At 57.5% G+C, this 57,671-nt stretch carries 50 protein-coding genes (2 of these 50 running past the window's edge); 37 read left to right on the top strand and 13 right to left on the bottom strand.

Annotated elements, in window-relative coordinates; translation table 11 throughout:
• On the bottom strand, positions 1-63 hold the 5' end (the start) of the coding sequence (locus ACZ46I_RS02835; RefSeq protein WP_464281364.1) for a M48 family metallopeptidase. The gene continues 612 nt to the left of window position 1, outside the view; only the first 63 of its 675 coding nucleotides appear in the window; its start codon is at positions 61-63; the stop codon falls past the left edge of the window.
• Complete coding sequence (gene nadA, locus ACZ46I_RS02840) at positions 63-983, bottom strand: quinolinate synthase NadA (RefSeq protein ID WP_464281863.1); 921 nt, start codon at positions 981-983, stop codon at positions 63-65. Before nadA ends, ACZ46I_RS02835 begins: the two co-directional genes overlap by 1 nt.
• Positions 984-1,228: 245 nt before the next feature.
• Between nadA and ACZ46I_RS02845 the strand changes: the two genes are divergently transcribed.
• The 26 genes from ACZ46I_RS02845 (at position 1,229) to rsmH (ending at position 33,849) form a co-directional block, all read left to right on the top strand.
• Positions 1,229-3,664, top strand: coding sequence for an ATP-dependent Clp protease ATP-binding subunit (locus tag ACZ46I_RS02845; protein ID WP_013504888.1), 2,436 nt, complete (start codon positions 1,229-1,231; stop codon positions 3,662-3,664).
• Between the two features lie 66 nt (positions 3,665-3,730).
• Positions 3,731-4,597 (top strand): UTP--glucose-1-phosphate uridylyltransferase GalU, encoded by an 867-nt coding sequence (gene galU / locus ACZ46I_RS02850; RefSeq protein ID WP_226508415.1) that lies wholly within the window; start codon positions 3,731-3,733, stop codon positions 4,595-4,597.
• A gap of 683 nt (positions 4,598-5,280) precedes the next feature.
• Positions 5,281-6,849 (top strand): citramalate synthase, encoded by a 1,569-nt coding sequence (gene cimA / locus ACZ46I_RS02855; RefSeq protein ID WP_013504853.1) that lies wholly within the window; start codon positions 5,281-5,283, stop codon positions 6,847-6,849.
• A 91-nt stretch (positions 6,850-6,940) separates the two neighbouring features.
• The gene (locus ACZ46I_RS02860) at positions 6,941-7,234 is read left to right on the top strand and encodes a hypothetical protein (protein ID WP_464281365.1); all 294 of its coding nucleotides are present in this window, start codon (positions 6,941-6,943) and stop codon (positions 7,232-7,234) included.
• A 2-nt stretch (positions 7,235-7,236) separates the two neighbouring features.
• The gene (locus ACZ46I_RS02865) at positions 7,237-7,905 is read left to right on the top strand and encodes an HAD-IB family phosphatase (RefSeq protein WP_464281366.1); all 669 of its coding nucleotides are present in this window, start codon (positions 7,237-7,239) and stop codon (positions 7,903-7,905) included.
• Positions 7,902-8,951 carry an iron-containing alcohol dehydrogenase family protein gene (locus ACZ46I_RS02870; protein ID WP_464281367.1) on the top strand — a complete coding sequence of 350 codons (1,050 nt, stop codon included), beginning with the start codon at positions 7,902-7,904 and terminating at the stop codon, positions 8,949-8,951. Before ACZ46I_RS02865 ends, ACZ46I_RS02870 begins: the two co-directional genes overlap by 4 nt.
• A 159-nt stretch (positions 8,952-9,110) precedes the next feature.
• A complete protein-coding gene (locus ACZ46I_RS02875) occupies positions 9,111-11,627 on the top strand; it encodes a glycogen/starch/alpha-glucan phosphorylase (protein WP_464281368.1) in 2,517 nt (838 codons plus the stop codon).
• The gene (locus ACZ46I_RS02880) at positions 11,624-12,466 is read left to right on the top strand and encodes a universal stress protein (RefSeq protein WP_464281369.1); all 843 of its coding nucleotides are present in this window, start codon (positions 11,624-11,626) and stop codon (positions 12,464-12,466) included. The genes ACZ46I_RS02875 and ACZ46I_RS02880 overlap by 4 nt, the downstream gene beginning before the upstream one ends.
• 46 nt (positions 12,467-12,512) lie before the next feature.
• On the top strand, positions 12,513-14,558 hold the full coding sequence (locus tag ACZ46I_RS02885; RefSeq protein WP_464281370.1) for a glycoside hydrolase family 57 protein: 2,046 nt from the start codon (positions 12,513-12,515) through the stop codon (positions 14,556-14,558).
• A gap of 192 nt (positions 14,559-14,750) precedes the next feature.
• Positions 14,751-15,650 (top strand): hypothetical protein, encoded by a 900-nt coding sequence (locus tag ACZ46I_RS02890; RefSeq protein WP_464281371.1) that lies wholly within the window; start codon positions 14,751-14,753, stop codon positions 15,648-15,650.
• On the top strand, positions 15,647-16,315 hold the full coding sequence (locus ACZ46I_RS02895) for a hypothetical protein (protein ID WP_464281372.1): 669 nt from the start codon (positions 15,647-15,649) through the stop codon (positions 16,313-16,315). The genes ACZ46I_RS02890 and ACZ46I_RS02895 overlap by 4 nt, the downstream gene beginning before the upstream one ends.
• Positions 16,312-16,974, top strand: a complete 663-nt coding sequence (gene gspM / locus ACZ46I_RS02900; RefSeq protein ID WP_013504844.1) for a type II secretion system protein GspM — start codon at positions 16,312-16,314, stop codon at positions 16,972-16,974. Before ACZ46I_RS02895 ends, gspM begins: the two co-directional genes overlap by 4 nt.
• Positions 16,971-17,291: a hypothetical protein gene (locus tag ACZ46I_RS02905; RefSeq protein WP_464281373.1), complete on the top strand. Its 321-nt coding sequence runs from the start codon at positions 16,971-16,973 to the stop codon at positions 17,289-17,291. The genes gspM and ACZ46I_RS02905 overlap by 4 nt, the downstream gene beginning before the upstream one ends.
• Entirely contained in the window at positions 17,267-18,787 is a 1,521-nt protein-coding gene (locus ACZ46I_RS02910) for a type II secretion system protein GspD (RefSeq protein ID WP_226508407.1), read from the top strand. The genes ACZ46I_RS02905 and ACZ46I_RS02910 overlap by 25 nt, the downstream gene beginning before the upstream one ends.
• 2 nt (positions 18,788-18,789) lie before the next feature.
• Positions 18,790-19,974 (top strand): SH3 domain-containing protein, encoded by a 1,185-nt coding sequence (locus ACZ46I_RS02915; protein ID WP_464281374.1) that lies wholly within the window; start codon positions 18,790-18,792, stop codon positions 19,972-19,974.
• A complete protein-coding gene (locus ACZ46I_RS02920; protein WP_013504840.1) occupies positions 19,974-21,791 on the top strand; it encodes a GspE/PulE family protein in 1,818 nt (605 codons plus the stop codon). The genes ACZ46I_RS02915 and ACZ46I_RS02920 overlap by 1 nt, the downstream gene beginning before the upstream one ends.
• A gap of 4 nt (positions 21,792-21,795) precedes the next feature.
• Positions 21,796-23,055 carry a type II secretion system F family protein gene (locus ACZ46I_RS02925; RefSeq protein ID WP_464281375.1) on the top strand — a complete coding sequence of 420 codons (1,260 nt, stop codon included), beginning with the start codon at positions 21,796-21,798 and terminating at the stop codon, positions 23,053-23,055.
• Positions 23,056-23,057: 2 nt separating this feature from the next.
• A complete protein-coding gene (locus ACZ46I_RS02930) occupies positions 23,058-23,486 on the top strand; it encodes a prepilin-type N-terminal cleavage/methylation domain-containing protein (RefSeq protein WP_464281376.1) in 429 nt (142 codons plus the stop codon).
• Positions 23,487-23,535: 49 nt separating this feature from the next.
• Entirely contained in the window at positions 23,536-24,642 is a 1,107-nt protein-coding gene (locus tag ACZ46I_RS02935) for an Ig-like domain-containing protein (RefSeq protein WP_464281377.1), read from the top strand.
• 12 nt (positions 24,643-24,654) lie between these two features.
• Positions 24,655-25,059 (top strand): type II secretion system protein, encoded by a 405-nt coding sequence (locus ACZ46I_RS02940; protein ID WP_013504836.1) that lies wholly within the window; start codon positions 24,655-24,657, stop codon positions 25,057-25,059.
• Positions 25,056-25,598, top strand: a complete 543-nt coding sequence (locus ACZ46I_RS02945; protein WP_464281378.1) for a PulJ/GspJ family protein — start codon at positions 25,056-25,058, stop codon at positions 25,596-25,598. Before ACZ46I_RS02940 ends, ACZ46I_RS02945 begins: the two co-directional genes overlap by 4 nt.
• Positions 25,599-25,608: 10 nt before the next feature.
• Complete coding sequence (locus ACZ46I_RS02950; protein ID WP_464281379.1) at positions 25,609-28,491, top strand: LamG domain-containing protein; 2,883 nt, start codon at positions 25,609-25,611, stop codon at positions 28,489-28,491.
• Positions 28,492-28,613: 122 nt separating this feature from the next.
• On the top strand, positions 28,614-31,118 hold the full coding sequence (locus ACZ46I_RS02955; protein WP_464281380.1) for a sugar phosphate nucleotidyltransferase: 2,505 nt from the start codon (positions 28,614-28,616) through the stop codon (positions 31,116-31,118).
• A 169-nt stretch (positions 31,119-31,287) separates the two neighbouring features.
• The gene (locus tag ACZ46I_RS02960) at positions 31,288-32,172 is read left to right on the top strand and encodes a hypothetical protein (RefSeq protein WP_464281381.1); all 885 of its coding nucleotides are present in this window, start codon (positions 31,288-31,290) and stop codon (positions 32,170-32,172) included.
• Position 32,173: 1 nt separating this feature from the next.
• Positions 32,174-32,902, top strand: coding sequence for a J domain-containing protein (locus ACZ46I_RS02965; protein WP_464281382.1), 729 nt, complete (start codon positions 32,174-32,176; stop codon positions 32,900-32,902).
• Positions 32,899-33,849, top strand: coding sequence for a 16S rRNA (cytosine(1402)-N(4))-methyltransferase RsmH (gene rsmH / locus ACZ46I_RS02970; RefSeq protein WP_464281383.1), 951 nt, complete (start codon positions 32,899-32,901; stop codon positions 33,847-33,849). The genes ACZ46I_RS02965 and rsmH overlap by 4 nt, the downstream gene beginning before the upstream one ends.
• Positions 33,850-33,855: 6 nt before the next feature.
• Here the strand turns inward: rsmH and ACZ46I_RS02975 are convergent, their stop codons facing one another.
• Entirely contained in the window at positions 33,856-34,686 is an 831-nt protein-coding gene (locus tag ACZ46I_RS02975) for an alpha/beta hydrolase (protein WP_013504829.1), read from the bottom strand.
• A gap of 115 nt (positions 34,687-34,801) precedes the next feature.
• Here ACZ46I_RS02975 and kdsA point away from each other — a divergent pair, with 115 nt between their 5' ends.
• Genes kdsA through ACZ46I_RS02990 form a run of 3 tightly spaced genes read left to right on the top strand, consistent with a single transcriptional unit; the run spans position 34,802 to position 37,396 of the window.
• Positions 34,802-35,647, top strand: coding sequence for a 3-deoxy-8-phosphooctulonate synthase (gene kdsA / locus ACZ46I_RS02980; protein WP_464281384.1), 846 nt, complete (start codon positions 34,802-34,804; stop codon positions 35,645-35,647).
• A gap of 22 nt (positions 35,648-35,669) precedes the next feature.
• Positions 35,670-36,449 (top strand): 3-deoxy-manno-octulosonate cytidylyltransferase, encoded by a 780-nt coding sequence (kdsB, locus tag ACZ46I_RS02985; RefSeq protein ID WP_464281385.1) that lies wholly within the window; start codon positions 35,670-35,672, stop codon positions 36,447-36,449.
• A complete protein-coding gene (locus ACZ46I_RS02990) occupies positions 36,446-37,396 on the top strand; it encodes a KpsF/GutQ family sugar-phosphate isomerase (RefSeq protein WP_013504826.1) in 951 nt (316 codons plus the stop codon). The genes kdsB and ACZ46I_RS02990 overlap by 4 nt, the downstream gene beginning before the upstream one ends.
• A gap of 71 nt (positions 37,397-37,467) precedes the next feature.
• On the opposite strand, the gene ACZ46I_RS02995 is transcribed toward ACZ46I_RS02990, so the two are convergent.
• The gene (locus ACZ46I_RS02995) at positions 37,468-37,995 is read right to left on the bottom strand and encodes a Fe-S-containing protein (RefSeq protein ID WP_464281386.1); all 528 of its coding nucleotides are present in this window, start codon (positions 37,993-37,995) and stop codon (positions 37,468-37,470) included.
• A 251-nt stretch (positions 37,996-38,246) separates the two neighbouring features.
• On the opposite strand from ACZ46I_RS02995, the gene ACZ46I_RS03000 reads away from it, so the two are divergent.
• Positions 38,247-39,113 (top strand): thioredoxin domain-containing protein, encoded by an 867-nt coding sequence (locus ACZ46I_RS03000; RefSeq protein WP_464281387.1) that lies wholly within the window; start codon positions 38,247-38,249, stop codon positions 39,111-39,113.
• A 65-nt stretch (positions 39,114-39,178) separates the two neighbouring features.
• Here the strand turns inward: ACZ46I_RS03000 and ACZ46I_RS03005 are convergent, their stop codons facing one another.
• The 9 genes from ACZ46I_RS03005 to ACZ46I_RS03045 form a co-directional block, all read right to left on the bottom strand.
• Complete coding sequence (locus tag ACZ46I_RS03005) at positions 39,179-40,474, bottom strand: adenylosuccinate synthase (protein WP_464281388.1); 1,296 nt, start codon at positions 40,472-40,474, stop codon at positions 39,179-39,181.
• Positions 40,475-40,540: 66 nt separating this feature from the next.
• A complete protein-coding gene (gene hisZ, locus ACZ46I_RS03010) occupies positions 40,541-41,701 on the bottom strand; it encodes an ATP phosphoribosyltransferase regulatory subunit (protein ID WP_013504822.1) in 1,161 nt (386 codons plus the stop codon).
• Positions 41,698-43,260, bottom strand: coding sequence for a phosphoglycerate dehydrogenase (serA, locus tag ACZ46I_RS03015; protein ID WP_464281389.1), 1,563 nt, complete (start codon positions 43,258-43,260; stop codon positions 41,698-41,700). The genes hisZ and serA overlap by 4 nt, the downstream gene beginning before the upstream one ends.
• The gene (locus tag ACZ46I_RS03020; RefSeq protein WP_013504820.1) at positions 43,257-44,408 is read right to left on the bottom strand and encodes a pyridoxal-phosphate-dependent aminotransferase family protein; all 1,152 of its coding nucleotides are present in this window, start codon (positions 44,406-44,408) and stop codon (positions 43,257-43,259) included. Before ACZ46I_RS03020 ends, serA begins: the two co-directional genes overlap by 4 nt.
• Before the next feature lie 211 nt (positions 44,409-44,619).
• Entirely contained in the window at positions 44,620-46,503 is a 1,884-nt protein-coding gene (rpoD, locus tag ACZ46I_RS03025) for an RNA polymerase sigma factor RpoD (RefSeq protein ID WP_226508392.1), read from the bottom strand.
• A gap of 34 nt (positions 46,504-46,537) precedes the next feature.
• Positions 46,538-48,343 (bottom strand): DNA primase, encoded by a 1,806-nt coding sequence (gene dnaG / locus ACZ46I_RS03030; RefSeq protein WP_013504818.1) that lies wholly within the window; start codon positions 48,341-48,343, stop codon positions 46,538-46,540.
• Positions 48,344-48,466: 123 nt separating this feature from the next.
• Positions 48,467-48,841, bottom strand: a complete 375-nt coding sequence (locus ACZ46I_RS03035; protein WP_013504817.1) for a response regulator — start codon at positions 48,839-48,841, stop codon at positions 48,467-48,469.
• On the bottom strand, positions 48,838-49,329 hold the full coding sequence (locus ACZ46I_RS03040) for a bacteriohemerythrin (protein ID WP_013504816.1): 492 nt from the start codon (positions 49,327-49,329) through the stop codon (positions 48,838-48,840). Before ACZ46I_RS03040 ends, ACZ46I_RS03035 begins: the two co-directional genes overlap by 4 nt.
• 92 nt (positions 49,330-49,421) lie before the next feature.
• On the bottom strand, positions 49,422-49,871 hold the full coding sequence (locus ACZ46I_RS03045; protein ID WP_464281390.1) for a type II secretion system protein: 450 nt from the start codon (positions 49,869-49,871) through the stop codon (positions 49,422-49,424).
• A gap of 303 nt (positions 49,872-50,174) precedes the next feature.
• On the opposite strand from ACZ46I_RS03045, the gene thiL reads away from it, so the two are divergent.
• The 7 genes from thiL to ACZ46I_RS03080 form a co-directional block, all read left to right on the top strand.
• Positions 50,175-51,143, top strand: a complete 969-nt coding sequence (gene thiL / locus ACZ46I_RS03050) for a thiamine-phosphate kinase (RefSeq protein WP_464281391.1) — start codon at positions 50,175-50,177, stop codon at positions 51,141-51,143.
• Positions 51,144-51,242: 99 nt separating this feature from the next.
• Positions 51,243-52,463, top strand: coding sequence for an ATP-binding protein (locus ACZ46I_RS03055; RefSeq protein ID WP_013504813.1), 1,221 nt, complete (start codon positions 51,243-51,245; stop codon positions 52,461-52,463).
• Between the two features lie 119 nt (positions 52,464-52,582).
• Positions 52,583-53,023: a (deoxy)nucleoside triphosphate pyrophosphohydrolase gene (locus ACZ46I_RS03060; protein ID WP_464281392.1), complete on the top strand. Its 441-nt coding sequence runs from the start codon at positions 52,583-52,585 to the stop codon at positions 53,021-53,023.
• Between the two features lie 419 nt (positions 53,024-53,442).
• Complete coding sequence (gene dcm / locus ACZ46I_RS03065) at positions 53,443-54,702, top strand: DNA (cytosine-5-)-methyltransferase (protein ID WP_464281393.1); 1,260 nt, start codon at positions 53,443-53,445, stop codon at positions 54,700-54,702.
• On the top strand, positions 54,699-55,145 hold the full coding sequence (locus ACZ46I_RS03070; RefSeq protein WP_464281394.1) for a very short patch repair endonuclease: 447 nt from the start codon (positions 54,699-54,701) through the stop codon (positions 55,143-55,145). The genes dcm and ACZ46I_RS03070 overlap by 4 nt, the downstream gene beginning before the upstream one ends.
• Complete coding sequence (locus tag ACZ46I_RS03075) at positions 55,142-56,368, top strand: type II restriction endonuclease (RefSeq protein ID WP_464281395.1); 1,227 nt, start codon at positions 55,142-55,144, stop codon at positions 56,366-56,368. The genes ACZ46I_RS03070 and ACZ46I_RS03075 overlap by 4 nt, the downstream gene beginning before the upstream one ends.
• 421 nt (positions 56,369-56,789) lie before the next feature.
• Positions 56,790-57,671: the 5' portion of an ATP-binding protein gene (locus tag ACZ46I_RS03080; protein WP_464281396.1), read on the top strand. Its footprint extends 477 nt past the window's final position; the window shows 882 of its 1,359 coding nt (coding positions 1-882); it begins with the start codon at positions 56,790-56,792; the stop codon falls past the right edge of the window.

Here is a 57,671-nt window from a genome sequence, read left to right on the forward strand (position 1 = left end):
AACGCGAGCCCTGATACAACGTGCGCCACGGTGGCGCGAGATGGTCAGGTGCTCGGAGCGCATCAGGCGTTGCGGGGGATAGCGATCATCTTTTCCACCGCCGCCCGCGCCTTCAGGCGTATCTCCTCGGGGACCGTGATGATGTTCTCCATGGTTTCCAGGGAGCGGATGATGCTGTCCAGAGTAGTCATCTTCATGTTGGGGCAGAGCAGGCGGCGCGAAGCAATATAAAACTTCTTGTCGGGATTATCCTTGCGCAGCTGGTACAGCACTCCCATCTCGGTGGCGATGATGAATTCCCGCGCACTGCTCTGCCGGGCGTAGGGGGACATGCCGCTGGTGGAGCAGATGTGGTCGGCCAGGGTCAGCACTTCCGGCGCGCACTCGGGGTGGGCAATCACCTCGGCGTCGGGATACAGGGCCTTGACCTCTTCCACATCGGCCGCGTTGACGCGATCGTGGGTAGGGCAGTAGCCGCTGTACCACTTGATATCCTTTTCGGGAAAGTGGCGCGCTGCAAACTTGGCCAGGTTCTTATCGGGAATCATGAGGATCTTGTCGTTTTCAATACTCTCGATGACCTTCAGCATATTGCCCGAGGTGCAGCAGATATCGGAGTACGCCTTCACTTCCGCCGAGCTGTTCACATAGCAGACCACGGTATAGCCGGGATATTCATCCCTGAGGGCCAGCAGTTTCTCCTTGGTGATCATGTCGGCCATGGGGCAGCCGGCCTGTATGGCGGGCAGAATCACGGTTTTTTCAGGGGAGAGGATGTAGACGCTTTCTGCCATGAAGTGCACTCCGGCGAAGACGATCACCGGAGCGTCGGTTCTGGTAGCTTCGATGGAGAGGCCAAGGCTGTCGCCGGCAAAGTCGGCAATGGCCTGCACTTCATCGCGCTGATAGTAGTGCGCCAGCAGGACGGCGTTTCGCTCCTTGAGCAGTTCACGGACCCGCTGCTGTTTTTCCTGTATGGACATGGTCATAGGTATAACTCCCGTATGTTTTCATGGGGCCCCGCAAGGTTTCAGGCGGCCATGCGGGCACCTGGAGCAGACACGACCGGGCAGGGGCGACGCCCGTTTTCCAGCAGCAAGTTATACCCCATGTGCCACCCCTTGACAAGGGAGGCACCAGCACAGATCCCCGAATCAGTTGACACTGTCGTCCCGCAGGGTATACTCCCATTTGGCTGGCAACGGCACTTCACAACAGGAGACAGGGTATGTTCGAGCAGTTCACCGAAAGAGCCAGGCGTATCATTATCATTGCCCGCCAGGAGGCCGCGCGCCTGCAGCAGGGCTCCATATCCACCGAACACCTGCTGCTGGGCATCATCAAGGACAACGGCGGCATCGGCGTCAATGTCATCAAGCGCATGGGCATCAACATCAACATCCTGAAGCTGGAGATAGAAAAATACCTGCCCATCGGCCGCAACACCATCATGGATGCCGACATCCCCTTCAGCGCCCAGTCCAAGAAGGTACTGGAGTACGCGGTGGAAGAGGCCAAACTCACCAATCAGAACTATGTGGCCGACGAACATATTCTCATCGGCCTGATGCGCGAACAGAAAGGCAAAGCCTACGATATCCTCAGCGCCATGGGCCTCTCGCTGCCCCATATCCGCGAAGAGATCAACCGCGTCATCGCCGGTCGTCCCGACCTGGACAGCATGAACCGCACCATCCAGTCCCGCAAGGCCCCCACACCCACCCTGGATGAATTTGGCCGCGACCTCACCAAACTGGCCGCCGAAGGCCGACTTGATCCCGTGATCGGCCGCGACAGCGTCATCGAGCGGGTCATCCAGGTGCTGTGCCGCCGCACCAAAAACAACCCTGTGCTCATTGGCGAGCCCGGCGTCGGCAAAACCGCCATCGCCGAAGGCCTGGCCCAGCGCATCGCCAGCCGGGATATCCCCGAAATTCTCGCCAGCAAACGCCTTATCAGCCTGAATCTGGGCATGCTGGTGGCTGGCACCAAGTACCGGGGCCAGTTTGAAGAGCGCATGAAAAATATCATGCGCGAGATCACCGAAAACGACAATGTCATCATCTTCATTGATGAAATCCATACCCTGATCGGCGCCGGCGCGGCCGAAGGCTCCATCGACGCCTCCAACATGCTCAAACCCAGCCTCTCCCGTGGCGAAATCCAGTGCATCGGCGCCACCACCCTGGCCGAATATCGCAAGTACTTTGAAAAGGACGCCCCCCTGGAGCGACGCTTTCAGACGGTACTGGTCAGCGAACCCTCCGACGACGACACCGTGGAAATCCTCAAGGGGCTGCGGGAGCGCTACGAAAAACACCACCACGTGCGCATCACCGATCCCGCCATCGTGGCCGCCATCAGCCTTTCCACCCGCTATATCACCAACAAGTTCCTGCCCGACAAGGCCATAGACGTCATAGACGAAGCCTGCGCCCGCGCCCGCATCTACAAGGTCATCCTGCCCGACAACCTCAAGAAGATGGAGAGCCGCTCCCAGCAACTGCGCGAAGAGCAGAAGGACGCCATCGGCAAGCAGGACTTCGAAACCGCCGCCAAACTGCGTGACGAGCAGGAAAAACTCATTATCCGGCTGGAGAAGGAGAAACTGGAGTGGAAGAAGGAGCAGGAGAAGATTGAACCCGTGATCGGTGAAGAGGACATCGCCAGCGTCGTCTCACTCATGACCGGCATCCCCCTGCAAAAACTCCAGGAGCGGGAAACCCAGAAGCTGCTCTCCCTGGAAGACGAGCTGCACAAGCGCATGGTGGGGCAGGACGAAGGCGTCAAAGCCGTGGCCAAGGCCATCCGCCGCAGCCGCGTCGGCCTGCAGTCTGCCACCAAGCCCATCGGCGCCTTCCTCTTCCTCGGCCCCACTGGCGTGGGCAAAACCGAACTGGCCAAATCCCTGGCCGAACACCTCTTCGACAATGAAGACGCCCTGGTGCGCTTCGACATGAGCGAATACATGGAGAAACACTCCGTCTCCCGCCTGGTAGGCGCGCCTCCGGGCTACGTGGGCTACGAAGAAGGAGGCCAGCTGACAGAAAAAGTGCGCCGCCGCCCCTACAGCGTCATCCTGCTGGATGAAATCGAAAAAGCCCACCCCGAAATCTTCAACATCCTGCTGCAGATCTTCGACGATGGCCGCCTGACCGACTCCTACGGCCACGTGGTGGATTTCCGCAACACCATCATCATCATGACCTCCAACGCCGGAGCCCGCATGATTGGAGCCGACAAGCAGATGGGCTTCGGCAAGGACGCCACCCGCTCCCACAGCGTCATCGACTTCGACCGCATGAAGGAAAACGTCATGGGTGAAGTGCGCCGCATCTTCAGCCCCGAACTCATCAACCGCATCGACGAAATCGTCGTCTTCCACCCCCTGGAAGAGAGCCACCTGCGTCAGATCCTGCACCTGCTGCTGGAAACCATGAACCGACGCCTCAAGGATCGCCAGCTGCGCCTGCAGCTGACCGACGAAGCCTGCGACTTCCTGCTGCAGAAGGGCTACGACAAAATCTACGGCGCCAGACCCCTCAAGCGGGTCATGCAGAAATTCGTGGAAGACACCCTGGCCGAAGAACTGCTGCGGGGAAAATTCAAAAACCGCAAAAACCTGAAAATCACCGTGGAAAATGACCAGGTGAAGTTCAAGTAGGGTACGGCAGAGAAAAGACATGATTGCAACAACTATCCTGAATGCGCCTGAAGGAGTAAACCCACGATGAAAGTACGCAAAGCCGTTTTACCCGTTGCGGGCCTTGGCACCCGCTTTCTGCCCGCCACCAAGGCCATGCCCAAGGAGATGCTGCCCCTGCTGGACAAGCCCTTGATTCAGTATGTAGTGGAAGAAGCCGTGGCCTCGGGAATCGAGCAGATCATCTTCGTCACCGGTCGCACCAAGCGCCCCATTGAAGACCACTTCGACAAGGACTACCGCCTGGAAACCCAGCTGCAGGAGTCCGGCAAAACCGAACTCCTCAAGATGGTCAGGGATATCACCGACATGGTGGAAATAGCCTATGTACGCCAGAAAGAAGCCCTGGGCCTGGGACACGCCGTCCTGACCGCCAAAAACCTCGTGGGCAACGAGCCCTTTGCCGTTATGCTGGGCGACGACATCATCCGCACCCCCTCCACCCCCGGCATCGGCCAGCTGGTGGAGCAGTTTAACCGCTACCAGGCATCCGTGCTGGCAGTAGAAAAAGTCCCCATGCAGCAGATCTCCTCCTACGGCTGCGTAGCCGCCAGCGAAATCGCCCCACGCACCTTTAAAGTCAGCGACATGGTGGAAAAACCCCCCGTGGCCGAAGCCCCCAGCGACCTTGCCATTATCGGCCGCTACATCCTGACCCCGGAGATATTCCCCATACTGGAGCAGACCCGCGCCGGCCGGGGCGGCGAAATCCAGCTGACCGACGCCATCAAGGCACTTGGCCACCAGCAGGACATCTACGCCTACCTCTTTGAAGGCAAACGCTACGACTGCGGCGACAAGCTGGAATATCTGAAAGCCACCGTGGAACTGGCCCTGATGCACCCGGAATTCGGCGAGCCACTGGGAGAGTTTATTCGGAGCCTGAAGCTGTAGCCAGGCCGCTGCCCCCCATCTGCGACGCGGGAGTTGGAAGGGAAAAAGGCAGGGTCTCACACAAAGGGCACCAAGGCACAAAGAAGAATGGGAGTGACAGGCAGTGCCTCTCGCCTGTTCGCTGCGCTCACTGGGGACGCAGATCACTCATCCTGGACAAGGCACAAGTGAAGAAATCAGAGCAAGCTAACATAAAGGGCAACGTTGCTGTCATGTTGCAAGCAAATCGCCTTTTCTGAATTGTAGCCGCAGTGGAAACTTTTCCACTGCGGCATTGCCTTTCCTTGGCGTCTTTGCGAACTTGGCGTGAGAAACTGCCTTTCTGCATTTGCCATTATCTGCGTTCATCTGCGAAATCTGCGGATAATATGCCTTTCCTCTTTTCAAGCCTCTCGTGGTAAATCCCCATCTTTGTGAGCGCGCAAGCGGAAAAAGAAGCGGACATTTGCGGGATTTCCCGCAGCTCACCGTGGGGTGTCTTGGCGTCTTTGCAGCTTGGCGTGAGGAACTGCCTTTCTGTATTTGCCGTTATCTGCGCTCATCCGCATAATCAGTGGAGGCTTAAATCCCCCACAACCTGCCAGTAAAATGTAACGGCGTTTGCCTTAGTCATTGATATTCACTCCTGCCTGTGGTAACTCTCCTGAACTACAGAAATCATAACTTTTCAAAGAGGGAACACCATGGACGTAAAACTTTACGACACAACCCTGCGTGATGGCACCCAGTCGGAGGATATCTCCTTCACGGTTGAAGATAAATTGCATGTGGCTCAGCTGCTTGACGACTTCGGTATTCACTATATTGAAGGCGGCTGGCCCGGCTCCAACCCCAAGGATATTGAGTTCTTCCACGCGGTAAAGAAGCTTAACCTGAAGAATGCCCGCATCAGCGCTTTCGGTTCCACCCGTCGTGCCAAACTGACGTGCGAGGAGGATCCCAACATCCAGGCGCTGCTGGAGAGTCAGGCTCCGGTGGCCTGCATTTTTGGCAAAACATGGGATTTCCATGTGACCACGGCACTGCAGATCAGCCTGGAGCAGAATCTGGAGATCATCGAGGACTCCCTGGCCTACCTGAAGAAGAATGTGGAGGAGGTCTTCTACGACGCCGAGCACTTCTTTGACGGCTACAAGGCCAATCCGGAATACGCCATCAAGACTCTGCTGGCGGCCCAGCGCGGTGGGGCCGAGACCATCGTGCTGTGCGATACCAACGGCGGCACGCTGCCCTTTGAGCTGGGGGCGATCATCGAGGAAGTAAAGAAGCACATCAGCGTGCCCCTGGGCATCCACTGCCACAACGACAGCGAGCTGGCGGTGGCCAACTCCATCACGGCGGTGAAGCACGGTATCACCCAGGTGCAGGGCACTATCAACGGGTTTGGCGAGCGCTGCGGCAATGCCAATCTCATCAGCATCATCCCGAACCTGAAGCTGAAGATGGGCCTTGACTGTGTCAGCGATCAGGGTCTGCGCAAGCTCAACCACCTGAGCCATTCGGTGCGGGAGCTGGCCAACCTGGGTGAGTGGAAGAACCAGCCCTACACGGGTAAGAGCGCCTTTGCCCACAAGGGCGGTATCCACGTTTCCGCCATTCTCAAGAATCCCGAAACCTACGAGCATATTGCCCCCGAGGTGGTGGGCAACAAGCGCCGCGTGCTGGTCAGCGACCTCAGTGGCCGCTCCAATATCCAGTACAAGATCGAGGAGATGGGGCTGGATATCGATATGAACGACCCCAGCGTCCAGGAAGTGGTGCAGAAGATCAAGGATCTGGAGAATCAGGGTTACGCCTACGAAGGAGCCGAAGCCAGTATGGAACTGCTGCTGCAGAAGTCCCGTGGCAACCTGCCCGAGTACTTCAAGCTGCGCGGCTACCGTGTGGTAGACGAGCGGCGCGAGCAGGACGCCGAGCCCATCAGCGAGGCCACAGTGCGCCTGGAAGCTCCCAACAATGAGGTCTATCACACGGCTGCCATGGGCGATGGTCCGGTAGACGCCCTCAACAGCGCCCTGCGCAAGGCGCTGATTCAATTCTACCCCATCCTGGACGAGGTCACCCTGGTGGATTACAAGGTGCGCATCCTGAACACTACCGTGGGCACCAAGGCCAAGACCCGTGTCCTGATTGAATCCACCGATGGCAAAAGCACTTGGTCAACGGTGGGCGTCCACTGCGACATCATTCGTGCATCCTACCTGGCACTGGTGGACTCCATCCGCTATAAGTTGTATAAAGAAAAAATCTGATCCGACCACAACAGGATATTTCCCTTCAGGCTGGGGCGCTTTTCGTGCTCCAGCCTGAAGCTTTTCCGAAAAACTCTCCAGGAAGGCCCCCATGCCCAACACTGCCGAAGAAGAACGCGTTGCCGAGCAGCTGGAAGCCATAGGCGTCCAGCTGGGCACATATACCACCATCTACCTGATCCTGGCCGGAATTACGGCTGTCTTTGCCCTGGTCTACTCCCTGCGCCAGGGGCGCACCGATGTGGGCATGGCTCTCTTTCTCAGCCTGGCCCTCGGACTGTTCTGGCCAGTGACTCTTATCCTCTTTGTGCGCAAGTTTTTTTTCAACAAGGAAATCCCCAACAAGCCCGTGTACCGCAAACCATGGGAAAAGTGGCAGAAGTAGCCGTGAAGACCTCCCCGGAGCACATATTTATCAGCGATTTCGATGGCACCATCACCCGGCGCGACTTCTTCCGCGTCGCCCTGGAACAGCTTCCCGCTGAGTGCGGGCGCTGGTGGCAGGCCTACGAGGATGGCCGCCTGGGGCACTTTGAGGCCCTGGCGCGCACCTTCGCTGAACTGCGTATCAGCCTGGATCAGATGGATGAGCTGCTGCGCGCCATGGAGCCGGAACCAGAGCTGGCCCGCTGCTGCGGACAGCTGGAGCAGAACCGCTGGCAGCTGGTCATCGCTTCGGCTGGTTGCGCCTGGTATATCCAGCGCCTGCTGAGTCAGCACCAGGTAAACCCGACCCTCTATGCCAATCCGGGCACCTTCAGCCCATCCCATGGACTGAGGATGACGCTTCCCGCAGGCGAGTTTTTCACCTGCCAGACAACGGGCGTCGACAAGGAAGCCATCGCCCGTCACTACCTGGAACGCGGCTGCACCATCGCCTTCGCCGGAGACGGACGACCCGATCTGAAACCAGCGCTGCTGGCTCCCCCTCACCTGCGCTTTGCCCGCGGCTGGCTGGCCGAGGAGCTGACCCGCCGCCAGGAGGGTTTTCTTCCCTTTGAACGCTGGGCCGAGGTGGTCACCCACCTGCCCGATTCGGCAGCACAACCCACGTGAGCAGCACCAGCATCACCATTCCCGGCCTGGTACGCATCAAACCCGGAGCCCTGGAGCGGCTGGGTATCTACTGTCAACGCCAGGGATTCGGTCGCGTGGCCATCGTCATGAGCGCCGACCTGCCCACTGCTCTGACGGCGGCGCTGAAAAGCTCCCTGGAAAGCGCCGATATTCACATCCTCTTCAGACAGGAGGCCGCGGAGCCTGACTTCGACGAGGCTCGCGATATCTTTGCGGCCCTGCCGTCACAGGCAGACGCGATCATTGGCTTTGGGGGAGGCAAGGCCCTGGATGTGGCCAAATTCGCGGCTGCCCTGGCCCGGAAACCCTACCTGAGTGTCCCCACATCCCTTTCCAACGACAGCTTTGCCAGCCCGGCAGTCAGCCTGCTGCTCAGGGGAGCGAAACGCTCTCTGAATGCCACCATGCCCTTCGGAGTCATCATCGACACCCAGGTCTGCCTGGGCGCTCCCCGCCAGCTGTGGCACTCCGGCGTCGGCGACCTGTCAGCCAAGCTGACGGCGGTGCGCGACTGGAAGCTGGCCTTCCACACGACGGGCGAAAAAGTGAACGATTTTGCGGCTCTGCTTTCCGATGCCACTGTTTTCCAGTTTCTGGCGCGTCCTGCCCACGACCTGCAGGGAGTGCGCCTGCTGGGCACTGCCCTGATGCAGAGCGGTATTGCCATGGAAATCTGCGGCTCGTCGCGCCCGGCCAGCGGCAGTGAGCACCTCATCAGCCACGCCCTGGATCGCATGGCTCCCCAACAGCACCTGCATGGCATTCAGGTGGGTGTGGCCACCTATATTGTGGCTCACCTCCAACGCAACGAACACCTGTGCGCCCTGGCCGGGCTCTTTGAGCATACCGGCTTCTGGGAAAGCGCCGCCAGCAGTGGCCTGAACCGCCAGCAGTGGCAGGAGGCAATAGCCCTGGCACCCCGTATCAAGCCAAATTTCCATACCATTCTCTCCCAGCGTGACTGGTGGCCGGAAATCGCCCACTTGCTGGAGCATGACCCCTGGCTGCGCGCCTGCTTCGTGTAGCAAGAAGCTACATTCCTCGGTTGAAAGTGTATTTTGTTGCGCCACCCCGGCTCATCCTGGCGTTTCCCTGCTTGCCACCTGACTCTAACCCAGCTATACTTCATTATTTCCATCATATGGTCTGCCATATAACTCAGCGATCACGCCGGAGGTGATTCCATGCCGTCGCGACCCGTCTCCACTTACAAACCCTTGTGCCAATCCGATGACAAGGACAGCCTGAAGAACGATATCCAACGCCACGTGATCTCCTCGCTGGGCAATGACTACGATCCACCCCGTCCCTACCCCTACTACAAGGCACTGGCATATGCCGTGCGCGATCGCATGGTGGATCGCTGGATCTATACCCAGCGGCGTTACCACGAGTCCAAGGCCAAGCGGGTCTACTACCTCTCCCTGGAGTTTCTGCCGGGGCGCTTCCTGAAAAACAACATCTACAATCTGAATATGGATCAGTGCAGCCGTCAGGCGGTGGCCGAATTCGGCTTTGACCTGGAGGATCTGTCCGAGCTGGAATGGGATGCCGGCCTTGGCAATGGCGGCCTGGGTCGCCTGGCTTCGTGCTTCCTGGACTCCATGGCCGCTCTGCAGATTCCCGGCCACGGCTACGGCATCCGCTACGATTACGGCATCTTCTTCCAGACCCTCTCCAATGGCCACCAGATTGAAAAATGCGACAACTGGCTGCGCAACGGGAACCCCTGGGAATTCGAGCGACCGGAAAATCTCTATGAGGTTCAGTTTGGCGGGCACACCGAGGCGTACCAGGACGAAAATGGCAAAACCAGCTTCCGCTGGGTAGGTACCGATAATATCATGGCCATGGCCTGCGACACCCTGATTCCCGGTTACGACAACGGCCATGTCATCAACATGCGCCTGTGGGCTGCCAAGTCCAGCCGCGAGTTCAACCTGGAGTTCTTCAACATGGGCAACTATGTGGGCGCGGTGGAAGACCGCATTCACAGCGAGACCATCTCCAAGGTTCTCTACCCCAATGACAGTGTGGATCAGGGACGCGAGCTGCGACTGCGCCAGCAGTACTTCTTTGTCTCCGCCACCTTCCAGGATATTCTGCGCCGCCATAAGAAGCATATCGCCTGCTGGAGCGAGTTCCCCGACCACGTGGCCGTTCAGCTCAACGATACCCACCCCTCCATCGCCGTGGCCGAATTCATGCGCCTGCTCATCGACCAGGAACATCTGGAGTGGAACGAGGCCTGGGACGTATGCGTGCGCACCTTCGCCTACACCAACCACACCCTGCTGCCCGAAGCCCTGGAAACCTGGCCGGCCGCCCTGCTGGGCCGGGTGCTGCCCCGCCATATGGAGATCATCCTGGAAATCAACCGCCACTTTCTGGCCAAGGTTCGTCAGCATTTCCCCGGCCGCGATGACCTGCTGGAAAAACTCTCCATCATCCAGGAGCATCCGGAACGGCGCGTACGCATGGCCCACCTGGCCATTGTGGGCAGCCATACGGTCAACGGCGTATCCGCCCTCCACAGCCGCCTGCTGCAGGAGCGCGTCTTCCCTGAATTCGTGGAGCTGTTCCCCGGCAAAATCAAAAATGTCACCAACGGCATCACCCCCCGCCGCTGGCTCTTGCAGGCGAATCCCGGGCTGGCCGCTCTGATCAGCCAGCACATCGGCACTGGCTGGATCACCCATCTGGATGAGATGAAGAAGCTGGCCCCCATGGTGGATGACCCCGCCTTCCGGGAGGCGTGGCGCAAGGTGAAAAAAGAGAACAAGCAGCGCCTGCTGCGCTATGTGCTGCGCAAGACCGGCATCAACATCGACGAAAGCTCCCTCTTTGATGTCCAGGTGAAGCGCATCCACGAATACAAGCGTCAACTGCTCAATATCATCTATGTCATCTCTCTCTACAACCGCCTGCGCAAAGACCCGTCGTCGGTCACAGTGCCGCGCACCGTTTTCTTCGGCGGCAAGGCCGCCCCCAGCTATGTGGCTGCCAAGCTGGTCATCAAGCTTATCAATTCGGTAGCCGAGGTGGTCAACAACGACCAGAGCATCGACAACAAGCTCAAGGTCATCTTTCTCTCCAACTACTGCGTCTCCCAGGCGGAAAAGATCATCCCCGCCGCCGACCTTTCCGAGCAGATATCCACTGCCGGCATGGAGGCTTCGGGAACCGGGAATATGAAATTCGCCCTCAACGGGGCCCTCACCATCGGCACCCTGGACGGCGCCAATGTGGAGATCATGGAGGAAGTCGGCCGCGACAACATCTTCATTTTCGGCCTGAAAGCCGAAGAGGTTGCCGAAAAGCGTCGCAGCGGACATAACCCCTGGGACTGCTATCACCAGAATCCTGCCCTGCGCGAGACCCTGGATATGATCCGCGACAACTTCTTCAACCCTGAAGAACCGGGAATATTCCAGCCCCTGCTGCATTCGCTGCTGGAAGGTGGCGACCACTACATGCTGCTGGCCGACTACGCCGACTACGCCGCCACCCAGGAAGCGGTGGATAAGCTCTACCTGGACCAGGATGAGTGGACCAGGCGCAGTATCATCAACAGCATCAATATGGGAAAATTCTCCAGCGATCGCTCCATCGGTGACTACGCCCGCGATATCTGGAAAGTGGAGCCGCTGAGCAGGGCTGACTTCAACGGCAACTGCCCGCTGCCCGGGGAGGACGCGTGAAAAGCATAGTTGCCGCCACCGACCTTTCAGAACGGGGCAACCTGGCGCTGCAGCGTGGCATCTACCTGGCCAGCCAGATGCGCCTGCCCCTGCGCATCCTGCATGTGGTGGACGAAGAGCTGCCAACAAGCATCAGGGAGAGCCTGCAGGAGGAGGCAGTTGGCGTCATTGAGCAGGCACTGGCCGGGCTTGAAAAGCCCGCCGGCACCCCCATTGACATTGTGCAGGGACGAGGCAGCAGCACCATCCGCCAGTACGCCCAGGAGCACGAAGCCGCCTGCATCGTCGTCGGCCGCCACCGGGAAACCACCTTTATGGATATGCTGCGCGGCTCCACCATTGAGCGACTGCTGCGCCATGGCGATCGCCCGCTCTTTATAACCAAGCAACCACCGAAAAACACCTACTCACGCATCCTCATCGCGGTGGACTTTTCGCCCCACTCGCGTCGGGCGGTGGAGTTCGCCCTGCACAGCTTCCCCACGGCCGAATACTGCCTGACCCACGCCTTCGAGCCCCCCTTTTCCGCCTTCATGGTGGGCGATGAAAGCATGCAGTCCCCCGGCGACCGCCACGAGCGGGAAATGCGCCAGATTATCCACGACGAACTGCGCACCTTTATTTCTACTTTTGATATTTCCACACGCCCCCTGAACCTGCGCGTACAGCCAGGACAGCCACTGCAGGTCATCAAGGAGGAGCTCGGCCGCTTCAAAGCCGATCTGCTGGTGGTGGGAACCCATGGTCGCAGGGGCATCGCCCACGCCCTGCTGGGCAGCGTGGCCGAAAGCCTGCTGAAGGGGGTGGAATGTGATGTGGCGGCGGTGCGGGCCTTCTGAGCACACGCCATCATTTTATCAGCTTGCCAAGCGTAAGGGAGCACCTATGAAAACCGTCCACGTCGCCATCCTCTGGCACATGCACCAGCCCTACTACCGTGACCCCGTTTCGGGGCGCTACGAAATGCCCTGGGTGTTCCTGCACGCCATCAAAGATTATTACGACATGCTCCACCTGGCGACCCACAATGGCTGTCCCTGTACCTTCAACCTGGTTCCCTCCCTGCTCAAGCAGCTGGAGGACTACGCCAGCGGCCAGGCCCACGACAAGATCCTGGAGCTGATCGCCCGCGATCCGGGCCTGCTGAATGACGAGGAACGGCCTCTGCTGCTGCGCTACCTCTTCTACGCCAACGAGCGGCACATGATCGGGCCGCTGCCGCGCTACCGGGAATTCCTGGAACGCAAGAAAGCGGGGCGGGATAACTTCAACGCCGATGAGATCCTCGACCTGCAGGTGCTGTTCCTGCTGGCCTGGAGCGGCAATGAGCTGAAGAAGGAGCCGCTGGTGGCGGAGCTGGTGCGCAAGGGCCGCCACTTCACCCACCAGGATAAACAGCGGCTTATGGCCCTGCAGCTGGAGTTTGTGGCACGCATCATCCCCGCCTATCGTCAGGCGGTTGCCGACGGCCTGATTGAGATCAGCGCCACCCCCTTCTACCACCCGATCCTGCCCCTGCTCATCAACATGGAACGGGCACGGGAAGCCATGCCAGGCAGCACCTTTCCCGCCATTGCCAATGAGCTTTTCGCCAAGGACGCGACTCAGCAGGTGCGCATGGCCAGAGAGTACATGGAGAAACTGGGCTTTGCCATCCAGGGCTTCTGGCCCTCCGAAGGCAGTGTCAGCCCGGAGGTCGCCCGCCTGTTCCACCAGGAAGGGGTTCAGTGGATCTGCACCGATGAGGAGATTCTGGGGCGCAGCCTGGGGCACCTGGAGCGGCGGGATATCTATCAGGTCTATGCGCACGAAGGGGTCAGGCTGCTGTTCCGCGACCGGGAGCTGAGCGATCTGGTGGGCTTCAACTACAGCGCCTGGAACCAGACCGATGCGGCCCACGACCTGATTGGCCGTCTGGAGCGCATTGCCGATACGCTGCCCGATGGCGGCATTATCCCCATATTCCTTGATGGCGAAAATGCCTGGGAGCATTACGCCGAAGATGGCAGATACTTTCTCAGCAGCCTTTACCAGCAGCTGCGTCAGCACCCTCTCCTGAAGCCCGCCACCATCTCGGAGTGCCTGGAGCACCACGAGGCCAGGCCCCTGCCCAGGCTGCACTCCGGCTCCTGGATCTATGCGTCATTTTCCACCTGGGCGGGCCATCACGAAAAAAATCGTGCCTGGGAGCTGCTCAACGCCACGCGCCTGTTTCTGGGGAAAAATGATCCCGACCAGCGCAACGCCAAGGCCTGGGAGGCCATCATGGCCGCCCAGGGCAGCGACTGGTTCTGGTGGCTGGGCGATGACCAGCACAGCGAGCTGAAGGATCTGTTCGATCTGCTCTTCCGCGAACACCTGATCACCGTCTACCGCAGCCTGGACCAGAATCCGCCATCCAACCTGTTCACCCCCATACGGCAACAGAGATTCAAAAGCCCCCACAAGGCACCCACCAGCGCCATTCATCCCATTGTGGACGGCAGGACCGACTCATTTTTCTCCTGGCTGGGCGCTGGTTACATCGACCTGCGCGCCAACCAGAGCATGCATCGCAAGCAGAATATCCGGGGGCTGCAGTACGGCTACGCTGCCGATGGCCAGACCCTCTACCTGAAAGTGCTGTGTCATGAGATCCCGCAGGATGCCTCCCACAGCCTGGAGTTGCTGGCAGGCACCACCGCCTACGCCACCATCCCTTTTCACACCGGTGGACACACCAGCCAGCCGCATATCCACAGTGCGGTGGAAAACGAGGTGGAGATTGCCATCCCCACCCAGGCCCTGGAGCAGCACGCAGACGGCGACACGCATTTCACCCTTACCTTTATCCACCACAGCAGCCATGGGGAAATTGAGCGCACGCCACCCCACGGGCCGGCATTTCTGGAAAAAGGGCAGGATCTGCTGCTGAAGAACTGGGTGGTCTGAAAATCAGTATCGCCCCACCCTCCTTGGAACGACGCGAAAAAACAGTTGCACTTATGTTCGTTCTTGTGCGAATATCAATTGTAACATTTTAGCGAACTATCGCTCCGGAGTGTCTCATTGCTTCAAAGCTTCTTTTTCAAAAAACAAGCTGACTCCCAGTCACTTTTTGCAACAGAATTTTCGCCACAAGGCGTGTCAGTTGCCGAAATTGAACACAAATCCGAAACAAACCGGCTCACCCATTGTGCCTTCCTGGAGTCACCCCAGAAACAGCAGGTACAGCTGCTCCGTGAACATGTGCAACACCACGCCCTGCAGGGCAGGCCCTGTTCCGTTGTCCTTCACCCCAGCCAGTACCAGTTGCTTTTTCTTGACCGGCCCGAAGAAATTCCTGACGGCGAGCTGGCTGAGGCACTGCGCTGGCGCATCAAGGATCTGGTGCAGATACCCATGTCAGAAGCCGTGCTGGAGGTCATCCCCCTTCCCGCCGACGCGTTCCGGGGCCGCATGCAGATGGTGTATGTAGTGGTGGCCCACCGCAAAACCATTGAGGAGAAGGCAGAGGCCATCAAGTACTGCGGGCTGCACCTGCAGGCTATAGATATTGGCGAAATGGCCCTGCGCAACATCGGCCTGCTGCTCCCCCAGCGACAGCAGGGATTCGGCATTGTGCGGGTGGAAGACGAAGGGGGAACTATCAACCTTATGGAAAAAGAAGCCCTCTACCTGAGCCGCCGTATCGAAAATGGCTTGCTCTCCCTGCAGCCAGACCAGGCCGAACCCCGCGAGGTGGATCCCAACTTCGCCTTTTTCCAGACGGTGGACAGCCCTGCGGAAGCCCTGCTGCTGGAACTTCAGCGCTCACTTGATTACTATGAAAGCCAGCTTGGCAAGGGCAGCATAGCCAGACTGCACTTCACTCCCCTGGACGCCGACCTCCCCCTGGAGTTCCTGCAGGAGCGCCTGGGCATTCCCGTCGAAGTCATGCAACTGAACCACTTTCTGCAGGCAAGTGAACCCTGGCCCCTGAAACTTCAACAGCGCTGCATTCGCGCCATTGGCGGAGCACTGCGCCAACGGGAGCAGGCATGAGACAGGAGATAAATCTCTACCAGGAGCAGTTCAGGCCCAAACCCATCGCCTTCCCTGCCAGGCGTATCGCCGTGATAGCCGGACTGGCTCTGCTGACATTGCTGTGCATCAGTCTGCTGCAAGCGTTCTCCCTTCAGCAAAGCCGTGCGGAACTGTTGAAGGCCCAGGCAGCAGTACAGGGAGCAGAGCAGAAGCTGATAGCTTACCTCACCCAGTATCCAAAACCCCAACCGGATGCCCAGTTGCCCGAACGCATTGCCCAGCTGGAAAAGACCATCGCCTATCAGAACAGTCTGATCAGCGCCCTGACCCTGGACATCGACTCTGGCGCAAGGGGATTCTCCCCCTTCCTTTCCGCCATGGCCCGCCAGACCGTTCCCCAGGTGTGGCTGACCCAGATTTATCTCTACGACGGAGGCCGGCAGATGGCCCTGCGGGGAGAGACCCTCGACCCTGGCAAAATGCCATTGCTGCTGACCGCCTACTCCCGTGAGGAGATTTTTCGGGGTCTGGATTTTGAAGCCTTCTCCATGGAACGCAGCCAGCATGATCCAGCCATCGCGCAGTTCACCCTTGGGACACCCCGGCCCTCCCGGATTCTGAGCCTCACCAACATGACACCATTGCAGCGATTCCAGATGCGTTCCCAGGGAGAGACGCCATGAAGATACTCCGCAACCTCAGCGACCTGGCACAGCGCCTTGACCAGCGTACCCCCCGGGAACGGGCCATGGTATTAGCGGTTCTGGTTCTCGTTCTGCTGTTGGCCTGGCACACCGGCATGGCAAAACCTCTCCAGCAGCGCATTGAGCAGAACCGCCAGCAATCCCGCGATCTCCTGGCCAATGCGGCCCATATGGAGCAACAGGCGCAGCAGGTCCGTCAGGCGCATATGAACGATCCAGACCACGCCCTGCGGACCAGGGCCAGTGAACTCACCCAGCAGTCCCGGCTCCTGGAAGAGCGCATTCAGCACGCCATGGAGCATATGGTGGAACCACGGAAAATGCCGGTACTGCTGCGCGACCTGCTGGCCCGCCAGAACGACATCACCCTGCTGCGCCTGGAGAGTATTGCCGGCGCACCCTTTCACCCTGCTGCTCAGGAAGTCAGCTCCCGCGCGACCCGCACCTATCGCCACGGTCTGCGCATGGAGCTCAAGGGCACCTACATGAGTCTGCTGCGATACCTGGAGACAGTGGAAGAGCTGCCATGGCACTTCATCTGGCACACCATCGAGTACCAGGTCACCGACCATCCCGAAGCCATCATCTATCTGGAAATCTACACCATCGGCACCCAGCAGAAATGGATCGGCGTATGACAACACGTCTTTTCTGGCCCATGCTGCTGGTTCTGTGCCTGTGCGCCACCACCTGGGCCCGACACCTGAGTGATCCCACCCGACCCTGGAAACCCACGGAACAGGCACCGGCAGCCCTTGAGACTCAGGACAAGACAAGCCAGCCCAAGGCCGTCGACTTCGTCTTCATCGGACATCAGTCATGGGCCATGATCAACGGCAAGCGCTACCAGGTAGGCGACTTCTTCGATAACGGCCACATCATCAGTATAGATACGACCCATATCACCATGGAAAATATCAGGGGGCACCGATGGAATATTCCGGTAAAGCGTTAAGAGCACTCGTCATCTTCGTATTCCTCATGGCTATCGCTGGCTGCGCCGCCCAGCGCCCCGGCGGTCCGCCCCCAGAACTGCCTTCCCAGCGCCAGGGCGCGATGCCCAGCTTTGATGACTCCTTTGCCCAAAGCGAGTCTCCCCGTCCCGTCAGCCCCCAGGAGCTGCCGCCTCTGGTCATCCCCTCGCCCTACCAGACGATATCGCCCTTTGACGGCGCGCCACCGGTATCGCTGCAGCTTTTTGATGCTCCGCTGCGGGAGGTACTGGCCACGGTGGCGGAAGACGCTGGCCTCAATGTGGTTTTCCATCAGGGAGTACCCCAGGCTTTCCCCCTGAGCCTGACCCTTGACCGCACTCCCGTGGAAGAAGCGCTGGAAATTATCATGGACATCAGCGGCTGCTACTATCAGCTGCGCGGGCAGACCCTCCATGTTCACCGCTTTGTCACCAGAACCTTCAATATCCCCTATGTCAATACGCGATCATCATTTGTGTCAAATCTTGGTGGTGACGTGCTGGGAGGCAGCGGCACCGGTGCCAACTACCGTGGCGAGTTCTCCATGCGCTACGACAATCCCGAAGAGATGAACGACTTCTCCCTGCACATCCAGGAGAATGTGGAAAAACTCCTTTCTGAGGAGGGGCGCTATGTTCTCAACCGCTTCAGCGGTGTTCTGAACGTCACTGATCACCACCCCAATGTGCAGAATATCGAACTGATGCTGGAACGAATCCTGGAACACTCCTTCAAACAGGTGCTCATCGAAGCCCAGATCTTTGAAGTGGTGCTCAACGACAGCCACTCCCTGGGTATTGACTGGACCAACGCCTTCAGCGCTGGCAGTGGAGTTGGCACCATCGGCCAGGCAACAGGTGGTTCCTTCGGCCTGCCCGGCGGCGATATGGCCACTGGTGTCGTCCAGTACACCCGTAACAATTTCACGGGGATGCTGCAGGTCATGCGCAATGCCGGCAACCTGGAAGCCCTTTCCAATCCCCGTATCCGGGTCATGAACAGCCAGACGGCTATTATCTCCTCCGGCCGCATAACCCCTTTCTGGACCAAGCGGGTGGACTACAGTGAAGTCGGCGGCCAGATCAACCGCATTGAAACCTACGATCGCCGCGATGTGCTGTCGGGCATCTCCATGGGTGTAACTCCGGTCATCGCCCCCGATGGCTCCATTCTGCTCACGGTGATTCCCGTCTCCACCAACTTCGAAGAGATCGATCAGCAGACTGACAGCAGCGGCGACCTGATCGTTTCGGCACCGGTGGTCAACATGAAGGAAGCGGGCACGATCATCCGCGTGCAGGATAACGACATGGTGGTCATCGGCGGGCTTATCTCCACCTCGACCCGTCGGGAGACCCAGGAAGTAAGCGGCCTTTCCGCCATACCCCTGCTGGGACACCTCTTCCGTGGCAGTCGCGATGTGCAGGAGCGACGCGAACTGGTGATCTTTCTGCGTATCCGTTCCGTGGAGATATGACCATGAGTCGGCCCGGAATTTTCACCACCTTGCTGTTTATGGCCTTAAGCTGTGCCGCTGCCCAGGCCGCCACGGATATGCCGCGGCAGGCGGTTTCCACGGCCAATATGCTGAACCTGCGTTCAGGGCCCAGCCCTTCCCATAGCATAACCGGCACCCTCGCCCTCCATCAGGAGGTCACCATCATGGAGACTCTCCAAAGCGACGCCGGGTATACCTGGTATCGGGTGCAAACCGAAAATCAGCAGGGATTCGCTTTTGGCAGATACCTGCACCTGCTGCCCCAGGAGCCCCGACAGCCAGTGGCGGGAAAAGTTCAGAGCTATCAGCTCAATGTGCGCAGCATGCCCTCCGCCCAGGGCTCCGTGGTACGGGTTCTGGAGCAAGGTGAGCTGGTAACTGTTGAAAGGGAAATTCCCAACGGGCTCCACGCCCCCTGGTATGAAATCCGCCTTGCACAAGAGCAGCGGGGGTTTGTGTACTCCGCCCATATCACCCTGCAGGGGACCAGCACCTCTGGACCAATGACAGCGACCGTGGCAGAGCCCCCACTGGCCAAAAATCCAGCGCAAGCCCCCGAGACAACGGCTGTCACTGCTTCGCCAGCGAAATTCATGGCTCCCCGTGAGCGCATGGAACACCTGAACAAAGCCGACCTGTTCTACCGCCAGGGCCGCCTCTACGAAAGCCTGCTGCTCTATAAACATGTGGTGCAGCACAGCCACCCTTCGCGCAGCCTGCTGATCAATATTGTCTATCTGCAGGGGCAGCTTGGGCGCGATGGACACGCCCACGCGTTTATCGACCAGCACCCTGAGCACAAGGCCCTGCTGGCCTACTCCTACGCCATCGGCTTTCTGGAGGGCCAGCGCCCCCTCCATGAGCTCACGTCCTCCCTGCAGCAGTACCTGCCCTCTGATCACAACGGTATGCTCACCTTCCTGCTGGGCTCCATCCGCGAGCAGCAGGGAGAATACGCTGCCGCCCAGCGCCATTACTTCCAGGCCATGGAGCGCGACCCTTCCAGCGCACACTTCCGCTACGCCGCAGCGCGCATGGGTGAACTCAACGGCCAGACCGCGCAGGCGCGGCAGCTCTACCAGAGTGTCGTGCGTTCGGCAAACCAGCAGCTGGCCCAGTACGCCCGCACCCGGCTGCAGCAGCTGGAACCTCCAGGAGTCTGGTGATGAGTGCCCCGAACCGCAAAATCCGCATCGGCGACCTGCTGACCGAGGCGGGATATATTACCGAAGAGCAGCTTGGACAGGCGCTGGAAGAGCAGAAGCGCTCCGGCAAAAAGCTTGGCCATGTCCTGGTGGAAAGTGGCATGGTCAGCGAGGACAAGTTTCTGCGCCTGCTGGCGGAAAAAGCCCGACTCCCCTTTGTGGAGCTCAAGCACTACAAGTTCCGCGAGGAGCAGACCCGCAAGCTGCCGGAAACCCTGGCCCGCCGCTTTCGCGCCATTATCCTCAGTGAGCGCACAGACGGCTTCCTGATCGGCATGGCCGACCCCATGGATATCTTCGCCATGGACGAGATGCAGCGCATCCTCAAGCGGCCGGTCTTTCCCGCCGTGGTGCGGGAGTCGGAGCTCATCAGTTCACTGGACAGCGTCTACCGGCGTCAGGAGGACATCTCTTCCATCGCCGAAGAGCTGGAAGACGAGCTCAAGGGGGCCAGCGATTTCGACCTGACAACCCTGATGGGCGGCGGCAAACGCAACACCTCGGAACTGCTGGTGGTACGCCTGCTGCAGTCCATCCTGGAAGACGCCATTCAGGCCAAGGCCTCGGATATTCACATTGAACCCGACGAAAACATCCTGCGCATCCGCCACCGCATCGATGGCATCCTCCATGAGCAGACCATGAAAAAACAGCGCATCGACTCGGCACTGGTCATGCGCCTGAAGATCATGTCCGGCCTGGATATATCGGAAAAACGCATCCCCCAGGATGGACGCTTCAACATCAAAATCCGCGGCCACATGGTGGACGTGCGGGTTTCCACCCTGCCCAGCCAGTACGGAGAAACCGTCGTCCTGCGTATCCTCGACCAGTCCCAGGGGATCCTGCAGCTGGATCGCATCGGCATGCCCGAGGCTATACTGGAGCGCTTTCGCACCCTGATAAAGCGGCCACACGGCATGATTCTGGTCACCGGCCCCACCGGAAGCGGTAAAACCACCACCCTCTACGGTGCCCTCAGCGAACTGAACACGCCGGAAGTCAAGATCATCACCGCCGAAGATCCAGTGGAATATCGCCTGCCCCGCATCACCCAGGTACAGATCAACCCCAAAGTCGGCCTGACCTTCGCCCGTGTCCTGCGCTCTTCCCTGCGCCAGGATCCCGACATCCTCCTGGTAGGGGAAATGCGCGACCAGGAGACCGCGGAAATTGGCCTGAGATCGGCCATGACCGGACACCTGGTGCTCTCGACCCTGCACACCAACGATGCCATCAGCACCGCCACCCGCCTGATCGACATGGGCGCTGAACCCTTCCTGGTGGCCACGGCTCTGCGCGGAATCATCTCCCAGCGCCTGATCCGCTGCATCTGCGAAAACTGCAAGGAAGTCGACACGCCCAGCCCACGGGAGAAGATCTGGATCGAATACCTGACCGGCAAAGCCTTTGACGAACAGACTGCCTACTTCCGGGGCAAGGGCTGCCACCAGTGCAATAACACCGGTTACAGCGGCCGCATGGGTGTCTATGAACTCCTGGAAATGAATGAGCCCATGATGGATGCCCTGCGCCGAAGCGACGGCTCGGCCTTTGCCCGTGCCGCCCGCGAGGACAGCCGCTACTGCCCCCTGGCCCTGTGCGCTCTGGATGCGGCCCAGGCCGGAAAAACCACTATCGACGAAGTGTTTAAGGTCTCCGCTTCCCTGGAAGAGCACCCGGAGCCCTCGGCTGAACCTCCTTCTGCGACGCAGAGCGCTCCATCCATGGTGCCCACGCCCCACATGGCTGAATTGACGGCCCTGAAAGGAGACTAAATCCATGCCGAGCTTCGAGTATACCGGCCGCGGCGCCAGCGGATCACCTGCCACTGGCGTCATGGAAGGCAGCAGTGCCGATGCCGTCGCCACAGAGCTGCTGGCCCAGGGTATCACCCCCGTCAGTATCCTGCCCGCCAGAACCGCAGGCACCGGTACGCCAAAAAATTCCCTGGATATCGGGAAAATTTTCCGCAGTGCCAGGGATTTTTCCACCCGCGAAGGCCAGGTCAAACCCGATGAACTGCTGATGTTCTGCCGTCAGATGTACGCCCTTATCAAGGCGGGGGTGCCCCTGATGCGCACCCTGCACGGACTGGCCGATGCCAGCCACAGCAAGGCCATGCAGAAGGTTCTGCGGGATGTGGCCCACCAGCTGGAGTCGGGCATGTCGCTTTCGGCCAGCATGCAGGTACATTCCCGGGTATTTCCTCCCATCGTCATCAATATGGTGCATATCGGAGAGAATACCGGACAGCTGGATAATGCCTTTTTACAGGTGGCCGCCTACCTGGAGATGGACAAGAACAACAAGAAACGCATCAAACAGGCCACCCGCTACCCCACGGTCATCATTTCAGCCATGGTACTGGCCATCACCGTTATCAACATCATGGTCATCCCCGCGTTCACCCAGGTGTTCGCCCGCATGGGCAGCGACCTGCCACTGGCGACCCGCTTTCTCATCGGCATGTCCAACGCCTTCACCCACTACTGGTGGCTGATGCTCCTGATGGCGCTGCTGGCCTATGCCAGCCTGAAATACTCCCAGCGGACCCCTTCCGGCGCCCTGCTGCTGGATCGTGTCAAACTGAGCATTCCCCTGATAGGGCCGCTGACCGAGCGCATCGTGCTCTCCCGCTTCTGCCGAACCCTGGCCATGATGCTCAGCGCCGGAGTTCCGGCCCTGCAGGCCCTTTCCGCCGTATCCCGCTCCGTAGGCAATCTGTATATCGCCCAATCCATCGATCAGATGCGCCAGAGTATTGAAGGCGGCGAAAGCCTCTCCCGCAGTGCTGCTGCCACCAAGCGCTTTACCCCCATGGTGCTGCAGATGATGGCCGTTGGCGAGGAGACCGGCTCCACCGACACCATGCTGCTGGAAACCGCCGAGTTCTACGATCAGGCCATCGACTACGACCTCAAACGCCTCTCCGATGCTTTGGAACCTATACTGCTGGTATTCATGGGGGCGCTGGTGCTGCTGCTGGCCCTGGGAATCTTCATGCCCATGTGGAGCATGGGCAGCGCCATGGGAAGGTGATCATGCAAAGGGGCTTTACCCTGCTGGAGCTGCTGCTGGTCATGATTATCGTGGGCGTGCTGGGTGGAGTGGCGATCATGAACTGGCCAGGCCAGAATCTGGAGCAGGGGGTGTCGGTCCAGAGGCTGGTCAGCGATATCCGCTACGCGCAACTGCGGGTGATGGCCTGTGAAAACTGCGAACGGGGTGAAATGGTATTCAGCGTCAATCCCCCTGAGTACCGTTTTTTCCTGTACCGCAACGCCACCGCTACCGCTGAAGCATTCGCGGACGGGGAAATGATACGGGATCTTGAGCCAACTGGCCTGAGCTTCAGCGGTACTCTGGGTTTTGACGCTACCTTCGGCGAACCCACCATCAACCTGCCCCCGGACAGCGGCATCTGCGTCTTCCCGGAAACCGGCTATGTGGAAGCGGGACCATGCAGCTAAGCTAAGCAACACACGAATGCAGAGAACACATCCAAATGGAGGATACGCAATGAATCGAACGGGATATCTCCTCAGCCTGGCACTTCTGCTGCTTGTTGCAGGAGGTTGCGGCAGTGCCGATACCACGACACTCGTCCAGAATGAAAATATGCAGATCGTCATCTCCACAGACAAAAAGCACATAGCTGCCGACGGCCATGAGAGTGCCACACTGACCATTAGCGCCGTCAGGCTCCCCGATCGTTCTGCTGTTACCAACGCGCCAGCGACGTTTACCACCAACCGTGGCGAGATTTTCACTGAGGATGACAGACCGCTGACCAGCAACGGGCAGTCCAGCGATGGGAACTTTTTCCTGAACTTCCCCGCAGCCACCACCGTGAAGCTGCGCTCCTCTGCCACTGGTACCGCCCTGGTCAGCGTGACCATCAACGGCACCACCGCCTCCCTGGAAGTCCGGGCAAACATAACCCCACCACTGGCTGCAGCCCATATGGACTTTGACACAGGGGCAACCTACAACCTGCTTACCGATACGTCCCCCTTGCCAATGCACAAGTTTTACCACGCCCAGAGCGCGGAGCTGCGGGCTTTTCGCGAAGATGGCTATCCTGTCCCGGATCACACCCGATTCGACCTCTTCGTCACCGACACCGTGCTTGTCAGTGGCAATGCCGATGTCAGCACTGGGGATATCACCGACAGCAGCCAGGGGTTCAGCACTCTCGGTGTCGGAGGGAGCGCAATTCGCCAGGGAGATATCCTCCTGCTTCCCGACGCCCCACCGGCCGACCGTATCCGGTTTATCGCGGCCGATCCCGATACCGGCAATGACAGTCAGCTCACGGTTGCGCGCCCTTACACGCAAGCATACGCCAGCCAGCGCTATCTGGTGGTTGCCAGCAGGCTGGGCTCTGAAATCTACGGCATTGATGGCAGTGATAAACTCCCTCCCGGACAGACCGATGGCTCGCAGGCAGGCAGCTCAGCATTTATCTATCAGTACCATCGGAATTACCTTGACCGAGGGTGCCTTGATGGCGGAGGAAATCTGCCTGCGGACCCCAGTGAACGTGTGTACATCCTGGCGCTCAGCCAGGACATCTATCAACACGGTTTTATCAGTGCAGATGGTCTGTTCTGCTTTGCCCCCTAGGAGTTCTGCATCATGGTCAGGCAACCACACCAGCGCGGCTTCTCCCTTCTCGAGTTGCTGGTCTTTATCATCGTCGTCGGACTGGCCGCTGCGGCCATATTGGGAGTATTCGCCCCGGTACTGCAGGGCTCGCCCACCAATGCCGATATCCTGCGACGAACCTACCTGGCCATGGAACGGGTGGAGCTGAGCTACGCCCGGGGCAGCACACAGGATTTTGCCAGCTGGTGCCCCCAGAGTACACCGCTCTGTCAGCCTCTTGACAACAGCGTCATCACTGCGGGCAGCGCGAACTGTTACGCCGATGGCGATGACGCAAACGCGTACCACTGCGACATTTCAGTACAGATCAGTCAGAACAGTGTGAACACAACCATGGTCTTTACGGATATCTACCTCTCACGGGAGGAGCCATGATCGACAGCAGAAACCATCGCGAACAGGGCTTCTCCCTGCTGGAGCTGATCCTCACCATGGTCATCATCGGCATTCTATCTGCCGCTTCGGCTCCCATGGTGGGCAGTGCGATCAATGCCTACTTCACGGCCCGGCAGATGTCCGATGAACTGATGCAGGTCAATATGACCATGGAGCGCGTCAGCCGTGAGCTGCGGGGAGCGCTTGCCATCGATACCAACAGCGACCAGACCACCGTGCGCTTTACCCGACGTTCCGATAGCCAGGAGGTCTGCTTCCGCCTGAACCAGGGCAGAATCTGGCGGCATACGGGCAACTGTGCGAACCCGGGGCATCCGCTCACGGGTGCGGTTTTCGAAGCAGGCTCGACATTTCTCTACGGGAGCTTTGGAACAAACTGCACAAACCCTCAACTGCAAGACAGTGCTGCTGCGCCGCAGAATGCCCACCTGGTTCAGCTGCACCTGACATCGTCCACCTACGGCGCCTTTCGCACCAGCGTCTACGTGAATACCGCTGCCAACCCCTGCCACCTGTAAGGAGTTCACCATGAAGCATGAACTGGCATCCTGCAACGTCAAACACCAGAAGGGTTCACTGCTCATCGTGGCTGTTTTCCTGATTACCGTGGTCGCAGCCATGGGCATTGCGGTCACCTCGGTTTTCAGCGGCACAACGCTGGCCGGACTCGGGATACACCGCGATACCCAGGCAAAGTCCCAGGATCGCTACCGATTTCTCACCGGCACACCACCTGAAGTCATCCGCCCCCTGGGCAACGCGGATCTGATCATCGGGCTGCAGGATGGCTCCGCGCCCCTGACCCCCGAGCAGATACTCCGGCGTACCGGCAATATCATGCTCAGCGAGAACTTCCAGAGCTGGGGTTTTCCCGGTGGACACGCGACTGGATCCAATCCTGAAGCCGGCATCCTGCAGCTGAAGACACCGGGAGCATCCAGCCAGGGCTACACCAGCACCAACCTGCAGCTGTGTGACATGGGAGGCGAAGAGGTGGTTTTCCGCGTCTACTACGATGGACGTGCCGCAGTGCGGGTAAATTCCTTTACCCTGACCATCGGGCTTCACAGCGGAGCCCAGATTGTCCGCCACTTCACGGCGTTCAACCGCTCCAACGGCAATGTCACGGCGGGAATGATCGAGTTCAGCCTCGGCGTCTTCAATCCCGGCCTGGACATCGCTTCGGTCAGGCTGGAGTTCAACTGGCAAAGTACTGGTGATCGTTACCTCATCCTCTCCAACTTCTACCTGGGGCCTGAAAACGGCTGTGGCGATTCCGGCCAGGGAGGACTCGGGCAGCAGGAACTGGTCATTGGCGAGGATGGAGCACTGCTCTTTGGCAATCTGGTAAACGGCGAACCCCTGGCCTACTCCAACCTGCCCGCCCACGCCTGGGTGGAGGAGACGTTTCTCATGGGGGCAGCTGAGCGACCCTTCCGCGCTTTCTTCCGCTTTCAGACCTTCCCCGGCCAGACGGCCAATGACGCGAGAGGCACCCAGGGTGGCTTTACCTTTACCCTCTTCCCGGGCGATCACAACTTTCTCTGCACCAATGCCAGCAAGAGCGGCGACCAGCAGCAGGGATCCCACCTGGGGTTTGCCAATCTGGAGGCGACAGAGGTGAAAATCAATTTTCAACCCGATATCCTGGAAGACTGCGGAAGCAACCTCTGTGCCTGGCACAGCGGCACCAATGCCACCAGCATCAGAAACATGAAGGTTCCGGTGCCCGATGGGTATCTGCCAGACTACAGTGAAACTTTCGGCAATCGCGGCAATGGCTGGCGCTATGGCTGGACCAGTGAATTCTACGGGCCTCCCCGCTATCGTACCACTCTGACCAATCCTGCTGATTCCAATCTGAGCGCAGATGAAAACTTGCGCTGGGATACCTTCAACCATATGGCCCTTGTCTGGGGCACCACCGCCTGGTGGGCCCGTGAGTGGGAACTGGCCCTGCCCAATGGGCAGTATCTGGTGACGCTGGGTGCCGGCGACCCCCGCTATTCCGATCAGGACAACACCATGCTGGTCGAGGGTGTGCGCTTTGCAGACCCCGATCCCTATGCCACAACCCTTGGGACGGGAGGAGATTTTGACCTGTGGAACAATGTGGAGGTGGGCGTCTATGACGGCAGGCTGACAGTGGCACCCGAGGCAGATCGCAATGCCAAGATCAGCTTTATCGAAGTGCGTCCGGCCGGCTGTGATCCTGCGGAGGACAGCCCCCGTATGGCCATCGAATTCGACCTGCACCAGGAAGAACACCTGGGAGATCCGGCGGCCAACCATGTGGCCTTTCTCTCCACAGCCAGTGTGGAGCACGGCGCAACGGGAAATCCCCCGTGCGCCACTGCGACACAGTTTGGCGGCGAAGGCGGGTGCACCTATAATCCTTCCCAGGCCAACTGGCTGGAGTATCAGGCTTCGGCAGGTGTGGAGCCGCACACCTATGCCACCCGTATCGAACTCTCCCGTCAGCAGTGCGATCTGGCTGATCCGGCAAAAAATCTGCTGGTGCTGGTCTGGGTCTGCAATCCAGGAGAAAGCTGCCACAGCGACAGTACCTTCGGGGATGTCACCAGCCCCTACCCACAGTGGAGTCAGAACTCATTTCAGTACTGCACCAGCTTTCCAGAGCAAGAGGGCATCAGCACCGAAGCCCTTTTTCAGCAGCTGAAAGCGGGGTTCACCTTTGCCACCGGCGACATTCCCTTTGGCCTGAAGATTTCCGACCTGGCCATCTACCCCAGTGCCAGGGCCACTGGCAGTCACTGGCCCTTTGATGCCGGCAACCGTGGCCCCGGCATCGTGGTGGGACACTCCTATTCCCCAGACACTCCATCCGGTGCGGGGCAATCCCTGGCTGGCGGCTACACCTTCCTGGAAGACAGCAGCACATTCAACATAGCCACGCAGAACTTCTCCCTGAGTGCCTGGGTCAAACTCAGTGCCATGCCCACCCAGCCACGGGTGATTGCCGGTAAGGGAGGATCCGGCGGCAGCAACGGCTACAGCCTGTTGGTAGATACCCAGGGATATGTCATCTTCCAGGTGCGCGACAGCAACGGCAACATGCGCTCGGTGCGCTCGGAACGCCCCCTGCAGCTGGGGGAGTGGGAGCATCTCGCGGGTATCTTGCAGCGGGCCAATCCCGAGCACAGCACCGTGGCAAATCAGCTGCGTCTATACCTCGGCGGACACCGCCAGATGGGCTACACAAGTGGTTCCAGCCATGATCTACACGGCCGCAGCCTGCACACGCCGAACCTGTTTGCCATCGGCAATGTTCACGACGGGAGTACCTTCAGCGCAGCGACCTTTCCCGGGCTTATCGACGAAGTCCGCATCTACCCGGATTTTGTCCTGTACAACGCCACCATACGGGATATGTACACCAACCGCTGGTAAACATTCCGCCCACGAAAAGTTTCCCCCGGAACGCAAAGAGACTTGCGACAAGCAGCAGCAAAAGTTACACTCTGTAAAAATGCTGCATAGCTCTTTTGGAGCGTACACCGGGGGAAATGCCAATGAAAGCAGTCATCATGGCCGGCGGTTTTGGTACCAGGATTCAACCATTGACCAACAGTCTTCCCAAACCCATGATCCCTGTGGCGGGAAGGCCCATGATGGAGCACATTGTCAGAAAGCTCCGCGACAGCGGCATTACCGATATCGTCATCCTCCTCTTCTATATGCCCGAAATCGTCCAGAACCATTTCGGCGATGGCAGCGAGCTCGGGGTGCGTATCACCTATGTCCTTCCCAACGATGACTATGGCACTGCCGGCGCGGTCAAGTGCGCCGAGGCTCATATTGACGAAAGCTTTCTCATCATCAGCGGCGACCTGGTAACCGACTTTGACCTCAACACCATCATCCGCGCCCATCAGCAGTCGCGGGAGATGGTGACCATCACCCTGACTTCCGTTCCCAACCCGCTGCAGTTCGGCGTGGTGGTGACCGATAAAAACCACCGCATCGTCAAATTTCTGGAGAAACCGGGCTGGGGCGAGGTCTTTTCCGATACCATCAACACCGGCATCTATGTTCTGGAAAAGGAAATCTTTCAACACATTCCCGAGAAAACCAACTTTGACTTCAGCAAGGATCTCTTCCCCTTGCTGATGAAGCGCCAGATACCCATTCATGGATTCAACGCCCACGGCTACTGGCGCGACGTGGGCAACCCCGATTCCTACCGGGAGTGCATGGATGAATTTTTCAGCGGCGCCTTCAGCCTGGATGTGGGTATAGAATGCCAGGTCACACCCAGCGCCACCATCCGCGCCCATCCCTCAACCAGCTACCAGACCACCCTCCTGGAAGGTATCAACATCATCGGTGCCAACACGATCATTGAACCGTACGCCAAACTCACCAACTGCATTATCGGCGACAACTGCCACATCAAAAGCGGCTGCGAGCTGGAAAACTGTATCATCTGGAACAGTTGCACTGTAGGTGAGGAATCTGTTCTGCACCATACGGTCATGTGCAATAACGTGCACATCGCCGAGAAGGTGCATATACCCCACGGAGCCATCATTGCCGAAAACGTCACCATCGAAAAACAGGTTGAAATCGAAAAGGACATCACCATCTGGCCGGATAAACACATTGAGGAGGCAGCCATAGTGTCCAGCAATGTCATTTGGGGCGACAAGTTCAAAGCCACTATTTTCGAAAGCGGGGCCATCCGCGGCTTTACCAACATTCAGATATCCGCTGACTTTGCCGCCAAGATCGGCGCGGCCCTGGCATCTTTCCTGCCCCGCAACTCCACCATTATCATGTCGCGGGACTACCACAAGGCTTCGCGCATGATCAAGCGCTCCTTCCTGGGCGGAGTACTCTCGGCAGGGGTCAATGTCATCGACATGCGCCTCAATCCAGCCCCTGTCAACCGCTTCAAGCTTGAAAACAACGAACTGCTGGCCGGTGGAGTTCACTTTCAGCAGTGCAGCGACAATATCGACGAAACCATCATGACCTTCTTCGACGCGGGCGGCAATGTCATCGACTCGGCGGCGGAAAAGGCCATTGAGCGCCTGTTCTTCCGGGAGAAATTCCGCAAGGCCGCCCACGATGAAGTGGGAGACATCTACGACGACTCGGGACTGCCGAAAAACTATCTGGACACCTTCCTGGCCACCATCAACCGCAAGGCTATTTCCGCCGCCCGTTTCAAGATCGTTCTGGATCTGAGCTTCGGCGCCACCATCAATGTCTTCCCCGAGATTCTCAGCAAGCTCGGCTGCGAAATGATCGTCCTCAACGCCTACGAAAATCCCGACGGGCTCTCCCGCTCTGCCACCCAGCTGCAGGATGCCGTCAACGATGTGCGCTCCATCGTGCAGTCCACATCGGCTGACCTTGGGTTCATTCTCTTCCCCGATGGAGAGCACTTCCTGATGGTGGGCGACAAGGGCAATGTGCGAGCGGATCACCAGCTGATCCTCTTTACCCTCCAGCTCCTCCACGACTACGCCCGCCTCAAGCAGAGCATTCAGAAGGTCTATATTCCGGTCTCCGCCCCCAGTATTCTGGATGAGGCCATTTCCCCCCATGTAAAGATTACCCGTGGCAAGTTTGTCGGGCTGCAGGGCTCTGCCCTGGGCGATACGGATCTGATTGCCTACCACAATGGCCTGATCGCGTTCCGCGAGTTTTCCAGTGCCTTCGACGGCATGTACTCCATCGCCAAGATTCTGGAACTGCTGGCCACGGTCGGCAAGCCGGCTTCCGAGATATTCAGCGCCATCCCGGCCTATGCCTTCCTCAGCAGCAGCATCTCCTGCCCCAGCGAATTCAAGGGCACCGTGATGCGCAAGATGAGTGAAGACGCCATCACCAGAGAGGCAAGCTTTGTGGATGGCATCAAGATCCTTATGGAAAACAGCAGCATCCACATGATTCCCGACCAGCACCAGCCCGCAGTGCACCTGTACTGCGAGCACCGCGACGAGGAGTCTGCCAGGCAGCTGCTGGAAGAGTACAAGGGCAAAATCCGCCAGTGGATCAACGAGGCCTGAGCGCGGTTTTCCGGAACGGTAAACCTCTCCTTGAAATCCCTGGCTGAAGTCCCCATACTTAATATGTTGCGCGCCTGCTCAGCGCAAGCGACACACCAAGACACTACCGGCTGAGCATGAGGCTCAGCAGCTTCCGCGGAAGCTTCGACCATATACAGGAGGGAACCGCATGGCGAAACCGGATCAAAGCGATATCGACAGCCTGCTCGCTGAGTTTGAAGCAGCGGGAGCAGGCTCAGACAACAGCAGTAACCAAAGCGATGATATAGATATAGACGCTTTGCTGCAGGAGGTTGACGCCGCTGAGCAGCAGCCCCCGGCACAGGCTCCCAAAGCTGCGGCCAAAGCGACACCAAAACCCGCCAAGGTCGCCCCTGCGACGAAACAGGCTGCCCCTGCCCCGAAAGCGGCTGCCCCCAGCAAAGAGCCGGAGCCCGACCTGCCCCTTCCGGACGAGCACGCCGAAATTCTGCAGTCGGTCTGTCACCTGGAAGACGCTCCCTCCAAGAAAAAATCCGACGGCGGTGTCCTGCTGCCTGAACCGGACCACCGCATCATCGACAGTCTGGATGAAATCACCACCGAGACCGAAATCAAGACCAATGAGGTCATGGACAAACTGGACGCGGCCATCGAAAAGGTCAACACCATGGTCACCGACATCGATCGTTTCTCCAAGCTGCTGGATCGCCATGAACGCGTGGTCGAGATGCTCAGCCACAAGCACCCAGACAATCCGGTGGTAAAGTTTTTACGGGATTTTTCCGAAACACTAGATCAGATAGAACAGATTAAAAAAACGGCCCAGGAGTGCCAGGATGACATCTATGTCGCCATGGATCTGCTTCAGTTCCAGGATATTTCGCGACAGAAGATTGAAAAGGTCATCGCCGTCATTCGCGCACTGAATGGATACCTCAATACCTGGTTCGGTACTTCCCGCCCTGACTCTTCCCGCGCCTCGGTCGCCAAGACCTTTGGCAAGGAGGATGTCCAGGCAACCACCGACGAAGATATTGAAGCACTCATCGGGGAGTTTCAGGAGAAAAACTGATATGTTCAAATACGCAAGGGAATCCCAAAGGCTTCTGGGTGTCGACCACACCCATACCGTTGCCCAGATCAAGGCAGCCTTCCGTGCCTGCGTAAAGAAATATCATCCGGATGTTCTGGGCAACACTCCCGGCAGCGTCCGCTATTTCCAGCATATCAACCGCGTCTACAGCGAACTGCTGCAGTACAAGAGCACCCACCCCGATGCCGCTCCCAATCAGGCGCCCCAGGCAAACAGAGCCTCCGCTCGTCCGGCGCCGGCCCACCGTGACTTCAACCGCCAGCACAGGGCGGCCCAGACACGGCCCGCAGCCCGCGCGCCCCGTAAGGAAAGCCGCCCACCATCCCAGGAGCAACTGCTGCTGAAAAAAATGCAGAAGATGCAGAAAGGCGCATTCACGGTCGATCCCCTGGTGGCCGAGATGGGTATTGAAGCCCTGATCATGCGCTGTGAATTCAGTGACAACTATTACGTAAAACGCGAGGCCATCAAAGCGCTCATCTTCAAGGGCACTCCTGAGGCAGTCAAAGGCATACTCTACCTGCAGAAAAGCTCCGACAACGACGCCAGAGAAATCATAGACGAGCTGCTCTTCCAGTCCGATGACCGCTTCAAGCGCATGATGGAGAACGACGGCGGCGCAAACCCCTTCTTCGCCTGGGTCAGCAAGCTGGTCAACGGCATCGTGCGGGTATTTGACAGCTCCGTGCGCCCCACCACCCATCCGTGAGTACGACTTTTCACCATATTCCCGTCCTGGCGGACGCCGTGCTGAGCAGCCTTGGCCCTGCCCTGAACGCAGAGCAGCCATTACTGGTGGACTGCACCGTCGGCGGCGGCGGCCACAGCTCTCTGATTCTGGAACACTGCCCCAGCGCCCGCATCATCGGTATCGACCAGGACCCCGCCGCGCTGCAGGCCTGCAGTGACAGGCTGGGCGAGCGTTTCACTCCCCTGCGAGGCAACTTCGCCCAGCTGCACCGCCTGCTGAAGCAGGCCAATGTGGCACCATCCTCGGTCAACGGATTTCTCTATGACCTGGGCGTCTCCTCCCACCAGCTGGACACCCCCGAGCGGGGATTCTCCTTCCTCAGCGATGGCCCCCTGGACATGCGCATGGATCCATCGGCGCCCCTGAGCGCCGCCGATGTGGTCAATACCTACAGTGAAGAGGAGCTGGCGCGGATCATTCACGCCTATGGCGAAGAACGGCACAGCCGCAGAGTGGCCCGGGTTATCGCCGCCTGCCGTCGGGAAAAGCCCTTTACCACCACCAAAGAACTGGCCGACCTCATTCATCGTGATATCGCCAAATTCTATCGCAACGAGTCCATCCATCCGGCAACCCGCACCTTCCAGGCCCTGCGCATAGAGGTGAATGGGGAGCTGGACGCCATCACCACCTCACTGGAAAGCGCCCTGACATACCTGCGCCCCGGTGGCATACTGGCCGTCATCTCCTTCCACTCCCTGGAAGATCGCATTATCAAGCAGTTTTTCCGTCAGCACGCAAGCACGTGTATCTGCCCACCGGAAGTCTGGCAGTGCCGTTGCCAGCACCAGCCGCTCCTGGAAATTCTCACCAGAAAACCCCTGATCGCCGATGAAGCCGAAAAGCAGCTCAATCCCCGCTCCCGCAGCGCCAAACTGCGTGTCGCCCGCAGAACTTCCGCCTGAAAGCCGCTACGGCAGGTGCCGCCGCAGGAAGGCCTCGACCCCCTGTCGATAGGTCTGCGCATCCCGTAAAAATCCATCATTATGCCCTCCCCGCAAGACCACAAAGGCCTCGGGGCCGCTGATGGCAGAGAGTTCCTCGCCATGGCTGAAGGGCACGACCTCATCATCACGGCTGTGCACCACCAGCAAGGGACTGACCAGCTGCGCGGCAGCGTCGCGAGTATCAAAGTGAAAGCGACTGAGCCGGCGCGCGGGCAGAAAAGGATAGAGCTGGGCCGCCAGGTCGGGCAGGGAGGTGAAGGTGGACTCCAGCACCACGGCAACAGGCGCTCCCCCCTGCCGCTGGGCCTGGAGCGCTCCACAGGCGGCAATGGAACCACCCAGGGAGCGCCCCCAGAAGACAATACGCTCCGCATCCACTTCCGGTTGGGCCAGCGCTGCCTGCCAGGCCGCAACGGCATCAAGCTGCAGGCCCTTTTCATCGGGCGTGCCCTCGCTGAGCCCATAACCGCGATAGTCAAAAATCAGCACTGACAGGCCAAGATCGTGGAAAACCCTGATGGTCTGCAGGCGATGGGATATGTTCCCGGCGTTGCCGTGAAAGAAAATCACCGTGGCCCGGGCCTGCGGTACCGGCACAAACCAGCCGTGCAGCCGGGTATCATCGGCGGCCTGAAAACGCACATCACGATAGTCCAGGCCAATATCCCCCGGAGTCGCCTCCAGACGGGAGCTGGGGAAGAAGAGCAGGCGCGCCTGCAGCAGATACATGCCCAGCACCAGCAACCCATAGAAAATTCCAGCCAGTAACATCAGCATCACAAGTGTCCGCAGCATAGGTTCTCCTTGAAAAACTTGGGGCAATCACCTCTGGGGTATGGGATTTTCGCTGGAATTTCAGTACAGTAAGCCTGATTTTTCTCTCAATTCCGATATCCAGCAGGTGAACCCTATGCGTATCCGCATCTCCCCAACTATAGAGCTGGCCAATGACAAGCCCTTTGTGCTCTTTGGCGGCATCAACGTCCTGGAAGACCTGGACTCAAGCCTTCACGCCTGCGAAGCCTATGTCAAAGCCACCGACACCCTCGGGATACCTTACGTTTTCAAGGCGTCCTTTGACAAGGCCAACCGCTCCTCCATTCACTCCTATCGGGGTGTCGGGCTGGAAGAGGGTTTGCGTATTTTTGAAACAGTTAAAGAGCGCTTCGGCGTCGCGGTCATCACCGATATCCACGAGGTGGAGCAGGTGAAGCCCGCCGCCGAGGTCATTGACGTGCTGCAGCTGCCGGCATTTCTCGCCCGCCAGACAGACCTGGTCGTCGCCATTGCCCGCGCTGGCAAGCCCATCAATGTCAAGAAGCCCCAGTTTCTGAGCCCCACCCAGATGGGGAATATTGTCAGCAAGTGCCGCGAAGCGGGCAACGATCAGGTTATCCTCTGTGAGCGCGGCACCTGTTTTGGTTACGATAATCTGGTGGTGGACATGCTGGGCTTCCGCCAGATGCGCCAGGCTACCGGTAACTGCCCGGTGATCTTCGATGTCACCCACAGCCTGCAGTGCCGCGATCCGCTGGGAACCGCCTCAGGGGGACGTCGCGCCCAGGCCCTGGAGCTGGCCCGTTCCGGCATGGCCATTGGCCTGGCCGGGCTCTTTCTGGAGGCGCACCGCGACCCCGACCAGGCTCGCTGCGACGGCCCCAGCGCCCTGCCCCTCCATATGCTTCATCCCTTTCTGGAGCAGGTGAAGGCGGTGGATGACCTGGTCAAGAGCCTGCCCGTCCTTGATATTCACTGACGACCAGCCAAGGAGAGACATGATGAGCACGCCGCAACCGACCATACGGGTGGTGATTCCCGCCCGCTACGCTTCCATGCGGCTTCCCGCCAAGCCCCTGGTGGATCTGGCAGGGCTGCCCATGATTGTGCGGGTATTCCAGAGAGTTCAACTGGGGCTGCCCGGAGAAGATATTCTCGTCGCCACCGATGACGAACGCATTGTCCAGGTGCTGGCCAGACATGACATTCCCCATGTCCTCACCGCTGCCGACCACCAGAGCGGAACCGACCGCGCCGCCGAGGTGGCCAGGCTCAGTGGCTGGTCAGACGATGATATCATCCTCAATGTGCAGGGCGATGAACCCCTGGTTCCCTGCGAGCTGCTGAGGGCCTTCGCCGATTTCTGCCGGCAGCAGACCGCGCTGCAGATGGGAACCATTGTGGTGCCCGTCACTGAACATCAGCATATCCATGATCCCAATGTGGTCAAGGTGGTACTGAACCAGCAGCAAGACGCACTGCTCTTCTCCCGCGCTCCGATCCCCCACTGCCGGGACATGTCCCCCGAGCAGTGGCCACTGGAAGCCTTCGCCCGCCATATTGGTATCTATGCCTACCGCAACCGGGTGCTGCAGCAGCTGGCCATCACACCACCATGCGCCCTGGAGCTCCGGGAGAAACTGGAGCAGCTGCGCGCGCTGTGGCTGGGTATACCCATCCGGGTCATGGCATGGCACGAGTCGCCACCCCATGGCGTCGACACGCCCGCCGATGTACAGCGGGTAATCCGCATACTTCAACAGCAAGAGGATACACCATGAACCACGAGCACTTTCTCCAGAGCGCCCGCCAGGTGATCACCACCGAAGCCACCGAAGTGGCCAGGCTGGTGGAGCACCTGGATATGGACTTTGCCCGCAGTGTCGAAGCCATCCTGCAGTCCCGTGGCCGGGTTATCGTCTGCGGCATGGGAAAGTCGGGTATCATCGGCAAGAAGATCGCCGCCACCATGGCCAGCACCGGCACGCCGAGTTTTTTCATGCACCCCGGCGAAGCCTACCACGGCGACCTCGGCATGGTGACGCCTGACGACGTCTTCATTGCCATCTCCCATTCCGGTGAGACCGACGAGGTGGTCAAGCTCATTCCCTTTCTGCAGGACAATGGCAACTATCTGATCGCGCTGACGGGAAATCCCGCATCCACCCTGGCACGCGCCGCTCACAGCCACCTCAACACCGGCGTCACCAGGGAGGCCTGCCCGCTCCAGCTGGCTCCCACCTCATCCACAACGGCGACACTGGTACTGGGAGACGCCCTGGCAGTGACCCTCATGGAGGCCCGAAACTTTCAGCCCGAGAACTTTGCCCGTTTCCATCCCGGCGGCTCCCTGGGGCGCAAGCTGCTGACACGGGTGGAGCAGGTCATGAAGCAGGACAACCTGCCCTTTGTCGACAGCCAGACCGGCATGAAGGATATCATTCACACCATGAGCGAAGGGCGCTGTGGATTGGCCATTGTGGTCAACGCCCAGAACTTCCTGGTAGGCATCATCACCGATGGTGACCTGCGGCGTGCCATGGATAAACGCCAGGAGGATTTCTTCCGTCTGAGCGCCCAGGATATCATGACCAGGGAACCCAAAACCGTGGCACCACAAACCCGCCTGGTCGACGCCGAAGCCCTGATGATCAGCAGGAAAATCAACTCCCTGCTGGTCGCCCAGGATCTGCGGGTCAGTGGTATCATCCAGCTCTACGACCTCTGAAAGCCCCGAATACAATACGCGCAGCCCCTTGCCTGACGGCAAGGGGCTGCGAAGAACAACATGTCAAAAACTCAGGAAAACGTGAAGTAGGCCACGGCTTCCTGCAGATCCTCCACTGACAGGATCAGGCGGCCACCCTCAACCCTATGGTTCAGGGGAACGGGGTGGCACCCTCCTTGTTTCATGCCGATCTGGCTGAAGGGGAAGCGAAGCCCGCAGTGGGCACAGACCATGGATTCACCATCCTGAACGTACCCCAGGTTCTCCTGCCAGCACACTTCACAGGCATCCAGCGCAACCCGCACCACCCCATCAGCACCCATCAGGATAAAGTAGCGCACTTCTTGCGCTTCCGACCGGAAAAGAAAAGAGCGAGCTTTGCCATCCGCAAAATCAGCCAGTTCGTGACTCACCTCGCCATCCACCGCCTGCACCACCTGAGCCCTGGCAATATGACGCGGTGTCGTATCGCCAGAAAAAAAATAGAGCCCGGCAAAAACCGCAGAAATACACAGCGCAACCACCCAGCCTGCGGGCAGGCGCCCCTGATTTCCCTGAAACCCGGGTGATCCTTTTTCCGGGAGCCTCTTCTCTGGCATTGACTTCTCCTGCATATATCAATCATCAAAACATAGTGCTGCCACGCCGGAAAGGATACGCCAACACACCGGTTTTCGCTATCCCCTCTTTCCGTCAGCAACCCTCCGGAGGCTTCTGACGTATTGCTCCTTGCACTTTAGCGCCATTTCCCGTACTTTGACATGGTGCATCTGCTGGCGATGCGAGGAGGAGTCCTCAACGGTGTGTGTGTTGTTCCGCCTGCAGATGACCTTCATTACCAGGAGATATTATGTTGCGTTCTTTTTTTCTCTGTCTGATGGCCCTTGCGCTGGCCAGCATCGGTACAACCGCTGTCGCTGCCAGCCTCTGTGACCCCCAAAAAGCTCCCCAGACCCGCACGGCAAAGACACTCGCCCGTAACCTGATACCCTACCTTCCCGACCAGAGCTGTATTGAGATCAACCGCGAAGAGGCACTCTTTTCCGGCTTTAATTACTTTGACCTGACGGTACGCTGGAAAGACCAGCAGGGAGAGCGCTCCCAACAGGTCATCGAAATTTCCGATGGTCGCTACGTTCTGGGGCAGGCCCTTGACCTGACTGACCGCTCCGATGTCATCGCTGAGGCCAAAGCCCGCTTTGCCCCGGCTCTGGAAATCCCCCTGAGCGCGGAAGACCTGGCGGCAGGGAACCCCAACGCCAGTACAGTCGTCGTGGCATTCGGCGACTACGACTGCGGTTACTGCGCCCAGGCCTACGAGTTCCTGCACGGCAAGGCAGGCAACACTGTCGCCTTCTACACCAAAGATTTTGTCCTCTTCCCCAACTCGCTGGTTCAGGCCAAGGTGGTTCTGGCCGCCAAACGCGCCGGGGTCAAGGATATCCACGCCGTGAAAAACGGCATGTACAGCAAGAGCATGGCCCGCATGACTCCCCAGCAGGCAACCCAGGCTGCCCTCGAAGCGGTTCCGGCAGCCGAGAGGGAGAAGGTCAAGGCCTACCTGGACCAGCATGACGGCCAGATCAGCGCGACGATTCAGGAGTCCACCCATTTCGCCCGCGCCCAGGGCTGGAGCGGAACCCCCGTGGTGGTCATCAACGGCCGCGTGGTTCCCGGTGGCTTCAATCAGGATGTGATCAGCGAGATGCTCAAGTAAAAAACCATTCAACAGAAAAAGCGCAGATGCCAGGAGCATCTGCGCTTTTTTTATGGGAAAAGGAATTACAGCAGGGTGTCAAAATCGGGCGTAAAGTACGTCTGATCACGCTTCGGGCCAGTGGAGACGAGAACAGCCTTGCAGCCGACCAGCTCCTCAATGCGGCGCAGGTACGCCACGGCATTCGGTGGCAGATCCTGTTCCCCTTTGGCGCCAACGGTAGATGTCTTCCAGCCAGGCATCTCTTCGAAAACCGGCTCGACTCTGCGCAGTTTGCTGAGGCTGGCGGGGAATTCCTGAACCACTTCACCATCAATCTTGTAGCCGGTGCAGATCTTGATGGTATCAAAGGCATCGAGCACATCAAGCTTGGTGACGGCCAGGCCGGTCAGGCCATTGGTGCGCACCGCATAGCGGCCGACAACCGAGTCAAACCAGCCGCAGCGACGGGGCCGTCCGGTAGTGGCGCCATATTCATGTCCGATTTCACGCAGTTTTTCGCCATCGGCATCCAGCAGCTCCGTGGGGAACGGCCCTTCGCCCACACGGGTGGTATAGGCTTTCATGACGCCCACCACATGGTTGATGGCCTGGGGGCCCACACCGGTTCCCGTCAGGCTGCCACCACTGCAGCAGGAAGATGAGGTGACATAGGGATAGGTGCCGCTGTCCACATCCAGCAGCGTGCCCTGGGCCCCTTCGAAGAGAATTTTCTCCCCCCGGGCCATGGCGTTGGCGAGGTAGAGGGAGGTATCGGCGATATAGGGCTTCAGGCGTTGACCATACTCTTCGTACTCAGCGAAGACCTGGGCAAATTTGAGGTCGGGGTGGTGGTAGAGTTTTTCGAGAATATAGTTGTAGTTCTGCAGGTTGTCAGCCAGGCGCTCGGCAAAGAGCTCTGTTTCCAGAAGATCCACAAAGCGGATGCCGATGCGGGCCATCTTGTCGGAATAGGCGGGGCCGATACCGCGCCCGGTGGTGCCGATCTTCTTTTCGCCGCGGTGGCTCTCGTTGGATTTGTCGATAACACGATGGTAGGGCATGATCAGGTTAGCGCGCTCGGAGATGAGCAGGCGACCGGCCACTTTGATACCTTTTTTCTCAAGCTTTTCAATTTCATCCAGCAGGGCCTTGGGATCAACCACCACACCCTGGCCGATCACGCACATCTTTCCTTCGTGCAGGATGCCACTGGGAATCAGGTGCAGGATAGTTTCATCGTCACCGACCTTGACGGTATGCCCGGCATTGTGTCCACCCTGGTAACGAACGACCACATCAGCCTTCTCCGAAAGCAGGTCGACTATTTTCCCTTTTCCCTCATCGCCCCACTGGGCGCCTAAAATAACGAGATTTGCCATGAAAAGTCCTCTTTCTGGCAGCCTGGTCGATGCTCGTCAGGCTGCGGCAAGTATTTCAACTATCGGTTACGGTAACTTGATGATGTTTCTGGCACGCTGCTGGTGTTGCGCGGCGCTGGAGGCCGTTATCCAGAAGGCACTGTGTCCCTGGCGGCGCAGACGTTCCACTTCCTGCTGGGCCTGTTCCAGGGTATCGCTCTCACTGTATACCACATAATCCACAAGGATTTCATGCTGATTTCGCAGACCCGCTTCGCACAGATGATTGATGTTGACGGCGAATCCCACGGCAGGTGTGGGATGGGTATACTTGCCAACCAGGTTGTCGTAACGTCCGCCGCCAGCCACCTTCATGCCGCACTCTTCGTCATAGAGTTCAAAGCTGCACCCGGTGTAGTAGTTCAGGTAGGAGAGCTCGGAAAGATCCAGGGTGATGCGACAGCCAATATGCTCCAGTTTCTGCAGCAGGGCCCCCAGCTCATCGAGAGCCCGGTGGGAAGTCTCGTTACAGACAAGGCTGCGGGCGCGGTCGATCAGGCTGGTGTCGCCAATCAGGCCGGGCAGCTTCAGCAGCACTTCGCGGTTGTGGTAGGTGGTTCCGGACTGCTCCAGCAGCTCCTTCAGCGCGGAGAGATCCTTTTTGTGCAGGGCGCTGACGATGGCCTTCTCCATGGCAGGCTCCACCTCCAGCGCCGCAAGGATGCCACCGATAAAACGGCTGTGGGTGAGCACCAGATTCAGGCCATGGCTGCTGACCTGACCAATGGCGTGCACGCACAGCGCAATGGCTTCAAAATCCGCTTCAAGGGATGAACAGCCCAGGAATTCCCCCCCCGCCTGAACCACCTGGGCCTGGTTGCCCTCGTGCTTGTTGATGGAGCGAAATACCGAGCCGCTGTAGCACAGGCGCACGCAGTCGCCAAGCTTGGTGGTGGCCGTGGAGTAGGCCCGCGCTATGGAGGGGGTAAAGTCGGGGCGCAGCAGCAGGACGCGCCCGGTAATGCTGTCGATGATGCGATAGGTGCTGGGCAGGGTGTTTTCATCCAGGGCGCGGGCGATAACGTCCTCGTACTCCAGGCTGGGGGTCAGAATCGGCTGATAGCCCCAGGACTGGAAGATATCCACCATGTCCTTCTCCAGGGAGAAGATGGTCCGTGCCTGTGGGCCTATGGAGGCGCGAAAGCCTTTGGGGATATCCTTCGGTTCCATGGTGCCGGGTGTATTCATGTAAACTCCAGTTGAAAGCAGTCGATGATATTGTCAAGACGGGTGATTTCCTGCAGGGTTGCCGCGTCCACAGCGGTGTCAATATTGACCATGGCAATGGCTTCGTCGTCACCCCGGAATCCCAGGCGCATATTGGCAACGTTGATATTCTTCTCCCCCAGCAGGCGACCGAGGCTGCCGATCACACCGGGACGGTCGTAGTTGCGGAAAAAGAGCATGGTACCCTGGGGCACGGCTTCGATCTTGTACTCATTCACCTCGACGATGCGCGGAAACTTGTCGGCCAGCAGGGTTCCCTTGAGGGAGTAGTTGTCCGTTGCCACCTCAACCTCATTGACGAAAGCTGAGCCCTGCTCGGCCTTGCCAAGGCTGATGCTGATACCCTGGTCATCCAGCAGGAAGCGGGCGTTGATATCACTGGCCTCCTGGCGCCGGGCCAGCAGAAACTCCCGGGCCACCCGGTTTTCCAGGGCACCGGTATCACTATAGGCCAGTTTGCCATTGACCTGCAGGCAAAGCCTGGTGGTAGTCGGGTCAAGCTGCGAAACCATGGACGCCAGCTTTCCCGCCAGCTCGATATACCCCTGGATGTTCACTTCGGTATTTTCGTCGACAACGGGCAGGTTGATTGAGCCGGAGATGTATCCGTTGTCCAGGAAGCCGATAACCTTATCGACGATATCGGTACAGACGCCCTCCTGGGCTTTCATGGTGGCAGCACCAATATGAGGGGTGGTATACACTCTGGGATGCTGAACCACCGCCGTCTCGCGACGGGTCGGCTCTTCCTCGAACACGTCAAGGCCTGCACCGAAAAGATGACCGCTGTCCAGGGCCGCAATCAGGTCCTTTTCCACCACCACCTGCCCGTGGCCCACATTGACCAGCAAAGAACCCGTACGCATACGGGCAAACAGGGCCGCATTGAACATGCCTGCGGTTTCCGGGGTCCGCGGGCAGCAGATGATCACAGCAGTGCTGCGGGTCAGCAGTTCATCCAGGCTTACCAGATCAGCAACAGGCGATTCGGTCTGCTGATAGCGCACATAGGGGTCGTACGCCAGGACTTCCATACCGATGGCCTTGGTGATGGCAGCCACCTTGCGACCGATATTTCCGTAGCCGATGATACCCACCGTCTGGCCGGAAAGTTCCAACCCGTTGAGGGCACCGCGATCCCACTTGCCACCGGCCATATCGGCAGTGGCTTCCTTGAGCTTGCGGGCCGCGCCGATCAGCAGGGCGATAGCCAGCTCAGCGGTGGATGTGCTGGAGATAAAGGGCGTGTGCAGTACCACAATGCCTCTTTTGCTGGCAGCTTCCACGTCGATATTATAGGAGCCTGAGCCGGCCCTTCCGAGAACCCGCAGGCGCGGACTGTTTTCAATAATCGTGCGGTCAATGACCGTATGGCTTCTGACTATGATGGCATCGGCGTCGGCGCTGTGCTCAATGATGGTCTGGCGATCGGGACTCTCCAGCAGCACCACCTGGTCATACTTTTCCTGCAGTTTGCGGGTCGCCTTGGCTTCCAGCCGGTCGCATACAACTATTTTCATAGGGAATACCTTTCCGCGAGAATTTCCTGGGCAGCGCCCACGCCACTGCCGGGTGTAAAGGCGTGTCCAAAGGCCTTCAGGGCCATTTCCATGGCGCTGATGCTGATAATCACATCAAACGTATCCACATACCCCATGTGGTTGATACGAACAATTTTTCCTTCCAGGTCATCCTGGCCACCGGCAAAGGTCACGCCCATGGTATCGCGGGCAAAGCGCACAAAGGCCTTGCCGTCGATGGCAGCCGGCAGATAGGCACCGGTACAGGAGGCTGCCGGTGCACCGGGAGCCAGCAGCTCCAGTCCCAGAGCCTGCAAACCGGCGCGGGTGGCGCGGGCCAGGCAGTCAATGCGCCGGAAGAGGTTCTCCAGGCCTTCGGAGCGGATCATCGTAAGCACCTCATGGAGCCCGGTAATCAGAGACGTGGCCGGCGTATAGGCCGTGGTGTGCTTGGCCAGGGATTTGCGCTCCTTGCGCATATCAAAATAAAATCTGGGCAGATCGGTAGTATCCATTTTCTGCCAGGCCTTTTCGCTCACGCCCACACAGGCCAGGCCCGGAGGAAGCATCAACGCTTTCTGAGAGCCGACAACCAGCACGTCAATATGATCACGATCCATGGCCAGATCAGCGGCACCCACCGCCGTGATGCCATCCACCACCAGCAGGGTCCGGGGGTATTCCTTCACGATGGCCCCAAGGGCGGCAACGGGATGCTGAACCGTCGCCGAGGTGTCGCACCCCTGCACGAAGACGGCTCCCACGTTCTGGTTTTCCCGCAGCGCCTGGGCAACTTCATCGGGGTTGACCGGCGTTCCCCAGGGCGAGTTGAGCCAGATGACCTCCACGCCATAGGCCTGGCAGATTTTCCCCCAGCGCTCACCAAATTTCCCGGCGTTGACCACGATCGCCTTTTCCGCAGAATGCATGATATTGACAACAGCAGCTTCCATGGCACCGGAACCACTGCTGGCAAGCATGAGTACATCGTTACGGGTCTGCAGCAGGTACTTCAGACCTTCTTCCACTTCAGCAAAGAGACGGGAAAACTGTGGAGTGCGATGGTGAACCGCCGGAGCGGCCATGCGCAGGGCAACCTGCTCGGGAACGGGTGTGGGGCCAGGGGCCAGGAGATACGATTTTTGCATGGAGATCCTCTTTACGCTTCATCATATTGGAAAAGGCTGGTGACGATTCCGGCTTGGCAACCAGTCTGCCGGGCAGATATTCTCACACAAAGGCCACAAAGAACAGCGTCAGCCGGAAAAAACTCCCCGGAAAAATACCCAAACGACATGGGCAGCAGGGGTCGGGCCATGCCTGACTCCTGCTGCCTTCATACCCTTCAAATACCGCCTGTCAGGGTTCCAGGAACGTGCGCAGAATCTTGCTTCTGGTCGGGTGGCGCAGCTTGCGCAGGGCTTTGGCTTCAATCTGCCGGATACGCTCACGGGTGACATTGAACTTCTTGCCCACTTCCTCCAGGGTATGATCGCTGTCGGTGTCAATGCCAAAGCGCAGCTTCAGCACCTCGGCTTCACGGGCGCTGAGGGTGTGGAGTACCGAGCGCACCTGCTCCTTCAGGTTGAAGCTGATGACCGCTTCCGCCGGAGATACGGTGTTCTTGTCCTCGATAAAGTCCCCCAGGGAGGAGTCCTCCTCCTCACCAATGGGCGTTTCCAGACTGATGGGTTCTTTGGCAATTTTCAGCACTTTGCGCACTTTTTCCACAGGCAGATCCATCTTGTCGGCAATCTCCTCGGGGGTCGGTTCGCGACCCAGCTCCTGCACCAGGTTCCGGCTGGTGCGCACCAGCTTGTTGATGGTCTCGATCATGTGCACCGGAATGCGGATGGTACGGGCCTGATCGGCAATGGCGCGGGTAATGGCCTGGCGGATCCACCAGGTGGCGTAGGTGGAGAATTTGTAGCCACGACGGTACTCAAATTTGTCCACGGCCTTCATCAGGCCGATATTTCCCTCCTGGATCAGATCCAGGAACTGCAGGCCACGGTTGGTATACTTCTTGGCAATGGAAACCACCAGGCGCAGGTTGGCTTCGATCAGCTGCATCTTGGCGGCTTTGGACTCCTCTTCACCCTCGCGCACCTGCTGCACAATGCTCATCAGCTCATTGGCATCGACACCGGTGGATTCCTCAATTTCCCGGAGCGAGGCAATGCTCTCGGACGCCTTGCCCAGGAGGCGCTCAAAGTCTTCCGCCCGCAAAGAGGTCTTGGCGCGGGCCGACTCCACGTGCTCGGCGCTGGATTCCTCGCCGCACAGATACTGCAGGTCGTCCCGGGAGAGTCCGGTGACCTTGATGATCTTGGCCAGTTCCGAGCCGGCACGCCGGCTTTCCAGGTACTGTTCCTTGATCATGTTGCTGATGCGCGAGATGGTTTCGTTGGTCAGGCGAATTTCCGAAATAACCGCCGTCATGGACTCCAGCGTCTTGCGGTACTTGTCCTTTTTACCCTTGGCCTTGTACTCCCGCAGGCTCAGAAGCTGCTGCCCGATATCGCAGATGGAGTTGATGACAAAGTCGCGCATCTCCGTGGCATTCTCTGCGCGAACATGGGCGCTGGAGGGGTCTTCCGCATCCTCTTCCGCGGACTCCTCGTCCTCGTCATAGGAGGTGGAATTGCCAATGATGCCCATGCTGCCCACCTCATCATCGAGCATGATGATATCCTTGAGCCCGATTTCACTCGCCTCAAGCTTTTCGGCCAGCTCCTGCAGCGACTCTACGGCCTTGGGAATGGCAATAAGCGAGCTGATGATCTTCTCGTAGCCCGCCTCGATTTTCTTGGCAATATCCACTTCGCCCTCGCGGGTGAGCAGTGGAACCGAGCCCATTTCCTTGAGATACAGACGCACGGGATCATCGGTGCGAAACGAGGTATCAGGAGTCAGGTCGAGGGTACTCTCCTCGCTCTCCTCCTCGTCACTCTCCTCTTCATCGTCGTGCTCTATGTCATCGCCATCCAGAACGGCAGGCTGATCTTTGAGGAAAACGGCAAATTCATCAGAACTTTCGCCCTTGCCTTTGCTGAGTTTATTGGTCGCAACCAGGCGTATGCCGATGCGTCCAAGATTTTCGATGATGGAGTCGATCAAGGCGGGATCCGTGGTCTCCTTGGGCAGGAAGTCATTCAGCTCGTCATAGGTGATAAAGCCACGTTCCTTACTTTTCTCCATCAACTGGGTGAAAAGTTTCTGATCTTCAGCAGTAGATTTCATTGAGTATTTTCCTCCCGGAAGAACTTGGTGCGGGTCATGAAGTGAGCTCCCTCTGAATTTCCAGCAGCTCCTGCAGCATTCTGCGCCGTTCATCCTCGGACAGAGGGGCCCCCGATTCAGATGGGGAAGGTGCGAACAGCTGTTGCTTCAGGTTTTCATGGCGGTGATGCATGTAGAGGGACTCTATTTTTTCTATAATATCGGGCGTCATGCCCAGGATATCTTCCTTGCCAATATCAAGGCTCAGAATATGAGCCATGGGGGCAGCCAGAGGACTGTCCATCAGGCGCTCGATGATCTGCTCCAGGGGGAGCCGCTCAAGATGCCAGGATGTGGCCTGATCTTTAATCGTACTGTATGGCGCAGACAGTATATCACTGCCCAGTGCACTGGATATCTCCTCGAACATCTCTTCCGAAGAGAACATTACTTTAAGAAGGTATGGTGCTGCATCATTTTTATCAACGGGCTTTTTGACTTTCCGGAGACTTTCCCGCAAAAAACTTCCGGAAGCTTCGCTGCCAAGGGGTTGCCCTGTCGACAGATTTCCGCCACTGCGGGGAGGACGCATGCGCGAACGGCCCGACGGCGACTGCCCTGACCCGAAAGGATCTATCTGGGTGCGCTCCCTGAGGTAATTGGCATAAGCCTGGCGCCGGATACTGTCGGGTATGCGGTTGATAAACTCCCGCAGCTCCCGCACCGCCTGGGAAAGCTGGGTCACATCGCCGGAGCTGCTTTCAAGGAGACGATCGATACGAAACTCTCCCACATCCCGCGCCTGGCTCAGCAGCTCCTCAAACTGTTCCACCCGGTGGCGCTGAAAGTAGGTATCAGGATCATGACCATCGGGCAGAAAAACTACCCGCAGGGCCAGATCGCTCTGGGTCAACAGTTCAGAAGTCCGCAAAGCAGCCCGCAAACCGGCCTCGTCTCCGTCAAAAACCACATAGACATCCGTCTGCTGCCCCAGCAGGCGGGCATGGTAGGTGGAAAGACTGGTTCCCATGACCGCCACCGTCTCCGTCAATCCCTGCTGGTGGGCGCGGATGACGTCAAAGTATCCCTCCACCACGATGGCGCGCCGCTTTTTGCGGATGGACGCCTTGGCGATATGGTAGGCATACAGCAATTTTTTCTTCTCAAAGAGGCCCGATTCCGGCGAATTCATATACTTGGCCGGGCTCTTGCCCGACAGGTCCCGCCCAGCAAAACCCACCACGCCACCGGCAGCATCCCAGATGGGAAACATCACCCGCTGGCGAAAGCGATCGTAGAGCCGCTTGTCTTCGCCACTGGCAATCAACCCCAGCTCCAACAGATCGTCGTGATTTTCCTCAAACAGCTCCAACAGCGAGTACTCCCGGCCATCGGCGTAGCCAAGGCCGAACTCGTCAATCAGCTGTCCGGGAATCAGGCGCGACTCCAGGTACTGCCTCGCCCGTGCATTCTTGCCCAGCTGGTTGCGAAAGCTCAGCAGCACACGGCGATTCAGGGTCAAAAGATTTTCGCGTCGACTGTCCTCGCGAGGCTCCGTGCCCGACTCGTACTCCAGCGCCACTCCAGTTTTCTGGGAAAGCAGCTCCATGGCCTCCACAAAGGTCATCCCCAGCTTTTCCATCAGGAATTTGCTGGCATTGCCCCCGGCGCCACAGCCGAAGCAGTAGTAGAGCCCCTTGTCCGGGGTAACGTGAAATGATGGGGTTTTCTCCGAATGGAAAGGACAGAGGCCGATGTGGCTGCCGCCCGCCTTGCGCAGGTGTACATGCCCACCGACAATCTCGACAATATCCACCGCGTTGAGTACTCGTTCAATACTGTCCTGGCGGATTTTGCGCATGTGGCTCCCCGTGATTTTCCGAAGTCGAGCTAAGCATTATAGGCCCGCGAAAATTCTTTTCAAGGGGAGATTTTCCGTGGCAGAGGAGCCCTCCGGATCAGCCGGATGCCACACCATCCACACTCAGGAAATGCGTTGCAGAACCTTCACCAGAACGCCGAATCCGGCGTTGCGGGGAACGTGAAAGAGGTGCGGAATTTCAGCAGCATCCTGCAGCGAACTTTCCGTGTAGAGGATAACAGGAGTTGCCGGAGAATTCTCCCCTTGCAGGGCACGGATAAATTCCGGCAGCGCGGGCTCACCTACATCCTGACCGGCAATCACCGTACTGGGAGGCTGAACATGGAAAGCCTTCAGGGCAACACCGGCAGAGGCGACAGCAGCCACGCGGGCACCGCGCTTGCTGAGCATGCGGGAAATCAGGGTACGGGTTGTCTCGTCAGCATCCACATAGAGAATGGACTGTCCATCAAGGGGGTTCTGTTCAGAAATGGTCATGATTGCCTCTTTGCTTCCAGGGTAAATCGTGAAAAGTCATCATCATAAGCGTCGCTGGCCTGGCTTCCTGCCAGAACGGCGGCAATCTGCCGGGCCATACTGCGATCCGTAGGCAGGTGGCTGTGCCACCAGTGTATGAGAAACTCCAGCAGCTGGCGGGTGTCATCGACGCAGAAGTCATCGCCATGGGAGAGGGCCACCATGTAGGCGCGATGAGTAAAGCGCTCATGCTCGCGCAGGTGAAGCAAAACATGGCGCACATCCAGCCCGTGACAGCGCATCAACCGCTCCTCACAGGCAAAGTGCTCCCCTATGTACCTCAGCAGCGCTTCCCGCGCCATCAAAAAAACCTGCACGTCATCGCCAGTGCCTGGTGACACAAGCAGATCGTGCAGATTCCCCATAAGGCTCAACAGCTCCCGATGCTGGTCGTCCACAATGGGGATGCCCGTACGCACATCCCCGAACTGTGGAAGCTCAATACTCATGGCTATGCCTTTCATGAACCAGACAATGCAGGCTGATTGCCGCGCAGCCCATATTCAGCAGGCTGCGCGCAACCAGGAGACTTGTCTCGCCGTTAATTTGCTCCGCTTGCGTCCAGGCTGAAGCACTGAACTTCGGCATTGGCCGCAGCTGTTGCTGTTTCGCAGTTGGCAGGGTTCGTTGCGCTTCGAGCGGTAAAAGTGAAGACCGTTCTGCCATCAAAATTGAGACCATCATTGCCAGCCGTAGGCGTTACACTCAAATTATCCGCCAGAGCCTGCAGAGTAGGAAAGCCCGTGGTATTGCCTCCCATGCGCAACTGGGCCACCAGGATATTGTGGGCGGATCGCGCTGAGCTGAGGTTGGCATTATCCGCTGTGCTTTGTGCATCCCCACTAAGATCCACAAACTGGGGCACCGCGATGGCCGCCAGAATACCCAGGATAACGATAACCATGATAAGTTCGATGAGGGTGAAGCCCTTCTGACGTTTTTTACGATTCACGGGTACGGCAACCGATGGCGTTTCGGAAATCTTCTGCATAACTTTTCTCTCCCTTACCAGGCAATCTTGATGAGAGACAGCCAGCGCCGCCTCCATTCAAGTCATAGCACATACTTTCGCCTACCAGCAAGACACAATTTCAGGTTTATGCAAATTCAATGGAGCTATTTGATACATTTTGCCGAAAAATCGGACACCACCTCTACCTTTCAGCATGGTCACACCACCATCGCCCACGCAGACACTTCATCGGGAAGAGGCTGTACAAGCCTGCGTTTTTTTGGCATTGTGGGAGACAGAGAAGAAACTGAAACATCGGAATATGCAGGCCAAGGAAACACCATGTCAGCTTCACCATACCGTGAATTCCACCTTATTGAAGAGCTCCTGCAGCAACTCCCGCACCATCGCCGCCAAGGCGGCATCCTGAAGACAGGAGCCGGTGACGACGCCGCCGCCCTGCACACCCTGCACAGCCCCGTCGTAACCACCGACACCCAGCGCGAGGGCGTACACTTCCAACGCGCCTGGCTGACCGGACGTCAGTTGGGATACAAAGCCGCCATGGTGTGCCTCAGCGACCTGGCCGCCTCCTACGCCACGCCCCAGGCACTCTTCATTAACCTGTGCCTGCCGGAAAACACCGATCAACCCTACCTGCTGGACATCTACCGCGGATTTGGTGACGCCCTGGACAAATGCGGCGGCGTGCTGGCAGGGGGCAACATCAGCGGCAGCCACGAAAACGACCTGGCCATCGACCTCTTCGCCATCGGCGAAGGCTACGCCCCCATGCCCCTGCGCAGCAACGCCCGACCCGGCGAACTGCTGTGCAGCAGCGGGTACCTGGGCCTTGCCCGCGCCGGACTCCACGCCCTCATGCACGGGCACCACGCCCCCGCCTCCCTGCTGGAAGCCTTCCGCGCCCCCCACGCCCGCTTTGATGCCGCCCCCATACTGCACACAGCCGGGGTGACAACCCTCATGGACATCAGCGACGGCCTGCAGGGCGACAGCGAGAAAATCGCCAGCGCTTCAGGCATCAGCATTGAACTGCACATTGCCCAGGAACACCTCCACCCCGACCTGCGGGAATACGCCGCACAGCACCACCTCGACCCCACCGCCATGATCGCCGGTGGTGGCGAAGACTACGAACTGCTCTTCACCTGCAGCGAGCAGCAGCTGAAAAGCATCCGCACCAAACTCCCCACCGTGCAGGTGGTGGGCCGGATTCTTCCCCGTGGCGCACAGCCGGTTACCGGAGCGGCTGGAGCATCCTTTGTGCATGGAGTGGATTGGAAGCCGTGAGAGGGGCAGCCTACTGAAAGTCATAAATGTAAATCGAGATTGACACTTTTGCGCCAATGTTGTAATGTTCGACTCACAAAATACAGGCGGAAATGCACAATGGAAATATCACTCTTCTTTCAGGAGCAGCAAAAGCTCCTCAGGCATGTGTCACCCCGGATAAAGCGCTCCCTCTTTGCCCATATCGACTGGAGCCAGCGTCTCATCGGCATTATAGGCCAGCGTGGCGTCGGTAAAACCACACTGATGCTGCAAGCTCTGAAAGAGCAGTACGGCACAAGTGACCACGCCCTCTACATCAGTGTCGATAACCCGTTTTTCAAGGCCATTTCCCTCTATGAGTTTGCTATCCACTTTGAACAGCTGGGCGGAAAAACGCTTTACATTGATGAGGTTCACAAATACTCCGACTGGTCATCCCACCTGAAGTCAATTTACGATTCCACCCAGCTCAATATTGTCTTTTCCGGCTCATCCATGCTGCAGATTCACGCACAGGAAGCCGATCTTTCCCGCAGGGCAATTATTCATCGTCTTGCCAATCTTTCGTTTCGCGAGTACCTCAGCCTTATCGGGGCAGGTACCTTTCCCGCAATATCCCTGGGCGAACTCTTTGCACAGCACACCAGCATGGCAGGAGAAGTCGCTGCCCACATAAAACCCCTCAAGCACTTCAACGACTACCTGGCGCACGGCTGCTACCCCTTTATCTGTGAAGGGCCAGACACCTACCAAAGCAAACTGGTCAGCATCATCAATCAGATACTCGAAAGCGACCTGCCTTACGTCACTCAGATTCCGGTGACACAAATCGATAAACTCAAAAAGCTCCTCTATCTGCTGGCCGAATCAGCCCCCTTCGAACCCAATATTTCCAAACTCGCGGCCATGACAGAAATTTCGAGAGCCACCATGGGCGACTACCTGCGCTACCTTGAGCAAGCCTCGCTGCTTCAGCGTGTTCCCAGTGCCACCAAAGGCACTGGGAGAATCAGAAAGCCAGAGAAAATATACCTCTATAATACCAACCTTGCCTGCGCCATCAACAAAACCCCGCACATCGGAACCAGCCGGGAAACCTTTTTTGTAAACCAGATCAAAAGCAGTTTTTACAACACAACGTCGCTGCTGGACACCTCCATCGCTCTGAGCGCGAACGGCGACTTCCGTATTGATAACCAGTTCACCATTGAAGTCGGCGGGAAAAACAAAGGGTACGGGCAGATAAAAGACATTGCCGATTCCTACCTGGCTGTTGACGATATGGAAACGGGATTCAAGAATACAATCCCGCTGTGGCTCTTCGGGTTTCTGTACTGACATCCACAGGAAGCGACTCGCAAAAGCACCTGGTTCAACAGTAGTGACAACCGTAAAGGCTAAAAGAGAAGGCAACGCCGCAAATTGGGGTTTTTCAGCATCCTGCAAAAAGGGAATTGATGAAACACATTGACGTCACCTGCGCCATAATCGAAAAAGACACCCACATCCTTATTGCCCAGCGCAGCGAGTCCATGTCCATGCCCCTCAAGTGGGAATTTCCCGGCGGCAAAATTCAGGCAGGCGAACCCGCCAGCGACAGCATTATCCGTGAAATACGCGAAGAGCTGTGCCTGGATATCCGGATACTTGCCCCGCTGCCACCCTCCACCCACCAGTACCCAAACCTTCAGGTCACTCTGCACCCTTTTATTTGCACTCCCACAAGCAATACCATTACACTGACCGAGCACGCCGACTGCCAGTGGCTGAGCGTGGATGACGTATCGTCATACGATCTGGCTGAAGCGGATATTCCCGTTTTACAGAGCTACCGCGTGTACAAACAGCAGGAGAGTGAGTTTCCTGTCCGCCAGAACAGGACATCCATAAATCAATAGCTACTCTTTGCAGTTGCATTTTCATTGCGCCTGTTGCGTTATTTTTTCATTTGTCACTTTTGACTCGCCAAAAGTGACGCAAAAGCGACCCCCAGTGCTGTCCTTTTCATCCGTCCGCTTGCCTGGAACTGGGGACCGCAAACAACCAGCCATCCCTGGCTTGTGTTTGCGGTTGCCGCCCTCGTGGCGGCAACCCTTCGGGTCTACTGCGTTCCAGTCTACGCATCCTGGCTGGGACAGCACACGGGGGAGGAACAAAATCGATACTCACTTTTGCATACGCCATGGCGCGAGTGCGTTCTAAACGCATCTCTGATGCTTGACTGAAGTCATAGCGAAAACAGCACATCAAACTTTCTCATTGCTCAAGGGAAAAAAACCGGACATAATGTCCGCAATTTTTCCCTTGAGAGCACACCATGAAGCACAGCATTCAAGACGTTTTAAAAAATCTCAGACACACCCTTACGCAGCAGGAAATCGCTAAAACTCTCAAGATCAACGTCAGGACAGTGCGACGATGGGAGAAAGGCGAACATAGCCCCCCGGATCATCAGGTCGAGGTCATCAGGCAAAGTCTGCTCCCTTTCTATGATGAACAGAAAACCCCTACATCATTTACCTTTATTGATCTTTTTGCTGGCATTGGTGGAATTCGCATAGGATTCGAAGCCCATGGCGGAAAGTGCGTTTTCACAAGTGAGTGGAACAAGTTTGCCCAGAAGACCTATATGGCGAATTTTCCTGGCTCCCATGACCATGAACTTGCTGGCGATATCACTGTGATTCATGAAAAGGATATCCCGGAACATGATGTTTTACTTGCAGGTTTTCCCTGTCAGGCTTTCAGCATTGCGGGCGTTTCCAAAAAAAACTCGCTTGGTCGTCCCCATGGATTTGAGTGCACAACCCAGGGAACCTTATTTTTCGATGTGGCCAGGATTCTCGCAGAAAAGCGCCCAAAGGCATTTCTGTTGGAAAATGTAAAAAATTTGATATCGCACGACAAGGGCAATACGTTCAAGGTAATTCTTCAAACGCTAAGAGAGGAGCTTGGGTACCACGTACACTATAAGGTAATCGATGCTCAGCACTTTGTTCCACAACACCGCGAGCGCATTATGATTGTCGGCTTTAAGGAAAATGTTGATTTCTCCTGGGAAGATTTATGCTTGCCACCAAAGGGAGCCACAACTCTCTCAGCCATTCTTCACCCCGAGAATGGTTTGGAAAAGGCTGAGGAGCCATATACTTCAGGGGAGCTTGCAACGGTAGATCCAAAGTACACTCTGACGCCTAAACTGTGGGAGTACTTGCAGGCCTATGCTCTCAAGCATCGGGCAGCAGGAAACGGGTTTGGCTTTGGACTTGTAAACGGCGACAGTATTGCCAGAACCCTTTCTGCACGTTACTACAAGGATGGCTCGGAGATACTTGTTTCACAAGGAACTTCCAAGCGGCCACGACGACTGACGCCACGAGAATGTGCACGATTGATGGGGTTCCCGGAAGATTTTGTAATTCCCGTGAGTGATACCCAGGCATACCGACAATTTGGCAACAGTGTTGTCGTTCCAGTGATCCAGGAAGTGGCACGAACTGTAGTACCGCATATTCTTGCAAGGCAAGACTCCTATGTAGATCAGCTATCACATAATTATGCATCACTGGTAGTATGACCGATATAGTAAGCCCTGCCGTGCGCAGCAAAATGATGTCGGGGATCAAGGGGAAGAATACCACCCCTGAACTTATTATCCGAAAAGGACTCCATTCAAAAGGTTTCCGCTACAGAGTTCACGCCACAGGGCTTCCAGGAAAACCTGATTTGGTGCTGAAAAAATACCGTGCCGTTATTTTCGTTCATGGCTGCTTCTGGCACAGGCACGAATGTCACTTGTTCAAATGGCCCAAGACAAGGCCAGATTTTTGGAAAGAAAAAATTAATCGCAACTACGAAAACGACCAAAGACACCTTCAGGAGTTGATGGCTGCAGGGTGGCGTGTTTGCCTGATATGGGAGTGCTCAATAAAAAGGAAAGAAGGGAATATTGATCCTGTAGTTGAGACTGTTGCATCATGGTTGAATAGTGAAAGCCCAATGCTGGAGGTAGCCGGGTGAAAAGCGGATATTTGTCCCAATATTTCAAAGGCATTGCCTTTAAAAAGTTGAGTGCTGTTGAAGCAGATACTTCCAAATCAAATCAACATGAATTTAATGGAGTAAAAAGCTTAAAAGAGCTTCTTGGCGAGCCTGAAGGCGGCAAACAACAACATAGCGCAACTTTTATGTTTCTTACGGACAGTCATGAAGACAATATTTTTGAACAGGGTCTCTTGACTTGGTACGATGCGCGACAAAATGCTCGAACTGTAAGTAATGTGATGCGCTGGGAGTACAGGCTTTACTTCCCAACTAACTTGGTTTTCCAAAAAGCAAAACCAGGTGACATATTAATTCTTGCTAAAAGACCAGATGAAACCTTACTCACAATTATTGTTGAAGATGGCACGACTATATCCCAACAGCTTATTTGGCTTTTTGGCATATCAGAGCTTTCACGACCTGGCTTTTTTTTACGCAGTCGGCTTGATTCAGAAAAAGATCGTATCAGGTTTGCTTCAAGAATTATCTTAGAGCAAATCGGTATACAAGTTGATACTTCTCAAGATGATTATCTGGATGAAATGATAAGGATGTTTTCAGGGAAATTCCCAAAAACAAAAGATTTTTCCGCTTTTGCAAGGAAAACTTTAGCAGAAATTAATCCACTTGATGGTCATGATGAAGCGCTAATGGCTTGGATGGAAAGAGAAGAGGCTCTCTTTCGCACGTTAGAAAAGCACATTATTGGCGAGAGATTGGCCCAAGGGTTCGACAATGATGTAGACGGATTTATTTCATTCTCATTGTCAGTACAGAATCGTCGAAAAAGTCGTGTTGGCCTTGCCCTTGAGAATCATCTAGAAATCCTATTTCAAGAGTGTGGAATACGCCATAGAAGGTCTGCCGTCACAGAAAACAGGTCCAAACCAGATTTTATCTTTCCGGGGCAGTCTGAATATAATGACCCCTCATTCCCTGAGGTACGCCTTACGATGCTTGGTGTGAAGTCAACCTGCAAGGATAGATGGAGACAGGTACTCGCTGAAGCAGATCGCATCAGGACCAAGCATCTTCTTACCCTTGAAGCATCTATCAGTAACAATCAAACTAATGAGATGAAGGCAAATGGCCTGCAACTGGTCCTGCCAAAAAGTTTGCATGATACATATCTTCCCGACCAAAAGCTGTGGATAATAAGCGTTTCGGATTTCATTAAACATGTTGTTGCAAAACAATAAAGGCTCAATAGTGCGTGTTAAGCGCTCCACATTTACCATACGGCTCTGTTCCTTGAGTGAGCAGGTGCGGGGCACGCCTTTGACTCCCTTTGTTCGTACCTAACGCAAGCTCATATATGGGGCCCCAAAAAACGCCGGTGAAAGCGCCGGTAAAAATGCAAATTCGAGCTTGCCCTCATATGGACGAGCAAAGGACACGGCGAATCAGGGGGACTGACTGTTTGCCTCCCAGGTTATATTTCACCTGCTTTCCCTTTGCGACTCTGCGCCTTGAGGGAGCGAAGCGAGCGGGCGAGAAATGTGCCTTTCGCTTCTGCCTTCTATTCGCGTCAATTTAAGTGTATTTGCAACTATTTCAATATTTTCCACGTATCTTTGCCTCTCCAAAAGTTTCGTTTAGGTTATATCGTGAGGGAAGCCAATGACTGAGACACAAAACATTGAATACAAACAATCCTGGCGCGATGATCACCTCAAGTGGATTTGCGGCTTTGCCAATGCAGGGGGTGGTGTACTGTTCATTGGCCGCAACGACAGGGGCCAGGTGACTGGCGCCCCGGAAGCGCACCGCTTCCTGGAGGAACTACCCAACAAGGTTCGGGATATCCTGGGTATCCTGGTAGCAGTCAATTTGTGCACAGAGGGTGATAAGGAGTATCTGGAGATTGTCGTAGAGGGTCACCCCAACCCGATCAGCTGCAAGGGTGAGTATTACCTGCGTAGCGGCAGCACCAATCAGCTGCTCAAGGGTGCTGCGCTGGATCGCTTTCTTTTGAATCGCTATGGCCGCACATGGGATGGCTCGCCCCTTCCCGGCGTGACAGTAGCTGACCTGTCTCTTTCAGCTCTTGCTCAGTTTCGGCAATTGGCTCGGCGCAGCGGGAGGCTGGATGCTGCTGCATTGAAAGAGCCTGATGCGGCATTGCTGGATAAGCTGAAGCTTATGGAGGGTTCCTACCTGAAGCGAGCTGCGGCATTGCTGTTCCATCCCGATCCACTGTCTTTCTTCAGTGGGGCTTTTATAAAAATCGGTTACTTCCGTCCAGATGCTGATCTGGTGTACCACGACGAGGTCAATGGCGATTTATTTACCCAGGCGGCGCTCGCCCTTGATTTACTGATGACCAAATACCTGAAAGCGGTAGTCACCTACGAAGATATTGTCAGGGTAGAGCGTTTTCCGGTGCCACGGGAAGCGCTGCGTGAGGCACTGTTGAATGCGCTGGTCCATCGCGACTACATGAACACGGCTCCGATACAGATTCGTGTTTATGATGACCGGCTGGTACTTTGGAACCCTGCC

Source organism: Desulfurispirillum alkaliphilum, assembly GCF_055378285.1.

Bases quoted from the DNA above. Each gene is read 5' to 3' on its own strand.
- ACZ46I_RS03000 (WP_464281387.1), top strand. From the start codon at position 38,247: ATGTTGCGTTCTTTTTTTCTCTGTCTGATGGCCCTTGCGCTGGCCAGC.
- kdsA (WP_464281384.1), top strand. From the start codon at position 34,802: ATGCGTATCCGCATCTCCCCAACTATAGAGCTGGCCAATGACAAGCCC.
- ACZ46I_RS02895 (WP_464281372.1), top strand. From the start codon at position 15,647: ATGAGACAGGAGATAAATCTCTACCAGGAGCAGTTCAGGCCCAAACCC.
- ACZ46I_RS02975 (WP_013504829.1), bottom strand. From the start codon at position 34,686: ATGCTGCGGACACTTGTGATGCTGATGTTACTGGCTGGAATTTTCTAT.
- galU (WP_226508415.1), top strand. From the start codon at position 3,731: ATGAAAGTACGCAAAGCCGTTTTACCCGTTGCGGGCCTTGGCACCCGC.
- ACZ46I_RS02915 (WP_464281374.1), top strand. From the start codon at position 18,790: ATGAGTCGGCCCGGAATTTTCACCACCTTGCTGTTTATGGCCTTAAGC.
- ACZ46I_RS03045 (WP_464281390.1), bottom strand. From the start codon at position 49,871: ATGCAGAAGATTTCCGAAACGCCATCGGTTGCCGTACCCGTGAATCGT.
- ACZ46I_RS02905 (WP_464281373.1), top strand. From the start codon at position 16,971: ATGACAACACGTCTTTTCTGGCCCATGCTGCTGGTTCTGTGCCTGTGC.
- ACZ46I_RS02860 (WP_464281365.1), top strand. From the start codon at position 6,941: ATGCCCAACACTGCCGAAGAAGAACGCGTTGCCGAGCAGCTGGAAGCC.
- kdsB (WP_464281385.1), top strand. From the start codon at position 35,670: ATGAGCACGCCGCAACCGACCATACGGGTGGTGATTCCCGCCCGCTAC.
- ACZ46I_RS03055 (WP_013504813.1), top strand. From the start codon at position 51,243: ATGGAAATATCACTCTTCTTTCAGGAGCAGCAAAAGCTCCTCAGGCAT.
- ACZ46I_RS03070 (WP_464281394.1), top strand. From the start codon at position 54,699: ATGACCGATATAGTAAGCCCTGCCGTGCGCAGCAAAATGATGTCGGGG.
- cimA (WP_013504853.1), top strand. From the start codon at position 5,281: ATGGACGTAAAACTTTACGACACAACCCTGCGTGATGGCACCCAGTCG.
- rpoD (WP_226508392.1), bottom strand. From the start codon at position 46,503: ATGAAATCTACTGCTGAAGATCAGAAACTTTTCACCCAGTTGATGGAG.
- thiL (WP_464281391.1), top strand. From the start codon at position 50,175: ATGTCAGCTTCACCATACCGTGAATTCCACCTTATTGAAGAGCTCCTG.
- ACZ46I_RS02950 (WP_464281379.1), top strand. From the start codon at position 25,609: ATGAAGCATGAACTGGCATCCTGCAACGTCAAACACCAGAAGGGTTCA.
- gspM (WP_013504844.1), top strand. From the start codon at position 16,312: ATGAAGATACTCCGCAACCTCAGCGACCTGGCACAGCGCCTTGACCAG.
- ACZ46I_RS02990 (WP_013504826.1), top strand. From the start codon at position 36,446: ATGAACCACGAGCACTTTCTCCAGAGCGCCCGCCAGGTGATCACCACC.
- ACZ46I_RS02925 (WP_464281375.1), top strand. From the start codon at position 21,796: ATGCCGAGCTTCGAGTATACCGGCCGCGGCGCCAGCGGATCACCTGCC.
- ACZ46I_RS02930 (WP_464281376.1), top strand. From the start codon at position 23,058: ATGCAAAGGGGCTTTACCCTGCTGGAGCTGCTGCTGGTCATGATTATC.
- ACZ46I_RS02955 (WP_464281380.1), top strand. From the start codon at position 28,614: ATGAAAGCAGTCATCATGGCCGGCGGTTTTGGTACCAGGATTCAACCA.
- ACZ46I_RS02935 (WP_464281377.1), top strand. From the start codon at position 23,536: ATGAATCGAACGGGATATCTCCTCAGCCTGGCACTTCTGCTGCTTGTT.
- nadA (WP_464281863.1), bottom strand. From the start codon at position 983: ATGTCCATACAGGAAAAACAGCAGCGGGTCCGTGAACTGCTCAAGGAG.
- dcm (WP_464281393.1), top strand. From the start codon at position 53,443: ATGAAGCACAGCATTCAAGACGTTTTAAAAAATCTCAGACACACCCTT.
- ACZ46I_RS02845 (WP_013504888.1), top strand. From the start codon at position 1,229: ATGTTCGAGCAGTTCACCGAAAGAGCCAGGCGTATCATTATCATTGCC.
- dnaG (WP_013504818.1), bottom strand. From the start codon at position 48,343: ATGCGCAAAATCCGCCAGGACAGTATTGAACGAGTACTCAACGCGGTG.
- ACZ46I_RS02920 (WP_013504840.1), top strand. From the start codon at position 19,974: ATGAGTGCCCCGAACCGCAAAATCCGCATCGGCGACCTGCTGACCGAG.
- ACZ46I_RS02885 (WP_464281370.1), top strand. From the start codon at position 12,513: ATGAAAACCGTCCACGTCGCCATCCTCTGGCACATGCACCAGCCCTAC.
- ACZ46I_RS02940 (WP_013504836.1), top strand. From the start codon at position 24,655: ATGGTCAGGCAACCACACCAGCGCGGCTTCTCCCTTCTCGAGTTGCTG.
- ACZ46I_RS03040 (WP_013504816.1), bottom strand. From the start codon at position 49,329: ATGAGTATTGAGCTTCCACAGTTCGGGGATGTGCGTACGGGCATCCCC.
- ACZ46I_RS02960 (WP_464281381.1), top strand. From the start codon at position 31,288: ATGGCGAAACCGGATCAAAGCGATATCGACAGCCTGCTCGCTGAGTTT.
- ACZ46I_RS03005 (WP_464281388.1), bottom strand. From the start codon at position 40,474: ATGGCAAATCTCGTTATTTTAGGCGCCCAGTGGGGCGATGAGGGAAAA.
- ACZ46I_RS03035 (WP_013504817.1), bottom strand. From the start codon at position 48,841: ATGACCATTTCTGAACAGAACCCCCTTGATGGACAGTCCATTCTCTAT.
- ACZ46I_RS03020 (WP_013504820.1), bottom strand. From the start codon at position 44,408: ATGCAAAAATCGTATCTCCTGGCCCCTGGCCCCACACCCGTTCCCGAG.
- ACZ46I_RS03060 (WP_464281392.1), top strand. From the start codon at position 52,583: ATGAAACACATTGACGTCACCTGCGCCATAATCGAAAAAGACACCCAC.
- ACZ46I_RS02965 (WP_464281382.1), top strand. From the start codon at position 32,174: ATGTTCAAATACGCAAGGGAATCCCAAAGGCTTCTGGGTGTCGACCAC.
- ACZ46I_RS02875 (WP_464281368.1), top strand. From the start codon at position 9,111: ATGCCGTCGCGACCCGTCTCCACTTACAAACCCTTGTGCCAATCCGAT.
- hisZ (WP_013504822.1), bottom strand. From the start codon at position 41,701: ATGAATACACCCGGCACCATGGAACCGAAGGATATCCCCAAAGGCTTT.
- ACZ46I_RS02995 (WP_464281386.1), bottom strand. From the start codon at position 37,995: ATGCCAGAGAAGAGGCTCCCGGAAAAAGGATCACCCGGGTTTCAGGGA.
- ACZ46I_RS02945 (WP_464281378.1), top strand. From the start codon at position 25,056: ATGATCGACAGCAGAAACCATCGCGAACAGGGCTTCTCCCTGCTGGAG.
- ACZ46I_RS02910 (WP_226508407.1), top strand. From the start codon at position 17,267: ATGGAATATTCCGGTAAAGCGTTAAGAGCACTCGTCATCTTCGTATTC.
- serA (WP_464281389.1), bottom strand. From the start codon at position 43,260: ATGAAAATAGTTGTATGCGACCGGCTGGAAGCCAAGGCGACCCGCAAA.